Annotated in this window: 51 protein-coding genes, 2 tRNA genes and 1 riboswitch (2 of these 54 only partly in view); of the genes, 21 read left to right on the top strand and 32 right to left on the bottom strand. The window is 68.6% G+C overall.

Going from position 1 to position 56,811, the window contains the following annotated elements; translation table 11 throughout:
* Positions 1–202 carry the 5' portion of a dUTP diphosphatase gene (gene dut, locus ACIBG5_RS03665; RefSeq protein ID WP_396389876.1) on the bottom strand. Its footprint begins 251 nt before the window's first position, so the window shows 202 of its 453 coding nt (coding positions 1–202); its start codon is at positions 200–202; the stop codon falls past the left edge of the window.
* Between the two features lie 52 nt (positions 203–254).
* Between dut and ACIBG5_RS03660 the strand changes: the two genes are divergently transcribed.
* Together ACIBG5_RS03660 and ACIBG5_RS03655 are read left to right on the top strand one after the other, a co-directional pair.
* Positions 255–710: a DUF3093 domain-containing protein gene (locus tag ACIBG5_RS03660; protein ID WP_396389874.1), complete on the top strand. Its 456-nt coding sequence runs from the start codon at positions 255–257 to the stop codon at positions 708–710.
* A gap of 30 nt (positions 711–740) precedes the next feature.
* Positions 741–1,067, top strand: a complete 327-nt coding sequence (locus ACIBG5_RS03655; protein ID WP_396389873.1) for a DUF4235 domain-containing protein — start codon at positions 741–743, stop codon at positions 1,065–1,067.
* Between the two features lie 168 nt (positions 1,068–1,235).
* Here the strand turns inward: ACIBG5_RS03655 and ACIBG5_RS03650 are convergent, their stop codons facing one another.
* From ACIBG5_RS03650 to ACIBG5_RS03640, 3 genes are all read right to left on the bottom strand, one after another.
* A complete protein-coding gene (locus ACIBG5_RS03650) occupies positions 1,236–1,535 on the bottom strand; it encodes a DUF4193 domain-containing protein (protein WP_131352267.1) in 300 nt (99 codons plus the stop codon).
* A gap of 295 nt (positions 1,536–1,830) precedes the next feature.
* A complete protein-coding gene (locus ACIBG5_RS03645; protein ID WP_396389872.1) occupies positions 1,831–2,631 on the bottom strand; it encodes an inositol monophosphatase family protein in 801 nt (266 codons plus the stop codon).
* Entirely contained in the window at positions 2,628–3,707 is a 1,080-nt protein-coding gene (locus tag ACIBG5_RS03640; RefSeq protein WP_396389871.1) for a ferrochelatase, read from the bottom strand. The genes ACIBG5_RS03645 and ACIBG5_RS03640 overlap by 4 nt, the downstream gene beginning before the upstream one ends.
* 48 nt (positions 3,708–3,755) lie before the next feature.
* Here ACIBG5_RS03640 and ACIBG5_RS03635 point away from each other — a divergent pair, with 48 nt between their 5' ends.
* Positions 3,756–4,955: an MFS transporter gene (locus tag ACIBG5_RS03635; protein WP_396389870.1), complete on the top strand. Its 1,200-nt coding sequence runs from the start codon at positions 3,756–3,758 to the stop codon at positions 4,953–4,955.
* A gap of 39 nt (positions 4,956–4,994) precedes the next feature.
* Positions 4,995–5,723 (top strand): MerR family transcriptional regulator, encoded by a 729-nt coding sequence (locus tag ACIBG5_RS03630; protein ID WP_396389869.1) that lies wholly within the window; start codon positions 4,995–4,997, stop codon positions 5,721–5,723.
* Here the strand turns inward: ACIBG5_RS03630 and ACIBG5_RS03625 are convergent.
* On the bottom strand, positions 5,706–6,323 hold the full coding sequence (locus ACIBG5_RS03625; RefSeq protein ID WP_396389868.1) for a trimeric intracellular cation channel family protein: 618 nt from the start codon (positions 6,321–6,323) through the stop codon (positions 5,706–5,708). The genes ACIBG5_RS03630 and ACIBG5_RS03625 overlap by 18 nt on opposite strands.
* A 56-nt stretch (positions 6,324–6,379) precedes the next feature.
* Here ACIBG5_RS03625 and ACIBG5_RS03620 point away from each other — a divergent pair, with 56 nt between their 5' ends.
* From ACIBG5_RS03620 to ACIBG5_RS03610, 3 genes are all read left to right on the top strand, one after another.
* Positions 6,380–7,363, top strand: a complete 984-nt coding sequence (locus tag ACIBG5_RS03620; RefSeq protein WP_396389866.1) for a phosphotransferase family protein — start codon at positions 6,380–6,382, stop codon at positions 7,361–7,363.
* Between the two features lie 20 nt (positions 7,364–7,383).
* Entirely contained in the window at positions 7,384–8,211 is an 828-nt protein-coding gene (gene fdhD, locus ACIBG5_RS03615; protein ID WP_396389865.1) for a formate dehydrogenase accessory sulfurtransferase FdhD, read from the top strand.
* A 111-nt stretch (positions 8,212–8,322) separates the two neighbouring features.
* Complete coding sequence (locus tag ACIBG5_RS03610; protein WP_396389864.1) at positions 8,323–8,601, top strand: hypothetical protein; 279 nt, start codon at positions 8,323–8,325, stop codon at positions 8,599–8,601.
* A 21-nt stretch (positions 8,602–8,622) separates the two neighbouring features.
* On the opposite strand, the gene ACIBG5_RS03605 is transcribed toward ACIBG5_RS03610, so the two are convergent.
* From ACIBG5_RS03605 to ACIBG5_RS03595, 3 genes are read right to left on the bottom strand one after another with little or no spacing between them, the layout of a single operon-like run.
* Positions 8,623–11,571, bottom strand: a complete 2,949-nt coding sequence (locus ACIBG5_RS03605; RefSeq protein ID WP_396389863.1) for an AAA family ATPase — start codon at positions 11,569–11,571, stop codon at positions 8,623–8,625.
* 56 nt (positions 11,572–11,627) lie between these two features.
* On the bottom strand, positions 11,628–14,402 hold the full coding sequence (locus ACIBG5_RS03600; RefSeq protein ID WP_396389861.1) for an AAA family ATPase: 2,775 nt from the start codon (positions 14,400–14,402) through the stop codon (positions 11,628–11,630).
* Entirely contained in the window at positions 14,399–15,529 is a 1,131-nt protein-coding gene (locus ACIBG5_RS03595) for an exonuclease SbcCD subunit D (protein WP_396389860.1), read from the bottom strand. Before ACIBG5_RS03595 ends, ACIBG5_RS03600 begins: the two co-directional genes overlap by 4 nt.
* A gap of 170 nt (positions 15,530–15,699) precedes the next feature.
* On the opposite strand from ACIBG5_RS03595, the gene ACIBG5_RS03590 reads away from it, so the two are divergent.
* Together ACIBG5_RS03590 and ACIBG5_RS03585 are read left to right on the top strand one after the other, a co-directional pair.
* Positions 15,700–16,257 (top strand): GNAT family N-acetyltransferase, encoded by a 558-nt coding sequence (locus ACIBG5_RS03590; protein ID WP_396389859.1) that lies wholly within the window; start codon positions 15,700–15,702, stop codon positions 16,255–16,257.
* Positions 16,250–16,747 (top strand): HAD family acid phosphatase, encoded by a 498-nt coding sequence (locus ACIBG5_RS03585; protein ID WP_396389858.1) that lies wholly within the window; start codon positions 16,250–16,252, stop codon positions 16,745–16,747. The genes ACIBG5_RS03590 and ACIBG5_RS03585 overlap by 8 nt, the downstream gene beginning before the upstream one ends.
* Positions 16,748–16,751: 4 nt before the next feature.
* Here ACIBG5_RS03585 and ACIBG5_RS03580 read toward each other — a convergent pair whose 3' ends face one another.
* Genes ACIBG5_RS03580 through ACIBG5_RS03560 form a run of 5 tightly spaced genes read right to left on the bottom strand, consistent with a single transcriptional unit; the run spans position 16,752 to position 22,332 of the window.
* The gene (locus tag ACIBG5_RS03580; protein ID WP_396389857.1) at positions 16,752–18,434 is read right to left on the bottom strand and encodes an ABC transporter substrate-binding protein; all 1,683 of its coding nucleotides are present in this window, start codon (positions 18,432–18,434) and stop codon (positions 16,752–16,754) included.
* Between the two features lie 6 nt (positions 18,435–18,440).
* Positions 18,441–19,415 carry an ABC transporter ATP-binding protein gene (locus tag ACIBG5_RS03575; RefSeq protein ID WP_396389856.1) on the bottom strand — a complete coding sequence of 325 codons (975 nt, stop codon included), beginning with the start codon at positions 19,413–19,415 and terminating at the stop codon, positions 18,441–18,443.
* Positions 19,412–20,410: an ABC transporter ATP-binding protein gene (locus tag ACIBG5_RS03570; RefSeq protein ID WP_396389855.1), complete on the bottom strand. Its 999-nt coding sequence runs from the start codon at positions 20,408–20,410 to the stop codon at positions 19,412–19,414. Before ACIBG5_RS03570 ends, ACIBG5_RS03575 begins: the two co-directional genes overlap by 4 nt.
* A complete protein-coding gene (locus ACIBG5_RS03565) occupies positions 20,403–21,401 on the bottom strand; it encodes an ABC transporter permease (RefSeq protein WP_396389854.1) in 999 nt (332 codons plus the stop codon). The genes ACIBG5_RS03570 and ACIBG5_RS03565 overlap by 8 nt, the downstream gene beginning before the upstream one ends.
* A 1-nt stretch (position 21,402) precedes the next feature.
* On the bottom strand, positions 21,403–22,332 hold the full coding sequence (locus ACIBG5_RS03560; protein ID WP_396389852.1) for an ABC transporter permease: 930 nt from the start codon (positions 22,330–22,332) through the stop codon (positions 21,403–21,405).
* A 152-nt stretch (positions 22,333–22,484) separates the two neighbouring features.
* Between ACIBG5_RS03560 and ACIBG5_RS03555 the strand changes: the two genes are divergently transcribed.
* Together ACIBG5_RS03555 and ACIBG5_RS03550 are read left to right on the top strand one after the other, a co-directional pair.
* Entirely contained in the window at positions 22,485–23,336 is an 852-nt protein-coding gene (locus ACIBG5_RS03555; protein ID WP_396390759.1) for an alpha/beta fold hydrolase, read from the top strand.
* Positions 23,336–24,043 carry a nucleotidyltransferase domain-containing protein gene (locus ACIBG5_RS03550; protein ID WP_396389851.1) on the top strand — a complete coding sequence of 236 codons (708 nt, stop codon included), beginning with the start codon at positions 23,336–23,338 and terminating at the stop codon, positions 24,041–24,043. Before ACIBG5_RS03555 ends, ACIBG5_RS03550 begins: the two co-directional genes overlap by 1 nt.
* Positions 24,044–24,045: 2 nt before the next feature.
* On the opposite strand, the gene ACIBG5_RS03545 is transcribed toward ACIBG5_RS03550, so the two are convergent.
* Genes ACIBG5_RS03545 through ACIBG5_RS03535 form a run of 3 tightly spaced genes read right to left on the bottom strand, consistent with a single transcriptional unit; the run spans position 24,046 to position 25,994 of the window.
* Positions 24,046–24,723: a hypothetical protein gene (locus ACIBG5_RS03545; protein ID WP_396389850.1), complete on the bottom strand. Its 678-nt coding sequence runs from the start codon at positions 24,721–24,723 to the stop codon at positions 24,046–24,048.
* 51 nt (positions 24,724–24,774) lie between these two features.
* The gene (locus ACIBG5_RS03540; RefSeq protein ID WP_396389849.1) at positions 24,775–25,449 is read right to left on the bottom strand and encodes a hypothetical protein; all 675 of its coding nucleotides are present in this window, start codon (positions 25,447–25,449) and stop codon (positions 24,775–24,777) included.
* On the bottom strand, positions 25,446–25,994 hold the full coding sequence (locus ACIBG5_RS03535; RefSeq protein ID WP_360439764.1) for a sigma-70 family RNA polymerase sigma factor: 549 nt from the start codon (positions 25,992–25,994) through the stop codon (positions 25,446–25,448). Before ACIBG5_RS03535 ends, ACIBG5_RS03540 begins: the two co-directional genes overlap by 4 nt.
* A gap of 73 nt (positions 25,995–26,067) precedes the next feature.
* On the opposite strand from ACIBG5_RS03535, the gene ACIBG5_RS03530 reads away from it, so the two are divergent.
* Both ACIBG5_RS03530 and ACIBG5_RS03525 read left to right on the top strand, forming a co-directional pair.
* Positions 26,068–27,585 carry a TldD/PmbA family protein gene (locus ACIBG5_RS03530; protein WP_396389848.1) on the top strand — a complete coding sequence of 506 codons (1,518 nt, stop codon included), beginning with the start codon at positions 26,068–26,070 and terminating at the stop codon, positions 27,583–27,585.
* Positions 27,582–28,991: a metallopeptidase TldD-related protein gene (locus tag ACIBG5_RS03525; protein WP_396389847.1), complete on the top strand. Its 1,410-nt coding sequence runs from the start codon at positions 27,582–27,584 to the stop codon at positions 28,989–28,991. The genes ACIBG5_RS03530 and ACIBG5_RS03525 overlap by 4 nt, the downstream gene beginning before the upstream one ends.
* Before the next feature lie 69 nt (positions 28,992–29,060).
* Here the strand turns inward: ACIBG5_RS03525 and ACIBG5_RS03520 are convergent, their stop codons facing one another.
* The gene (locus ACIBG5_RS03520; protein WP_396389846.1) at positions 29,061–29,480 is read right to left on the bottom strand and encodes a DUF805 domain-containing protein; all 420 of its coding nucleotides are present in this window, start codon (positions 29,478–29,480) and stop codon (positions 29,061–29,063) included.
* A gap of 162 nt (positions 29,481–29,642) precedes the next feature.
* Positions 29,643–30,311, bottom strand: coding sequence for a class I SAM-dependent methyltransferase (locus ACIBG5_RS03515; protein WP_396389845.1), 669 nt, complete (start codon positions 30,309–30,311; stop codon positions 29,643–29,645).
* A 279-nt stretch (positions 30,312–30,590) separates the two neighbouring features.
* Here ACIBG5_RS03515 and ACIBG5_RS03510 point away from each other — a divergent pair, with 279 nt between their 5' ends.
* Positions 30,591–32,123 (top strand): PfkB family carbohydrate kinase, encoded by a 1,533-nt coding sequence (locus ACIBG5_RS03510; protein ID WP_396389843.1) that lies wholly within the window; start codon positions 30,591–30,593, stop codon positions 32,121–32,123.
* A 4-nt stretch (positions 32,124–32,127) separates the two neighbouring features.
* Positions 32,128–33,612: a PfkB family carbohydrate kinase gene (locus tag ACIBG5_RS03505; protein ID WP_396389842.1), complete on the top strand. Its 1,485-nt coding sequence runs from the start codon at positions 32,128–32,130 to the stop codon at positions 33,610–33,612.
* 16 nt (positions 33,613–33,628) lie between these two features.
* Here ACIBG5_RS03505 and ACIBG5_RS03500 read toward each other — a convergent pair whose 3' ends face one another.
* Positions 33,629–34,594, bottom strand: coding sequence for a hypothetical protein (locus ACIBG5_RS03500; RefSeq protein ID WP_396389841.1), 966 nt, complete (start codon positions 34,592–34,594; stop codon positions 33,629–33,631).
* Between the two features lie 362 nt (positions 34,595–34,956).
* On the opposite strand from ACIBG5_RS03500, the gene ACIBG5_RS03495 reads away from it, so the two are divergent.
* Positions 34,957–35,112: a hypothetical protein gene (locus ACIBG5_RS03495; RefSeq protein WP_165553780.1), complete on the top strand. Its 156-nt coding sequence runs from the start codon at positions 34,957–34,959 to the stop codon at positions 35,110–35,112.
* A gap of 75 nt (positions 35,113–35,187) precedes the next feature.
* Positions 35,188–36,582 (top strand): amidase, encoded by a 1,395-nt coding sequence (locus tag ACIBG5_RS03490; RefSeq protein WP_396389840.1) that lies wholly within the window; start codon positions 35,188–35,190, stop codon positions 36,580–36,582.
* Here the strand turns inward: ACIBG5_RS03490 and ACIBG5_RS03485 are convergent.
* The 5 genes from ACIBG5_RS03485 to ACIBG5_RS03465 are packed head-to-tail and all read right to left on the bottom strand — an operon-like array spanning position 36,579 to position 43,276.
* Entirely contained in the window at positions 36,579–38,288 is a 1,710-nt protein-coding gene (locus ACIBG5_RS03485) for an IucA/IucC family protein (RefSeq protein WP_396389839.1), read from the bottom strand. The two genes, ACIBG5_RS03490 and ACIBG5_RS03485, sit on opposite strands and share 4 nt — an antisense overlap.
* Positions 38,285–39,580, bottom strand: coding sequence for a lysine N(6)-hydroxylase/L-ornithine N(5)-oxygenase family protein (locus ACIBG5_RS03480; protein WP_396389838.1), 1,296 nt, complete (start codon positions 39,578–39,580; stop codon positions 38,285–38,287). The genes ACIBG5_RS03485 and ACIBG5_RS03480 overlap by 4 nt, the downstream gene beginning before the upstream one ends.
* Positions 39,577–40,107, bottom strand: a complete 531-nt coding sequence (locus tag ACIBG5_RS03475; protein WP_396389836.1) for a GNAT family N-acetyltransferase — start codon at positions 40,105–40,107, stop codon at positions 39,577–39,579. The genes ACIBG5_RS03480 and ACIBG5_RS03475 overlap by 4 nt, the downstream gene beginning before the upstream one ends.
* 17 nt (positions 40,108–40,124) lie before the next feature.
* The gene (locus tag ACIBG5_RS03470; RefSeq protein WP_396389835.1) at positions 40,125–41,804 is read right to left on the bottom strand and encodes an IucA/IucC family protein; all 1,680 of its coding nucleotides are present in this window, start codon (positions 41,802–41,804) and stop codon (positions 40,125–40,127) included.
* Positions 41,801–43,276, bottom strand: coding sequence for a pyridoxal phosphate-dependent decarboxylase family protein (locus tag ACIBG5_RS03465; RefSeq protein ID WP_396389834.1), 1,476 nt, complete (start codon positions 43,274–43,276; stop codon positions 41,801–41,803). The genes ACIBG5_RS03470 and ACIBG5_RS03465 overlap by 4 nt, the downstream gene beginning before the upstream one ends.
* A gap of 186 nt (positions 43,277–43,462) precedes the next feature.
* Between ACIBG5_RS03465 and ACIBG5_RS03460 the strand changes: the two genes are divergently transcribed.
* A complete protein-coding gene (locus ACIBG5_RS03460; protein WP_396389833.1) occupies positions 43,463–44,650 on the top strand; it encodes a tetratricopeptide repeat protein in 1,188 nt (395 codons plus the stop codon).
* Between the two features lie 3 nt (positions 44,651–44,653).
* Here ACIBG5_RS03460 and ACIBG5_RS03455 read toward each other — a convergent pair whose 3' ends face one another.
* The 6 genes from ACIBG5_RS03455 to ACIBG5_RS03430 form a co-directional block, all read right to left on the bottom strand.
* Positions 44,654–46,984 carry a hypothetical protein gene (locus tag ACIBG5_RS03455; RefSeq protein ID WP_396389831.1) on the bottom strand — a complete coding sequence of 777 codons (2,331 nt, stop codon included), beginning with the start codon at positions 46,982–46,984 and terminating at the stop codon, positions 44,654–44,656.
* Positions 46,985–47,008: 24 nt separating this feature from the next.
* Positions 47,009–47,080: transfer RNA gene (locus tag ACIBG5_RS03450), tRNA-Gln, on the bottom strand.
* 40 nt (positions 47,081–47,120) lie between these two features.
* Positions 47,121–47,192, bottom strand: a tRNA-Ser gene (locus ACIBG5_RS03445).
* Positions 47,193–47,259: 67 nt separating this feature from the next.
* Positions 47,260–48,561 (bottom strand): serine hydrolase domain-containing protein, encoded by a 1,302-nt coding sequence (locus ACIBG5_RS03440; protein WP_396389830.1) that lies wholly within the window; start codon positions 48,559–48,561, stop codon positions 47,260–47,262.
* Between the two features lie 145 nt (positions 48,562–48,706).
* The gene (locus tag ACIBG5_RS03435; protein ID WP_396389829.1) at positions 48,707–49,693 is read right to left on the bottom strand and encodes an FAD-dependent oxidoreductase; all 987 of its coding nucleotides are present in this window, start codon (positions 49,691–49,693) and stop codon (positions 48,707–48,709) included.
* Positions 49,690–51,084 carry a transcriptional regulator gene (locus tag ACIBG5_RS03430; protein ID WP_396389828.1) on the bottom strand — a complete coding sequence of 465 codons (1,395 nt, stop codon included), beginning with the start codon at positions 51,082–51,084 and terminating at the stop codon, positions 49,690–49,692. The genes ACIBG5_RS03435 and ACIBG5_RS03430 overlap by 4 nt, the downstream gene beginning before the upstream one ends.
* A 539-nt stretch (positions 51,085–51,623) precedes the next feature.
* Here ACIBG5_RS03430 and ACIBG5_RS03425 point away from each other — a divergent pair.
* The 3 genes from ACIBG5_RS03425 (at position 51,624) to ACIBG5_RS03415 (ending at position 53,080) form a co-directional block, all read left to right on the top strand.
* A complete protein-coding gene (locus tag ACIBG5_RS03425) occupies positions 51,624–51,938 on the top strand; it encodes a hypothetical protein (RefSeq protein ID WP_396389827.1) in 315 nt (104 codons plus the stop codon).
* A gap of 488 nt (positions 51,939–52,426) precedes the next feature.
* Positions 52,427–52,636 (top strand): hypothetical protein, encoded by a 210-nt coding sequence (locus ACIBG5_RS03420; protein ID WP_360439827.1) that lies wholly within the window; start codon positions 52,427–52,429, stop codon positions 52,634–52,636.
* Between the two features lie 21 nt (positions 52,637–52,657).
* A complete protein-coding gene (locus ACIBG5_RS03415; protein WP_396389826.1) occupies positions 52,658–53,080 on the top strand; it encodes a hypothetical protein in 423 nt (140 codons plus the stop codon).
* 154 nt (positions 53,081–53,234) lie between these two features.
* Here the strand turns inward: ACIBG5_RS03415 and gcvP are convergent, their stop codons facing one another.
* Both gcvP and ACIBG5_RS03405 read right to left on the bottom strand, forming a co-directional pair.
* Complete coding sequence (gene gcvP, locus ACIBG5_RS03410) at positions 53,235–56,081, bottom strand: aminomethyl-transferring glycine dehydrogenase (protein WP_396389825.1); 2,847 nt, start codon at positions 56,079–56,081, stop codon at positions 53,235–53,237.
* A 78-nt stretch (positions 56,082–56,159) separates the two neighbouring features.
* A riboswitch (glycine riboswitch) is annotated at positions 56,160–56,249 on the bottom strand.
* Between the two features lie 15 nt (positions 56,250–56,264).
* Positions 56,265–56,811, bottom strand: the 3' portion of a protein-coding gene (locus ACIBG5_RS03405; RefSeq protein ID WP_396389824.1) for a dihydrodipicolinate synthase family protein. It continues 347 nt past the right edge of the window; only the last 547 of its 894 coding nucleotides appear in the window; its start codon lies beyond the right edge, outside the window; the stop codon is at positions 56,265–56,267.

Genomic DNA, 56,811 nt, shown 5'->3' with positions numbered 1-56,811 from the left:
CCGCAAGACCGGACCGCGGGTGCACGAAGGCGGCGTACCCGTCCTGCAGCGCGATGGCGATGCCGGTGCCGACCAGACCGCGCTCGCCCGGCTTCAGAGTGATGTCGCCGGCCGCCACCAGGTCCGCGCCGGCGTCCCCCGGATGCGCGTACGACGGAACAGGCAGGTCAGGGTCGAGTCGCTGGATCAGTACCTCGGTCACGAGAGCAGACCCTATCGACGCCACTGGACCGCCCACATGCCAGGCTGGTGGTGTGCCTCTCTATCGCGAACGCCTGAGCGTGCCGGTGTCCTGGTGGATCATCGCCGTCGCTTTGGTCGTCACGCTCTTCGCCATCGTGACCGTGCCGGTCGGGATGTTCGCCGGCACCCTCGTCGGTGGTGTCGCCGCGCTCGTCCTGGTCCTCTGGTTCGTCCAGTACGGCGCCGCGCGGGTCCAGGTGGACGGTGAGCGGCTGCAGGCCGGGCGGGCCGTGATCGGACGGGCGGACCTGGGCAAGGTCGAGGCGCTCACCGGTGACGACGCTCGGCACGCGTTCGGACGGGACTGCGATCCGAGGGCCTACCTGCTGCTGCGCAGCTACGTGCGGGGCGCGGTCCGGGTCGAGATCACCGATCCGCGCGACCCAGCGCCGTACTGGGTGATCGCCACGCGGCATCCGGACCGGTTGGCAGCGGCGCTGACGGGGCACAGCGTGGCAAGATCCTGACTGTCGGGGACTTGCGTTAGGGAGGCTGCTGTGGTCGGAGCGAAGATCGGCTGGAAGCTGGTGCAGGCCGCGTTCAGCATCGTGGTGGGCCTGGTCGTGAACAAGGCGGTGACCACGGCCTGGAAGATCGGCTCGGGCGGGAAGCCGCCGAAGGACGGCCAGGGCGGGTACGCCGAGGTCGTCAGCTGGGCGGTGGCGAGTGGGGCCGCGGCGGCGGCCGCGAAGCTGTTCGCGGAGCGGCGGGCGGCGTCGTACTGGCTGAAGTCGACCGGGTACGCACCGCCGGGCTACGAGCAGGACGCGAAGGCGCCCGGTGGCCTCGTCAAGAGCGTCGAGAAGCAGTTGGAGAAAGACTAGACACCAGAAGAACACACCTCGCTCCGCTCGGTGGGTGGGGTGTGGTCGCTCCGCTCGGTGGGTGGGGTGTGGTCGCTCCTTGGGTGGGGTGTGTACACAACAGCGGGACCGTTCCCAGGGGTCTGGGAACGGTCCCGCTGTGGGTCAAGCAGAAGAAGGGCGCTGGTGTCAGGCTGCGCAGTCTCGGCAGATCAGCTGCCCGTTCTTCGTGTCGGCGAGCTGACTGCGGTGGTGAACCAGGAAGCAGCTCGAACAGGTGAACTCGTCGGCCTGGCGCGGGAGCACCCGCACCGCCAGCTCTTCGTGGCTCAGGTCGGCACCGGGCAGCTCGAAGCTCTCCGCGGCCTCGGCCTCGTCCTCGTCGACCTTGCCGGAGTTCTTGTCGTGACGGCGAGTCTTCAGTTCCTCGATCGACTCTTCGGATGCGTCCTCGTCCGTCTTGCGCGGGGCGTCGTAATCAGTCGCCATGGTGTTCCCTGCCCTCTTCATACCCGTGGTGTTGCCTGCTGAGCCCTTGAACGGGTAAAGCGGCCGAGAAATTCCGCGCCGAAGCACCGCGCTGAATCTTCGTCCCCCGAAACCCTTGACAGTCAGGCCGGGACCGGCAACTACCGTTCCCGAGGACGGGATTGTGCCCTATGAAGGGCCCTTCGCGCGCGTCGGGGTCCATGTATTGACCCGCGTGTCTCCACAAATGTCAGGACCGAACACCGAATTGCTCGTTAGTGCGCACTTCTGCGCAGATATGCGCACCAACTGACATCTATGCGCGCAGAGGGTTCGCTTCGGCCAGCAGGTCGTGGAACGGGCCGAACAGCGCCGGACTGGCCGCGATCGACATCTCCGGCGACACCGGGGCGCCGTGCAGGCCGCCGATCGTCCCGCCCGCCTCGGCCGCGATCAGCGCACCCGCTCCGTAGTCCCACGGATTCAGTCCGCGTTCGTAGACGGCGTCGAGCCGGCCGCAGGCGACATAGCAGAGGTCGAGTGCGCCCACCCCGATCCGGCGGATGTCGCGGACCTTGGTGATCAGATGCTGGACGACCTCCGCCTGCACCTGGCGGCGGTCGGCGTCGTACCCGAAGCCGGTCCCGACCAGGGCGGTACTCAGGTCGGTGCAGCCCGAGACCCGGATCGGCTTGCCGTCCGCGAACGCGCCACCGCCCTTCGTGGCGGTGAACACCTCACCCTTCGGGGCATCGACGACGACACCGGCGACCGTCGTCCCGTCGTACTCGACCGCGATCGAGACGGCGTACGTCGGGAGGTCGTACAGGTAGTTGACCGTGCCGTCGATCGGGTCGACGACCCAGCGCACGCCGCTCGAACCGGCGACGTCGTCGCCCTCCTCGCCGAGGAACGAGTCGTCCGGCCGGGCCTGCAGGATCCGCGCCCGGATCAGTTCCTCGGATTCGCGGTCCACGGCGGTGACGACGTCGGTGACTGTGCTCTTGGTGTCGGCGACGGTGATCGTGCCGCGGCGGCGTTCGACGATCAACCGGGCCGCTTCGTCCGCCACCTCCACCGCGAGCTTGAGGAGGTCCTGGGGGTTCTCGGTCGTCATACGGCTTCCTTGGCAGTTGGTCGGCGCAGGGGTGGGCAGCAGTCGTGGCGGCAGTCGTCCCAGGCCGGGCCGAGCTTGCCGACACAGGGTCTGGCCGGCTCCTCGCCGCGTTCGGCCGCGGCGCGCTCGACGACCAGATCACGCAGCATCGAGACGAACCGCGGGTCGGTCCCAGGAGTCGCGGCCCGGGCCATCGGCAGCCCCAGCTTCTCGGCGGTCTTGGCGGCCTCGGTGTCGAGGTCGTAGATGACCTCCATGTGGTCGCTCACGAACCCGATCGGTACGACGGCCACGCCCGGCACCCCCTTGTCCGCGAGGGTCTTCAGGTGGTGGTTCACGTCCGGCTCGAGCCACGGCACCTGCGGCGGCCCGGAGCGCGAGCAGTAGACCAGGCCGGTCCGCCGGGTCTGCCCGGTGCGGCGCTCGATCTCGGCAGTGATCTCCGTGGCCACGTCGAGGTGCCAGTCGACGTACCCGTTGCCGTCCGGTCCGCTGGTTGCGTTCATCGCGGACGGGATGGAGTGGGTCACGTAGGCGATCGCGGAGCCCTCGGGGAGCTTGCTCAGTGCCTCGGCGGTCGACTCGACGAACGATCCGACGAAGCCGGGGTGGTTCGCGTAGTGCCGGAGCTTGTCGATCCGCGGTGCGTCCGGGACCTCCTTGGCCGCGTCCTCGAGGTTCTCGCGGTACTGCCGGCAGCCGGAGTACGACGGGTAGGCGGACGTGACGATCACCACCGCCCGGCGGATCCCGTCAGCGGCCATCTCCCGCATCGTGTCGGTCAGGTACGGCGCCCAGTTGCGGTTGCCCCAGTAGATCGGCAGATCGAGGCCGATCTCGTCGAACGACGCCCGCAGCGCCTCGAGCAGGGCCCGGTTCTGATCGTTGATCGGGCTCTTCCCGCCGAACGCGTAGTAGTGCTCGCCGACCTCCTTCAGCCGCTCGTCCGGGATGCCCCGGCCGCGGGTCACGTTCTGCAGGAACGGCAGTACGTCCTCGGGCTTCTCGGGGCCTCCGAAGGACAGCAACAGGACGGCGTCGTACGGAACAGCAGCAGGCGACTGGGGCAACGGCATATTCCGAGTTTCTCAGACCGCCAACAGCTAGGGTGTTGCCGGTCTCTCATGCTCAAGCCTTATGTCCATCTCATGCGCCGTCCCGGTGCCAGTGCGTTCTTCACCGCCGGGATCCTCGGGCGTATGCCGATCTCGATGATCGGGCTGGGCATCGTCATCCTGATCGCGCAGGAGAGCGGCTCGTACGGCCTGGCCGGAGCGGTGTCCGGCGTAGCGGTCATCGCCGGTGCGCTGACCGGTCCGATCCAGGGGCGGCTGGTCGACCGGTTCGGGCAGCGGACGCTGCTGATCGTCGGCTCCGTGCTGTGCACGATCGGTCTGGCGGCTCTGCTGGTCGCGGTCCGTGCCGACTCGGCTACCTGGGTGCTCTACCTGCTGTCGTTCGTTGCCGGTGGCACCCGTCCGCAGGTCGGGTCGTTCGTCCGGGCGCGGTGGACCCATCTGCTCGGCCGCGGACGGGCGCTGCAGACCGCGTTCGCGCTGGAGGCGGTCGGCGACGAGGTCGTCTTCATCGTCGGCCCGGTGCTCGTCACCACGCTCGCCACCCAGGCCAGTCCGTACGCCGCTCTGGCCGCGGCCGGAGTACTGGGACTGGCCGGCGGCATCTGGCTGGCGTCGCTGCGTGCCTCGGACCCGCCCGGCCGCGGTAAGGCCGACGGTGCTGAGCAGGCGCCACTCCCCTGGCTCTCGCTGATGCTGCTCAGCCTGATCGGTCTCGGGCTGGGCGCGACTCTGGGTGGCGTTGAGGTGGTCACGATCGCGTTCACCACCGAGAAGGGTCAGGCCGAGCTGTCCGGCGTCGTACTGGCCGTGTGGGCGTTCGGCAGCCTGCTGGCCGGTCTCTGGTACGGCTCGGTCCACTGGCGCGCTCCGGTCGAACGGCGGCTGCTGTTCGGCGCGATCCTGCTCGCGGTCAGCCTGGCACCGCTCCCCTGGGTCGACAGCGTGCTGCTCGTCGGTGTGGTGCTGTTCTTCTGCGGCTTCACCATCGCGCCCACGATGGTCGCCCTCACCGCTTGCGTCGAGGAGTGGGTCCCGCCCCAGCGCCTCACCGAGGCGATCACCTGGACCGTCACCGGCATACTCCTGGGCGTAGCCCCGGGCAACGCCGCCTCCGGCCACGCGGTAGACGTTTGGGGCCCCTCCACCGCCTACTGGGTCCCCTTCTCCATCGGCATCACCTGTGCCCTGGTCGCCGCCCTCGCCACTACCTTCGCGCGCCCCAAGACCCGCTTCGCCCACAACTAGGCTTGCACCTCCCGTTACGGGAGGTGTGAAGGTGTGGGTATGGAGCACTCGATCGGTGAGCTGGCTCGGCTGGGTGGGGTGTCGGTGAAGGCCGTGCGCCACTACTCCGAGTTGGGCTTGCTGGCATCGCATCGGACCACTGCCGGGCATCGGCGGTACGACGCGGACGCTGTGGCACGGCTGGAGTTGATTCGGACGTTGCGGGGATTGGGCATCGATCTGCCGACAGTGCGGGCGGTGCTGGAGCGGGAACGGATGCTGGGTGAGGTCCTGACCGCGCACGCCGCCGCGGTGGCTGTAGAGATCGAGAGCCTGCGAGTGCGCCATGCCGTGCTGTCGATCGCCGCTCGGCGCCATTCCACCCCGGAGGAGCTTGAACGCATGCACAACCTGACCGCTCAGTCCGAGCAGGAACGCCGTACCTTGATCGCGGACTTCCTGACCTCGGTCCTCGGCGATGACCCGGGCTTCGCCGCGATCCGGCAGAACCTGACCCCCGAGCTCCCGGACGACGCCGACGTGGGGCAGGTCGAGGCTTGGCTGGAGCTTGCCACGCTCGTCCAGGACGACGACTTCCGGGCAGCGGTACGACGGATGGCCTCGGGCTACCGGGCGATCGCGACGGACGCCCCGCTCTGGCACGATCCGGCGTTCCGTGACCGGCTGATCGCGCTTCGCCGTACCGAGGCAGGTCCGCAGTGGGATCGATACGTGGAGCTGCTCGCCGTCGTCAACGGGTGGGTACCGCCGTCACGGATTGCGGGGTAGCGGCGCGTTCCAGCCGCGGCGGATGGCGAGCAATCGGACCCCGAAGCAGGTCACCGCGGCGACGATCGGTACCCACGTCGCGTCGTACTCGAAGGCGGCCGCGACGACGACGATGCCGGCGCCGAGGAACGCCGGGGTGGCGTAGATCTCCGACCGCAGTACGACGGGGACGCGGCCGCTGAGCAGGTCGCGGATCACGCCGCCGCCGATCCCGGAGATCATGCCGAGCAGCGCGGCCGACAGTGGCGACAGGCCGTGCTCGATCGCCTTCTGCGCACCGGTCACGCAGAACAACGCAAGGCCGGCGGCGTCGAAGATGTTCACCAGCCTCTCGACCCGCCCGATGCCCGGATGCAGGAAGAACGTGATCAACCCGGCGAGGACCGGGACGACCAGATAGCGCCAGTCCTGCAGCGCGGCCGGTGGGGTGTCGCCGATCAGCACGTCCCGGAGGAAGCCGCCGCCCAGCCCGGTGACCAGGGCAAGCACCAGGATGCCGAACACGTCCAGCTTCTTGCGTACGCCGACCAGCGCGCCGGTGATCCCGAACACGAAGATGCCGACCAGGTCCGGCACATGCAAGGCCAAGGATCCACTCACAGGCGGCACGCTAAACCACAGGCGATGGGTCGCCGCGCACTCTATGGTCTTGGGGCATGAGCGGAGCACCCGACGTCGACTACACGGCAACCTCGCTGCGCCCGGACTGGAACGCGCTCCCGGACTCTCTCCGTGACGCCCTGACCGTTGCCCTGGGCAGCGAGATCGCCGAGGCGGGACGCTCCGTCAGCTCGGGCTTCACCGGCGGCTTCGCCGCGCCGCTCCGGCTGGCTGACGGGCGCCGGGTCTTCGTCAAGGCATCCGCCGACACGATGCACGCCTACCGTGCCTACCAACGCGAGGCCGAGGTCGTGCCGCAGTTGCCGGCGGCGATCAGGGTCCCGGCGATCGTCACCACCGCGCACTCCGCCGACGGGGACAGCAAGTGGTTCGCTGTCGTGTCCGAGTGGGTCGACGCGCGGATGCCTGGCGTGCCGTGGTCCGCGGCGGACTTCGACGTGGTGACCGCGACCTGCGAGGAGATCTCGGACGCGATGGATCCCAGCCCGCTCGACGGATTGAAGAGTTTCCTGAGCGATCTCGAGGACGGCGCACCGCTGCAGACACCGGACCGGATCATCGCGGGCGAATTGCCGGTGCCGACCGGTCTCCAGCCCTGGGCGCCAAGGATCCTGCCTGAGCTGGTCGACCTGATTCGGCTCGCGCCGGAAGCGTTCGCCGGGGACACGGCGACTCACAGCGATCTGCGACCGGACAACTTGCTGATCGACGGCGACGGCGTCTGCTGGATCGTGGATTGGAACTGGCTCGCGCTCGGTCCTCGCTGGATGGACTGGATCGGTCTGCTCCCGGGTGCACAGCACCACGGCATCGACACCCTCGCCGCGGTCCACCGGAGCCCGCTGACGGCCGACGTACCGGGTGAGCATCTCGACTCCTACATCGCGGCGGTCGCGGCGTACATGATGAAGAACATCGACCTGCCACCACCGCCCGGCTGTACACCGGCGCTACGGGAGCACCAGCGGTACTACGCCTGGACCTTCCTCGACTGGCTGGCCGCACGGCGCGGGTGGTGAGAGCGGCCTACCGTGGAGGTATGAACAAAGGTCCGACCACCAGGTTCAAGGTCGAGGTGCTGGACGGCGACCGGACGTCGCGGCGTGAGGACGTGGTCACCACCGAGGAGCCGCTCGAGCTGCGGCTGGAGTGGCCCGGCCGGCCTCCCGAGCCTCTCGTCGTGACGATGCGCACCCCGGGCTCCGACTTCGAACTGGCCGCCGGGTTCTGCCTCGGCGAGGGCTTCGCGGTCCGCCCGGACGCGATCCGGACCGTTGCCTACTGCACCGATGTGAAGCTGACCCCCGAGCAGCAGTTCAACACCGTCACCGTCACGTTCGACGGCCCACCGGACCGCGAACCACCCCAGCGGTACGGCGTCACCTCGGCGGCCTGCGGCGTCTGCGGCCAGCAGAGCCTCGACGAACTGGCCGAGCGGGACTACGACCCGGTCGACCCCGTGGAGGCCCCGCTGGACGTCGTACGACGCCTGCCTGACCTTCTCCGGGAAGCCCAACCGACCTTCAGCCGCACCGGCGGCCTGCACGCGGCCGGTCTGTTCACCACCGAGGGCCGCAAGATCGTGGTCAAGGAAGACATCGGCCGCCATAACGCCGTCGACAAGGTGGTCGGCTGGACCGTCCTCAACCACCACAGCCGCAAGGGCCTCGTCCTAGTCGTCAGCGGCCGCGCCGGCTACGAAATCATCCAGAAAGCAGTAGCCGCCGGCATCGGCATGATCGTCGCCGTAGGCGCCCCCTCCAGCCTCGCCGTCGACCTCGCCCGCCGCTTCAGCATCACCCTCGCCGGCTTCACCCGCGGCGACCGCTGCGTCCTCTACAGCGCCCCGGAGCGCATCCTGCGCTGACGGGCCTGAGGGGTCGAGGCCTGGATCTAAGGGGGCATGCCCAATGTGTGGCCGAGCCCGGCGCCGGAGGGTGGAACCAGGCGGTGACACTCACCGCCTGGGAAGGAAGCCATGAAACACCGCTACACCATCCTCGCCCTGCCGGTGCTCGCCTTCGGGGCGATCGTGGCCGGCTCGGCCGAGGCATCGGCGCGCCCGATCGATCCGGACGAGCGCCACCAACGGCCACCGGTCGTCTACGTCGACCGGGTCGGGCCGACCACACAAGTGCAAGTGGACGACAACATCACCGAGGCTCTGCAGACGGGAGCCGGAGTGCTGGGCGGAGCCGGCCTGGCCATGGCCGGCCTCTGGGCGTACCGCCGTCGTCATCCACTCGCAGTCCACTGAGGCAGACGGTCCTGGTGCAGCTCAGGCTCCGGGACCGTCCAGCCGCACAGCTAGCGCCGCAGCCTCGAGCCGGCCGGCAGTCCCGGTCTTGCGGAGGATGTTCGAGACATGGGCGCTCACCGTCTTGTGGCTGATGAACAGCTCCTTCGCGATCTCGCCGTTCGATCGACCTGCGACCAGGAAAGCCAGGACCTCACGCTCCCGCGATGTCAACGCCGACAGCGGCGTCCCCAGCTCCTCGGGTACGGCGATCTGCACGGGCTCACGAAGGCTGATCCGCGAGCGCCGGGCCAGTGACTCGACATCCACCCGGAGCGGCTCGGCGCCCAACTCGAGTGCAGTGCGACGGGCTTTCCGCAGCAGATCACCAACACCGACCGGGGGAAGGCCGGCTGCGATCGCTGCCTCGGCACACCGCCACCACGCCACCGCCTGATGCCAGGGCGCTCCCGCCGTGCCGCAGGCGTCGGCCGCGTGCTGCCAGCGATCCGGCTGATCGTCGTCGTCGCGGCAGCGGGCCAGTTCGGCGCTGAAGAGCGCTCGATGCATCGACTGGACGACGGTGTCCCCGGGATCCGTGGTTGTGAATGGCCGGCCGATCAGAACCTTCTCGAGGATGCGGACTGCCTTGGTGGTGCCCGCCAGGTCACCAGCGTCCCGGGACGCCCGAGCGAGCTCGGCAGCCGCCTGGGCATAGAGCACCAGCAGATCGTCGTCCTCGTCCATGGCGGCGGCACCAGGCAGCGTCAGCCGGGCGCGCAGCCAGTCGATCGCGGCCTGCTGCTGTCCTTCGGCGAGTAGTACCTCGGCGCCTCCGGTGGCCAGGCTGCGGCGGATCCCGACGAAGGTCGGCGGGATCAGTTCGAGGGCGCGATCGAGATGCTGCCTCGCTTCCACCAGCCGACCGCGCCGAACCGCCAGCGATGCGGCCGTGAGGCGGAGGCCCGCGCCGGTGATGTTCGTGCACCGAGCCGACAATCCCGACCGCAACAGGTCGGCGCACTCCTGCCACCGTCCCGATTCCAGCAGCCCTTCGGCACCCAGGTACGCGAGGAAGTACGCGAACAGGTCCCGGCCGGGGGCCGCGATATCGGCGTAGTTGCGCAGGGCCGCCTCGGTGGCTTCCTGGCGCCGGCCGAGATTCCACAACGCGTGGCACTGCCAGATCACACCGAGCATCCACTCGTACACCGCCCCGCACGAGCGGGCCAGCTGCTCGGCTTCCTGCCCGTCGGCCAGGGCCCGCTGCGGCGCGTCACTGGACAGCACCATCGATCGCAGGGCGAGAGCGGTGGCGAGGGCCCGACCTTCCCCGACCTCGCGGGCGAGCTGCACCGCCTGGTCCGCGTGAGTCACTGCCTCCGGCCTCCGCTGCCAGCTCTCTGCCCAGCCGAGCTGGGCCAGCGCCCGCGCCCGCACAGCGGTCTGCGGCTGCGGCGCCGTCAGCTCGAGCGCCGCGTGCAGATCGGTCAGGACTGCCTCGATCGGCTCGGTCCGATGCCAGCGAAAAGTGCTCCGGTCGACGAGCAGATCGGCCGCCAGCAGTGGCTCGCGTGCGCTGTCCACCAGATTCAGGGCCTGAGTGAGCAACTCGATCGCGCGATCGTCCCGGCCGTCCCGCGAGCAGATCGCACTGGTCCGGAGGATGAGCGCCGCCCGGTCGGCCGTCGTACCCCGGAGATCCGGGGAGACCTGCTCCCACAGGTCGCACAGCCGTTCCAGCTGGATGGCCTGTTCTGCCGGGGCACGCAGCATCGCCGCGTGCTCGGCCGCCACCTGCGACCACTTGTACGTGGCATCGATGCGTCCGGCTTGCTGACTGTGGACGGCCAGATCCGCCGCGACCGCTTCGACCGGGTCCGACTGCGACTCCAGCACCTCCAGATAGGTGGCGTGGACGAGTTCGGCTTCGCCGAGCGGCAGTCCGTCGTACAGCACCTCGGCGAGCAGCGGATGGCGGAACCACGGCGCGCCATGACCGGTCTGTAGGACGCCGCGATCCTGCGCTTCGGTGATGCAGCCAGGCAGCCCACGCACCTCGACTCCGTGGACTCCGGCGACCGCCGTCAGGATCGGGAGAGACGTCGGGCGGCCCCCGACCGCGAGCACGCGAACCAACTGGCGTGCCTGCGGCGAAAGGCGGTGCCACGCGGCGAGCAGTCCGTCGCGGAGTGCGTCCGGGACGGTGGCCGACAGGGCAGACTCGGTGCCGGAGAGGTCCTCGACCAGAAGCTCGGTGAGGTAGGGGTTGCCGTCCGACCTCGCCTGCACCTGGTTGACGACGTCGATGTCAGGGAGCTGCCCGAGGAGGTACTCCAGCTGGAGTCCGGTGCTGTCCACGTCGAGCCGTTCGAGGTGGAGTTCGTCGAACGACGGCATCCGGCGCATGTCCGCCAGCCAACTGTGCAGCGGATGCCCCTCGCCACGGTCCTCGTCGCGAGAGGTCCCGAACACGGTCAGCTGCTGAGCACGGAAGCCAGTGATCAGGTACGCGAGCACGTCCAGCGAGGCCAGGTCCGCCCAGTGCAGATCGTCGACGACCACGACGGTGCGATGGCGGTCCGCGATCCGGTTGAGCACCAGATCGATCAGCGGAATCAGTCGTGCCGTGGGAACGCTCTGCGATCCGCCGAGAGCGGGCAGCAGGGAGCTCAGTTCGCCGGCACCGGCCAGGACCATGGCTTGCTCTGCCGCATCGGCCTGCGCCAGCCAGTCCTGCAGTACGCCGATGATCGGCGCGTACGGGACCGACGCGCCGCCGAAGTGAACACAGGAGCCCCACAGCACCAGAAGGTCCGGGTCATCGCAGACTTCCTGCACCAGACGGGTTTTGCCGACACCGGCTTCCCCGTGGACGACCACCGCTGAGGGTTGTCGCTGCGCCGAACCCGCCAGCGCTCGGGTCAGGAGATCACGCTCGGCGCCCCGCCCGGCGAGCCGATGAAGAGGCCGTGCCCGGACATCCCCCACGGCGACAGTCTCCCCCCGTGGACCGGTGGCCGCTACCCGTTCAAGCGCCTGACAGGTCAGGCGTCCAGCTTGATGAAGGTTGCTTTGGGGACGTATTCGTAGCGGTCGGGCATGCAGGTGAGGATGATGATCTGGCCGTGGTCGCCGGCGCGGCCCAGGAGGGCGCCCATGTCGCGCAGGCGGGCCTTGTCGGACCAGCCGAGGGCATCGTCGAAGATGACGGGGACGCTGCTCTCGCCGGTGCTGACCAGGTGGCTGATCGCGAGCCGGGTGATGATCGCCAGCTGCTCCTGCGCGCCCGTCGACAACGCCTCGACCGGCAGCCGCGCGCCGTCCAGCTCGCGCTCCGCGACGGCCAGGTCGTCGTCCAGCCAGACCCGGAACGACGGCCCGTAGACAGTCCGTCCGAGCGACTCGATCCGGCTCTGCAGTGGTTCGGAGTACTTCGTCTGTGCCTCGGCCCGGTGACGGCTCAGCGTCTCGTGGACCCGGCGAGCCGCCTCGGCCCGGCGACGCAGACTGTCGTGCTCGGCCCGTACGCCGGCCAACTCCAGCTCGGCCAGATCCCGCCGGGTCGCCAGCCCGTCCCGGCCCGACTGCTCCAGCCGGCCCTCGGTCGTCCGCAGCGCGTCGCGCAACGTGTCTCGCTCGTTCTGCATCCGCGCCGCGACCGCCAACGCGTCGGTCAACTCACCCGCGAGCTGATCGGCTCCAGCCGCATCCGCCTGCTCCTGTACGGCGGTCAACTCCTCGAGCACCGCCTCGACCTCACCAGTCGCCTCGGCCTCAGCCGCAGCAACGGCCTCATCGTCGAGAAGAGCCTGGGCGGCCTCCAACGCCTCGACTGCGGCCGCAAGCCGCTCCCCCGCGAGCTCGGACCGAGCCCGAGCCTGCTGCGCCTCCGACCGGTCCTCGTCTGCGGCCTTCCGCGCCTGTGCCGCCGCGAACTCCGCATCGCTAAGCAACCGCTCCACCTCGGCCAACGCGTCCCGCGCCTCTTCCAGCGCGCGCTGGGCACCGGCCAGATCATCCGGCGCGCTGACCGGCACCTCGAAGTCCTCGAAGTCGAGCGTGTCGTGCGGCGACGCGAACTCCTCGAACAGCGACATCTGCCCGGGCACTCCCTCGACCGCGGGCTGCTTGCCGCCACTCTCCTCGGCGTCCGCGTCGTCTTCCGCACCGACGCCGAGCCGCGCGGTCAGCACCGCGATCCGCTCCCCCGGATCACCACCGGTCGTCAGCGACCGCTCGGTCCGGCGAGCTTCGTGCAACTCGGCGGTGGCCGTGTCCGCCTTCCGCAGCAACTCCCGCGCGGCCGCGACGTCCTTCACACCGGCGTTCTTCAGCAGGTCCTTCTCCCGCCGGACGGCCTCGTCAACGCGCGACCGCAGCGTCGCCGCCTCACCCCCGGCGCGAACAGTCACCTCGACCTGCCCCGGTACGCCGACGACCAGCTCACCGGAGACCAAAACCTCGGCCGACTCGTCGAAGCCCAGCTCCGACGGCACCTCACGAGCGCCGCCGTCCAACCCGGTCCCGGACAACTCGACCGGCTCCGCGCCGAGGCGACGTACGACCACCTCGGGGACGCCGGCCGCCAGCGCGGCGCGCGCCTCGACCACCTCAGCGCGCGCGGATTCCAACGCGGCGACGAGCGCGTCGTCGACCTTGATCCGGTCCAGGACCGTCCCGGCCGCGGCGATCCGGGCGCGGACGTCGACCAACTCCGCCTGCTGACCCAGCAGCCGGTCCAGCTCGGCGCGGTCCATGAGCTCGGAGACCTGCCGCTCCGCCTCCTGCACATCGGTACGCCGGGCGTCCTTGAGCTCGACCACCTCGGCCAGCGCCGCCTCGACCGCATGCACGCTCTCGACCGCCGCCCTCGCCACCTTCTCGGCATCGGTACGACGTTCGGCCAGCTCGGCATCGGTCTTGGTGAACCGTTCGGCCTCGTCGAGCAGCCGCTCGCGTTCGACCCTCGTCCGAGTGTGGTTCTCGAGCCGGGCCCGCGCGGTCTCGGCGCGGTGGCGGACCGAGTCGCGCCGGAGCAGGATCTCGTCGGTCGCCTTCTTGCGTTCGCGCAGTTCCTCGACCGAGGTGAGGTGGTCGGTGAGCCGGCCCGTCACGTCCTGGAGATCGAGGGCCAGCCGCTCGGCGCGGCGGATGTCCTGCTGGACCTCCTCCATCGCCTTCAGCGCCTGGGCCGCGGTCAGCTCGGCCGCGGCCACGGCCTTCTCGGACCGGGCGAAGTCACCGGTCGGCCGTCCGCCGCGGGTCCAGTATCGGAGGTACTCGTGCTCGACCGCGGTCACCAGCGGCATCGACGCACCGTCGACCGGTGTCCCCGACTCCGCCGTCACCGCGGTGATCAACGGCTCCGCGTCGGCAGGCGTTGGCAGCACCAACGACTGCCCCTGGCTGACCATCAGCGTCTGCCACAGCACCGGGTCGACGTGCTGGTGGAAGAGCCGCTCGGCCTCGTTGTGGGCCTCCCGGCCGGTCCACGACCGGCGGCGACCATCGGACTCGACCACAGTCAGCTCGGTCGAGCGGTTCTTCAGCCAGCGTTTGGTGTAGCTCAGCTCGCGGTTGCCGAGGGTCAGCTCGACCGTCACCTCCGGGCCGACGTCCTGGCCGACCGGCTGGATGTCGCGGATCCGGGTCGACTTGGAGTCGTCCGGCAGGTCGAAGACCAGCCCGAACGCCTCGACCAGACTGGACTTGCCGACCTCGTTGTCCCCGACCACCACGGTGGTGCCGAGCGCCGGGAACCGGACAATGCGGTCCCGGACGCCACGGAAGTCCCGCAGCGCCAGGCTGAGGAGCCTCATCCCGCGTCCCGCGCCAATCTGTGCATCAACGACAGCGCCGCACCCGCGCCCTCGTCGCCACCGGCCAGAGCCTGGCGCAACTCCTCCATCGCGGCCCGCGCCGGACCGCTCAGCTGCAACGCGTCCAGATCCGCCGCGTCCGGCGCCGGCCGCACGGTCCAGAACTTCACCCAGCGCTCGACGCTCGCGAACACCTCGCCCTGCGCGTCGATCATCGCGTCCAGCCGGCTGAGCAGTGGCAGCGTCAGCGAACCGTCACCTGCGAGCCGGACGTACGTCCGCTCCTTCTCCGGCAGCTCCGCGAACCAGTCCTCGAGAGCCGTGAGCGACTCCTCGTCGAACAGCTCGACGCGATGGTCGACCATGTGCCAACCGCCGACGCGCACCGGCTCGACCTCGATCTCGCCGCCGCCGACGGTCACCCTGAGCACGTTGCCCGGGGCGTCCTCCTCGGGCGAGGTGACCTCCTGCGTCCCGGAGAACCAGATGCGGTCAGTCACGCGGGTCGTCGAATGCCGGTCTCCGAGGCCGACGTACTGCAGTCGTCCGTCCGCGACCGCCGCCTCCAGCGCGGCCTGATCGATGGTCGGTACGTCGGACATGCCGCCGGAGAGACTGGTCAGTTGGCCGTGCGCCAGCAGGATCCTCGTCGTACCGGGCTCGACCGGGGTCAGGTCGGCGTACCCGGGGGCCGCCGGATCGGACAACGGCCGGCGCGAACGCCAGGGCGCACCGACGATCTCGACGCCCGGCACGATCTCCAGCGGCTCGGTGCCGGTCAGGACGGTCACGTGCTCAGGCTGGTGGGCCTGCCACTGGGCCGACGTCCACAGCGAGCCGGGCTCGAGCGCGTCGTGGTTGCCCGGCAGGAGGACGACCGGGACCGGGATCCGCTTGAGCGCTTCACAAGCACGCAAGATGGTCTGCCGCTCGACCTGGTTGTGCTCGAACACATCGCCGGTGACGACCACGAACGCCGCTCCGGTGGCCGCGGCGACCTCGCCGATCCGCGCGACAGCGTCCAGCCGGCCCTGCCCCCACCGGGCTTGACCGTCCGGCCCCAGGAACCGGCGCATCATCCCCAGCTGCCAGTCCGAGCTGTGCAGAAACGTGATCGAGTCGTCCATTGCGGTGAGAACGCTAACCTGCCCCGCCGATAACCGCGCAACCCAACACACCCCAACCACCACACCGCCCACACTCCGGACGGCCAATCCCCGCTTTGAGCACCGGTCGACCGTCGATCAGGCGCCAAAGTGGTTGGCGGGTGCTCAAGGCGGGGTGGGAGAGTCGGGGCGTGATTGTGTACCTGGAGACCGAGCGGCTGGTGATGCGGCGGTTCACCGCGGACGACGTGGAGCTGCTGGTCGGGCTGGACTCCGATCTCGAGGTGATGCGGTTCCTGACCGGGCAGGTGACGCCGCGGGAGGAGATCGAGAACGTCGTACTTCCGGCGATCCTGGCCGTCTACGCGGAGCATCAGGAGCTCGGGACGTTCGCGGCGTACCAGAAGGCGGACGGTGCGTTCGTCGGATGGTTCGGGATGCAGCCGACGAAGGACCCGGAGGTGGTGGGCGTGGGCTACCGGCTGAACCGGACGGCGTGGGGCAAGGGGTACGCGACCGAGGGAACGAAGGCGCTGATCGACAAGGCGTTCGGTGAACTCGGGATGGACCGCGTCGTCGCCGACACGATGGCCGTCAACCACCGGTCCCGGGCGGTCATGCGCCGGTCCGGTCTGCGGTTCATCCGGGTCTACCACGAGCACTTCGACGACCCGCTGCCCGGAACCGAGTTCGGCGAGGTCGAGTACGCCGTCGATCGGCGTACCTGGGAAGCTGGACGACGTGCCTGACGATCCACGGCCGTACGCCGTACTCGACATCGACGCGACGCTGTCCGACACCAGCGAGCGGATCCATTTCCTCGCGAAGCGGCCGAAGGACTGGGACTCGTTCTTCGCGCACGCGAAGGAGGACGCGGTCCTGGACGAAGGGCTCGCGGTCGCCACGACGCTGGCCGCCGACCACGAGATCGTCTACCTGACCGGCCGGCCCGAGCGGCTGCGGCGGGACACGCTGAAGTGGCTCAAGGACAACGGCTTCCCCGACGGCAAGGTCTACATGCGCGGCAACACCGACCGCCGGCCGTCGGTGCTGATGAAGCTCGGCCGGCTCCAACGACTGGCCGAGGACCGCCCGGTCGCCGTCCTGGTGGACGACGACGTCAAGGTGTGCGCGGCCGCGGAGAAGGCCGGCTACACGGTGATGAGGGCCGACTGGGGACTCGATGCCGAGACCCAGCCGACCCTCTTCGACGCTCAGGAGTCCGAAGGACGGACCTGAGGCCCTACTTGCTCAAACCAACGATCAGCTGGTTCGGGTACGGCGGGTAGGCGGACAGGTAGAAGTTCTGCACCTTCGACCCGTGCAGGAACGCGTTGCGCGCGTAGATCAGCGGCACGACCGGCGAGTCCTGCATGATCTGCTTGTCCACCGCGCCCCACATTCCGGCGGCCTTGCCCAGGTCCGACTCGGCCGTCGCCGCCGCGATCGCGGAGTCCACCGCCGGGTTGGAGTAGCGGGAGATGTTGTACCCGCCGTTGCCGATCTCCGACGACGCGAACAGCGGCTGGATGTTGCCGAGCGCGCTCGGGAAGTCCGGCAGCCAGCTGGACACGGTCAGGTCGAAGTCCGGCTTGTTCCCGGTGATCAGGTCGGTCAGCGACTCGCTGTCGAGCGGCGGCAGGAGCTTGACCGTGATCCCGGCCCGCTTCAGGCCCTGCTGGATCGCCTGCGCCACCGGGAGGCCGGTCGCGGTCGTGTTGTCGGCGACCATCGTCAGGGTCAGGTTGCTGACCCCCGCGGCCGCGAGCATCTGCTTGGCCTTTTCCGGGTCGCCCTGCGGTGGCGCCGGGTACAGGTCGAACTTGTTGAAGCCGTCGATGCCCGGCGTGATCAGGGTCGTGGCGAGCTCGCCACCGTACTCCGGACCGCCCTCGGCGACCTGGACGGCCTGCTTGTCGACGGCGAACTGGATCGCCTTGCGGACCTCGGGGTTCGAGAGCGCGGGACGCTTGGTGTTCATCGCCAGGTACTGCAGGGCGCCCGACGGCGAGGTTGCGACGCGAGCCTTGACGGCCGGATTGCCGGTCACCGTCGGGATCAGCGCGGCCGGAACCGAGGTGCCGGTGGTGGCCGCGAACTTGTCGTCGCCGGCGTCGGCGATCAGGCGCTGGTTCACCACGTCGGGCTGCAGGCCCATGTCGAACACGATGGAGTCCGGCAGGCCGGTGCGGGCCTGATCGGTCGATTTGTCCCAGCCCGGGTTGCGCTCCAGCTCGAGCTTCGAGCCCGGAGCCAACGACTTCACCTGGTACGGGCCGCTGGCGACCGGCTTCTCACCGTAGTGCGCCGGGTCGGTGTCGGCCTTCTTCGGCACCGGCGAGAACGCCGGCATGCTCACGATCCAGGGCCAGTCGCCGAACGGCTTGTTCAGCTTGAAGACGAGCGTGGTGTCGTCCGGGGTCTGGACCGAGGCCAGGTCGCCACCCTTGTACGGGCCGGTGTACTTGTCCCCGCCGACCAGCAGCGACTTGTGGTAGCCGAGGCCACCGGACAGCTCCGGCGCGAACGACCGCTCGATGCCGTACTTGATGTCGGCGGCAACGATCGGCGACCCATCGGCGTACTTCAGGCCCGGCTTCAGCTTGTAGGTCCAGGTCTTGCCGCCGTCGGAGACCTGACCGGTGTCGGTGGCCAGGTCGGGAACCAGTTGCGCCGCCTTGCCCTCCTCGGTCTTCCACGAGGTCAGGCCACGCAGCACCAGGTGGATCGTGCTGATCCCCAGGTTCTGGCTCTTGGCCGGGTCGAGGTTGATCTCCTTGCTCGTGGTGAGCACGTGCCAGGTGCCGCCCTGCTCCGCGGCCGCGGTGCTGCCGCCACTGGCGGTCTTGTCGTTGGCGTTGCAGGCGGCCGCCGCCAGCGCCAATGCGGCCGCTACCGCGACCGCTCGGGTTAGGTGTTTCATCATGTCCTCTCAGGAGGTGGGGGGCTCAGGGAAGTAGCAGGCGGCCCGGTGTTCCGTGCTCCCCTGGACGGGCTCGAGCACGGGCCGTTCGGTGGCGCACACGTCCTGGACCTTGTAGCAACGGGTCCGGAACGGGCAGCCCGACGGAGGCGCGATCGGCGTCGGGACGTCGCCGGTCAGCACGATCCGGTCCCGCTCGACACCCGGCTCGGGCACCGGGACCGCGGACAGCAATGCCTTCGTGTAGGGATGGGCCGGCGCCGCGTACACCTGGTCGGCCGGACCCTCCTCGACGATCGTGCCGAGGTACATGACCGCCAGCCGGCTCGCCACCTGACGTACGACGGCCAGGTCGTGGGCGACGAGCACATAGGACAGGCCGAGCTCGTCGCGAAGGTCAGCGAGCAGGTTCAGCACCTGGGCCTGCACCGACACGTCGAGGGCGGACACCGGCTCGTCGCAGACCAGCAGATCGGGCTTCACCGACAGCGCCCGCGCGATCCCGATTCGCTGCCGCTGACCACCGGAGAACTCGTGCGGGTAGCGCTCGAGGTGCTCCTCGGACAGCCCGACCTGGTGCAGCAACTCGACGAGCTGGGCTCTGGTCGGCCGGATCCCCTGGGCGCGGAACGGCGTACTCAGGATGGTGCCGACCGACTGCCGCGGGTTCAGCGACGCCTGGGGGTCCTGGAACACCATCTGGATCTTGCGGCGGACCGGCCGGAGCCTGCGGCCGCGGAGCCTGGTGACGTCCGCACCGCCGATCTCGACACTGCCCTGGGTCGGGTCCAGGAGCCGGGTCGCCACTCGGGCCAGCGTGGACTTGCCGGAGCCGGACTCGCCGACCAGGCCGACCGTCTCACCCTTGCGGACGACGAAGTTCACGCCGTCGACGGCCTTGACCGCCTGGGCCTCGCGCCACGGCACGCCGCGCAGACCGAAGTACTTCTTGACGTTCTTCAGATGGAGCAGTTCGTCACTCATGTGATCACCTCAGGCCGGCGGCCGAGATGGCAGGCGGCCTCGTGATCGCCCTCGCCGGGCCGGGGCGTGAGCTCGGGGCGCTCGGTGATGCAGCGTTCGCCGACCAGGTGGGTGTACGCGCACCGCGGCTGGAACGGGCACCCGGTCTTGATCGAGCCGGGCGACGGCGGAGTGCCGGGGATCGTGGTCAACCGCGGCTTCGGGGGTACGTCGACCCGCGGCATCGCACCGAGCAGACCCAGGCTGTACGGATGCGCCGCCCGGTAGAACAGATCGCGGACCGTGCCCCGCTCGGCCGCGCGACCGGCGTACATGACCAGAACGTCGTCGGCGACCTCCGCGACCACGCCGAGGTCGTGCGAGATCAGGACGAGCGCAGTACCGAACTCCTCCTGGACATCGTCCAGGAGGCGCATGATCTGTGCCTGCACGGTCACGTCGAGTGCGGTCGTCGGCTCGTCCGCGATCAGCACCCTCGGGTCGTTCACCAGAGCCATAGCAATCACGACCCGCTGCCGCATTCCCCCGGAGAACTCGTGCGGGTAACTGTCCGCCCGCCGCGCCGCGTCCGGGATGCCGACCTTGTCCAGCATCTCGACCGCTCGCCGGTGGGCCGCCTTCTTCGACACGTCGTGGTGCAGCCGGTACGCCTCGGCGACCTGCCAGCCGACGCGGTAGTACGGGTTCAGCGCGGACAGCGCGTCCTGGAACACCAGAGCGATGTCGTTGCCGCGGATCTTGCGCAGCTCGTCGTTCGGGAGGCCGATCAGCTCCCGGCCGTCCAGCAGCACCTCACCGGTGATGGCGGCGTTCGGCGGCAGCAGACCCATCACGGCGGCGGAGCTGACGCTCTTGCCGGACCCGGACTCGCCGACGATCGCGAGCGTTTCGCCGGGCGCGACCGAGAAGTCGATGCCGTCGACGGCCGGAACGAGACCGCCCTCGGTCGTGAACGTGACGTGCAGGTCGTGCACTTCCAGTACCGGCTCAGCCATGGCTCACCCTCGGGTCGAGCACACCGTGCACTATGTCCACCACCAGATTCGCCAGGATGATCAGGAAGGCCGAGAACAGCGTCACGCCGACGACCACGGCCACGTCCAGCTGGGCGACCGCGCTGATCAGGAGGTCGCCCAGCCCCTGCATGCTGAACACCTTCTCGGTCAGGATCGCGCCACCGAGCAGAGCACCGAGGTCCAGGCCGAAGAGCGTGATGATCGGCACCAGTACGCCGCGCAGCCCGTGGGTGACGACCACGCGAGTCTCGCCGGCGCCCTTGGCGCGGGCCGTGGTGACGTAGTCGAGGTTCAGCTCCTCGAGCATCTGCGAACGGGTCAGGCGGATGTACGCCGCCGCCTGCACGACCGCGAGCACGAGCCACGGCGTGACCAGGTGCCAGGCCCAGTCGACCGGGCTCTCGGTCAGCGGGACGTAGCCGTTCACCGGGACCATGTTCAGCCAGAACCCGAACACCAGGATCGCCAGCAGCCCGAGCAGGAACGCCGGCGTCGACACTCCGACCAGCGCGACCCCGATGGACAATCGGTCGAGCAGGCGTCCCCGGTTGAGCGCGGCGACCACGCCGAGCGACACCCCGAACAGCAGCCAGAGGATGGCCGCGCCGATCGCGATCGACGCCGTGATCGGCAGCCGGTCGAGGATCAGCGTGGTCACCGGGCGGGCCAGCGGGAACGAGTAGCCGAAGCACGGGGCGTTGCAGTGCACCGCCGCCGCGCCGTCGCCGAAGGTGCGGCCGGCGAAGATGCCCTTGAGGAAGCTCACGTACTGCTGGATGGCGCTCTGATCCAGCTGCATGAAGTGCCGGGCCTGCTCGAGGCGGTCCGGCGTACACGGCTTGCCACAGGCGAGATGGGCCGGATCGGCCGGGATCGCGTAGAAGACCAGGTAGACGGCGAGGCTCAGCGCGAGCATCACCAGCACGGCCCCGAACAGGCGGCGGATCACGAACCAGACGAGGTCGGGCATCTCAGCTCGTCCTCCGCAGCCGGACGTCGAACGCGTCGCGGACGCCGTCGCCGAGCAGCGTGAAGCCGAGCACCGCGACGAACAGCGCGACGCCGGGGAAGAACAGGAACCAGGGATCCGCGCCGGTGTAGACCCAGGCGATCGAGTCGGAGATGGAGCGGCCGAGGCTGGGTGTCGGCGGTGGTACGCCGACGCCCAGGAACGACAGCGCCGCCTCGGCCCCGATGTAGCCGGGGATGGCCAGGGTCGCGATCACCAGGACCGGGCCGAGCAGGTTCGGCAGCAGTTCGCGCGTGATCACGTGCCAGCCGGACGAGCCGACGCTGCGGGCCGCCTCGACGAACTCGCGGGCGACCAGGGACCTCGCCTGGTTGCGGATCAGCCGGGCCAGGCTGGCCCAGCCGAACACGCTGAGCACCAGGATCAGCAGCAGCCAGCGCGGGAAGCCCGGGGGCACGATGATGCCCAGGGCAATCATGAAGACGAGCTGCGGGAAGCCGAACAAGAAGTCGAACACCCGGGACGCGACCCCGTCGTACCAGCCGCCGAAGTAGGCGGCGCTGATGCCGATCAAGGTACCGACGACGGTGGTGACGAGGGTGACCACGATCGCGATCGTCAGCGAGGTCCGCAGGCCGAGCACCACGATCGAGAACAGATCCCGGCCGGTCAGTGGTTCGACGCCGAACCAGTGCTCGCTGCTCACCCCGCCGAGCGCACCTTTCGGCGCGTTACCGCGGGCCGGGTCGAGCAGATCGAGGTGGTAGGTGTACGGATCCTGCCCGGACAGCTTCACCAGCAGCGGCGCCGCGGCCGCGATCAGCACCAGCAGCACGACCAGCACCGCACCGAGCCGCGCACTCCGGTCCGTCCGGGCGCGGCGCAGGGCTTGCCGGGTCGGCGAGACGGCCGCGGCAACCGAGGAACTCACAAGCACTCCTGACAACGTCGAACAATCCCAGCCGGGAGACGGTAGGCCGAAGTCTTCCACCATCGCAGCGCCATCCCGAATCCCGAGAATCCCACTCGATCTACTCGACGTCTGTGCGTGACACCCGACCGGCTACTCTCCGCACCGTGGACATGGAACTGACAGTCGGCGGGCGAGTACTCAGGTACAGCGCGTACGGCGATACCGACGGGGTGCCGGTGCTGTCGCAGGGCGGTTCACCGAGCACGCGGTGGAAGCGGCCGGACGTCGTACGGGCTGCCGAGGAGTGCGGCGTACATCTGGTCGTTCCCGATCGGCCGGGGTATGGCGGGTCGACCCGCAAGCCGGGGCGGACCGTTGCCGACGTGGTGGAGGACGTGGCCGCCTTGGCCGACGTACTCGGGTGGGAGCGGTTCGCGGTCACTGGCGGATCAGGCGGGGGCCCGCACGCTCTTGCCTGTGCAGCCCTCCTCCCCGACCGCATCGCCCGGTGTGCTGTGTCCGGAGGCATCACACCGCCGATCGTGGACGGTCCTGAGCCGACCGGGGACGAGGAGGACCCGCGGCGGAACCGGACGTCGTGGCTGGCGGCCCGCGGTGAGGAGTACATCCGGCCGTCCATCGAGGAGGCCACACTGAGCATCATGGCCGCGGTCGAGGCCGGCGGCCCGGAGTTCCCGCCGGACCCGCACTCCCCCGCACCGCCGGCGCCACCTGCCAAGGACGATCCGGAGGCGATGGCTCGGCTCACGGCGACCTTCGTCACCAGCCACGACGGCTGGGTCGACGACAACGTCGCGTTCGCCGCCGACTGGGGGTTCCGCCTCGCCGACGTCCACGTACCGACGAGCATCTGGTTCGGCTCCGGTGACGATCGCGCTCGCAGGTACGCCGATCTGCTCGTCGCGGAGATCCCGAACGCGGAGCTCGTCCCGTACACCGGTGGCCACATCCAGCCGGAAAATGCGTACCGCGACCTGCTGCACTGGCTGAAACTGTCCTGATGGAACCGATCGACCTGGCACGGCAGTTGGTGGCGGAGCAGTTCCCGGACGCCCGCGCGGCATGGCTGGGCGGGAGCGTGGCACGCGGCGACGCGTCCCCTACGTCCGACCTGGACATCACCGTGCTTCTCGACGGACCGCCCGCACCGCTGCGGAAATCCCTGCAGTACGGCGGCTGGCCGGTAGAGCTGTTCGTGCACACCGAGAAGTCGATCGCGTTCTTCTCCGGCAAGGACCAGCAGCGCAGACAGCCGACCATGGCGCGGCTTGTCGGTGAGTCCGTCGTACTGCTCGACACCGATGGCTCGGGCGCGCGGTTGCAGCAAGCCTGCCTCGCCGAGGTGGCCGCCGGTCCGGCCCCACTCAGCACTGACGAACTCGCTCTGCTGCGCTACATGATCACCGGCCTCCTGGACGACCTCGCCGATGCCACCGGCAACGTCCGCACTGCCATCTGCTCGACACTCTGGCAGGACGCCGCCCGGCTCCTCCTCACCGGCGCCCGTCATTGGTCCGGCACCGGCAAAGGCCTACTGCGCGAGGTGATGGCGTACGACGAGTCGCACCGCACCGACCACGCGACGGCGCTGATGGACGGGGTCCGGGCGAAGGACGACCGTCTCGTCGAGGAGGTCGACCGGATCCTGCAGCCCTATGGCGGGCGACTCTTCAGCGGCTTCGAGCTGGCTGGGACTCCGGTCGACTAGTTCTACTCGGCGTCGACGAGCTGCCAGTCGCGGCGCTTCGGGAGCAGGCGGATAGCGAGTACTGCGACCAGTGCGCCGATCAGGACGCCGGGGATGATCCAGCGCCAGCCGGTGAGGACGCCCGTCGACGCGGTCTGAGCCTGTGGGGGTGCCGCCGGCGCGGTGGTCGGAATGGGCTCGGTCGCCGGAGCGGGGGCCGGTTCGAGATTCCAGTCCATGCTGGTCGGGCCGCCGAACGACCCTGGTTGCTCCTGCTGGCTGGGCAGCAGTCTGAGGGAGCCGAGCAGCTTCAGCAGAGCGGCCGGGTCGGTTGAGGTGTGCCAGGTGGGTTGGGCCGGCATCGTCTTACCGTCGAGCGTCTCGGTCGTGGCGATCCACGGACCGCCCTCGACGTTCGGGTAGATGATGTCGAGCCGCCAGACGGACATGTCGTGGATCATCCAGGCAGCGCGGACGAACGCACCGGCATCGTGCCGCTCATCCCCGACCGCCGGCTTCGATCCGGCGACCTGCGTCAGTCGCTGGAGCTCTTCGTAGGCACGGTCGTCGTAGCCGACCGCCGCCACCCGTGGTGGGGCGCTGAGCAGGACGCTGGTCGGGCCGCCTGCGTCTGCAGGTGCGGCTCCGACTGCGGCGACGGCGATCACGGCGGCAAGCAGTGCGAGCGTACGGCGGACCATGGCGGCTCTCCCTGGAAAGACGAGGACTCACCGCTGATACACCGCCGGTCGCTAGGAGGTTCCGCGAGCCAACTCGACCGCTCTGGTCTTGTCGGGCGCTCCCTCGAGCCGGAACGTCACCCCGTTGCTGACCCAGACCAGAGTGGGGCCGGCCACGCGGACACGCTGCTCCACGCCGTGCTCGTCCTCCAGCACGAGCTCATGCGGGGTCTTGAACCAGTAGCCGTTGATGTCCCGCACGTACTCCAGGCTGTCGTAGTACTTCTTCAGGTACAGCGGCGACACCTCGGCCCGGAACTGCTCCAGCCGGATCCCACTCTCCCAGCTGATCGCCACGAAGCCCTTTGATGCCTCAACACCCTTGGGAGCACCCAGCGGTTGCGGCAGCGCCGGCTTGAACCCGGCGATCCGCTCCGCCTCCTCCAACGACAGCTGACCGTTGACTCCAGGCGCTGGCGGCGCACTGGTCGGGCCGGTGCCGACCGGACGAGCCTGCACTCCCCCGATGTTCAGCCACTCCGCCACCGTCGCACGGACCGGCGGCGTCAGCGCTGCACCCGCGATCAGCACGAGGAAGCCGGCCACGAACGCACGCCACCGGTCCCGCAACCGCCTCCGCACAGGTACGTCGGCCACCCGGGACAGCACTGCGGTTGCCAGCCCCTCGTCCACCGGAGGTACGACGGCAGAACGTCCGAGGACCCGTAGCTCGTCGTCCAAGTTCATCGCTGCACCTCCTTGTCGGGGAGTGAGGTCCGTAGCCGGCCCAGTGCGCGGTGCAGGCGGGACTTGACCGTCCCACGCGGCCAACCGAGCACCACTGCCGTCTCCTGCTCGTCCAGGTCCAACAGATAGCGACAGGTGACCACCTGCCGCATGTTGTCGGGCAGCGCACGGACAGCAGTCAGCAGCTCCTGCCGCCGCTCCAGGGTGACCGCGTGCTCGGCCGGATCCAGTACGACGTCCAACGGCGCGGCCAGCTCCTCACGGCGGGACCGGCGGCTGCGGGACCGGACGACGTTGCGCGTCTCGTTCGCTACGATGCGCAGCAGCCACGGCCGGAACGCCGACCCCTCCCGGAACCCACCAAGCGCCCGGTACGCCTTCACGAACGCCTCCTGGACCACATCGTCCGCGTCCGCACCGGCGCCGAGGAAGACCGCAGTGCGTTTGGCCACCTGGGCATGCCGCAGTACCAGCTCGCCGTACGCGGCCGACTCACCACCACGCACCCGAGCCAGAATCTCCGCCTCGTCGCCCTGGCTGATCACGCCTCCAGTCAGTTTCCAGACATTGTGACTACACCACCGGACCTTCCGCGGTTCCCGTGTATAAGGTCGGAACGTGCCAGAAGTCGATGCGTCCTTCCTCGCCCTTCCCCGTCACGAGCTCGCCGAGGCCGCGCTGCAGCGCGCCCGAGACCTCGGCGCCACCTTCGCCGAGTTCCGGCTGGAGCGGATCCGGTCCGAGTCCATCGCGTTACGCGACAGCCTGCTGGAGAGCGCCGGCGACGACGAGGACCTCGGCCTCGCGGTCCGCGTCATCCACAACGGCACCTGGGGCTTCGCCGCCGGCGTCGCGCTGACCACGGACGAGGCGGTCCAGGTCGCCGAGCAGGCCGTCAACATGGCCCAGGTCGCCCGGCCGATCAACGCCGAGCCGATCGAGCTCGCCGACGAGCCCGTGTACGACGACGTCAGCTGGGTGTCGTCGTACGAGATCGACCCGTTCAGCGTGCCGCGGGCCGAGAAGGTCGCGCTGCTCACCGACTACAGCGACCGGCTGATGAAGGCCGACGGCGTCGCTCACGTCAGCGTCCACGTCGCCTCCGTCCACGAGTGCAAGTTCTACGCCAACACCGAGGGAACGTCGTACACCCAGCAACGGGTCCGGATCGGCCCGGACATCACTGCCTACGCGGTGGACAGCGAGACCGGCCGGTTCGACTCGATGTCGAGCTGCGTGCCGCCGGCCGGCCGTGGCTGGGAGTACCTGACCGGCACCGGCTGGAACTGGGACGAGGAGCTCGCTCAGATCCCCGGCTGGCTGGCCGAGAAGATGACCGCGCCGGCCGTCGAGGCGGGCAGCTACGACCTGGTGATCGACCCGACCAACCTGTGGCTCACCATCCACGAGTCGATCGGCCACGCCACCGAGCTGGACCGCGCCCTCGGGTACGAGGCGAACTACGCCGGCACCAGCTTCGCCACCACCGACAAGCTGAACACGCTGAAGTACGGCTCACCCGTCATGCACGTCACCGGCGACCGCACCGCCGAGCACGGCCTGTCCACGGTCGGGTACGACGACGAGGGTGTGGCCGGCCAGCAGTGGGACCTGGTCAAGGACGGCACCCTGGTCGGCTACCAGGTCGACCGCCGGATGGCCAAGGTCAACGAGGATCTGCTCGGTACGCCGCGCTCCAACGGCTGCGCGTACGCCGACTCGTCCGGGCACATCCCCATCCAGCGGATGGCCAACGTGTCGTTGCAGCCGGCCCCTGACGGTCCCTCGACTGAGGAGCTGATCAGCCGGGTGAAGAACGGCATCTACATCGTCGGTGACAAGTCCTGGTCGATCGACATGCAGCGGTACAACTTCCAGTTCACCGGTCAGCGGTTCTACAAGATCACCGACGGCAAGCTGGACGGCCAGCTCCGCGACGTCGCCTACCAGGCGACCACCACCGACTTCTGGGGCTCGATGGAGGCGGTCGGCGGCCCGCAGACGTACGTCCTCGGCGGCGCGCTCAACTGCGGCAAGGCTCAGCCCGGGCAGAGCGGCGCCGTCAGCCACGGGTGCCCGTCCGCCCTGTTCCGCAGCGTCCGCATTCTCAACACCACGCAGGAGGCCGGCCGGTGACGACCGCCATTCAGCTCACTCCGCAGGACACGATCGAGCGCGGACTCGACCTGGCCGCGGCCGAGGGCGCCGACGGCTGTGTCGTCATCGTCGCCGAGACCTCCAGCGCCAACCTGCGTTGGGCCAACAACACCCTGACCACCAACGGCGCGATGCGCGGCTCAAGCGTGACCGTGATCGCGACGGTCGGCGCCGGCGAGGGTACGGCGGCCGGCATCGTCGGCCGGTCGTCGGTCACGGATGCCTCGATCGGCGACCTCGTGTCCGCGGCGGTCGCCACTGCGCGTGCGTCCAGCCCGGCCGAGGATGCCCGACCGCTCGTCGACGGCACCATCGGCGCGGACTGGGCCGCGGAGCCGGAGGAGACGACGGTCAGCGTCTACGAGAAGTTCGCCCCGGCGCTCGGCGAGACGCTGAAGAGGGCCGGCAAGGAAAGCCGCTGGCTCTACGGCTTCGCCGACCACGAGGTCACCACCCTCTACCTCGGCTCGTCCGCCGGGCTGCGGTTGCGGCAGGCACTGCCCCGCGGGTTCGTCTCCGAGACTGGCAAGTCCGGCGACCTCAGCCAGTCCGCCTGGGTCGGTGCGGCCACCCGCGACTTCGCCGACATCGACCCGTTCGCGCTCGACACCGAGCTGAACCGCCGGCTCGGCTGGGCATCGCGGACCGTGTCGGTCGATGCCGGCCGGCACCCGACGATCCTGCCGCCGGCCGCAGTCGCCGACCTGATGACGTACCTGTTCTGGCAACTCGACGGACGGGAGGCGTTCGAGGGCCGCAGCGTCTTCTCCACACCGTCCGGCGGGACGCGGATCGGCGACGCGCTGTCGTCGCAGCCGGTCAACCTGCTGTCGGATCCGCACCTGCCTGGGCTCGAGACCTTCCCGTTCGCGGTGGCCCGCTCGTCCGGCGGGGCGTCCAGCGTGTTCGACAACGGCCTCACGCTGTCCGCGACCGACTGGATTCGCGGCGGCAAGCTCGAGCACTTGATGACCAGCCGCCACACGGCCGACCTGATCGGTGCTCCGGCCGCGACACCTGGCGTCGACAACTATGTGCTGTCCGTAGACGGAGCATCCGGGTCGACCGACGACCTGGTCGCCGGGCTCGAGCACGGCCTGCTGCTCACCTGCCTGTGGTACATCCGGATGGTCGATCCGCAGACGTCGCTGCTCACCGGCCTGACCCGCGACGGCGTCTACCTGGTCGAGAATGGTGAGGTGACCGGTGCCGTGAACAACTTCCGCTTCAACGAGAGCCCGGTCGACCTGCTCGCCCGGTTCAGCGCCGCGGGGGCAACGGTTCCGTCGTTCTCGCGCGAGTGGGGCGACTACTTCTCGCGGACCGCGACCCCGCCGCTGCTGGTGCCCGACTTCAACATGTCGAGCGTCAGCCAGGCCAGCTGACATCCATTCCGGACGCGGAACGCCCCGCGAACCCTCTCGGGTTCGCGGGGCGTTCGGCGTGTCTACGGATCAGACCGTGGGGTAGCCAGGCTCAGCCGGACCGGCGCCCGGCTGACCGAACCGCTCGGCCGCCTTGGGGTCCGGACCATGCTGGTTGTCACCCACCGTGCCCTCCTGCGCCGCCAGCACGATGAACCAGATCCAGCCGATGCAGGGGATCAGGTTGATCAGGATCCACCAACCGCTGCGGTTCGTGTCGTGCATGCGCCGGATGGCGACACCGATCGAGGGCAGCAGCACCGCGAGGCTGTAGATCGAGGAGAGGATTCCACTGCCACCGTTGCCGTAGTCCGTACCGATGATCCGGTCCACGATGCCCAGGATGATCGAGGCGATCACGTTGAACAGGACGAACATCCAGTACTCTTTGCGCCGCGCCCGGCCGCTGAACACGGCGTACTTCTTGAGGACGTCGATATACCACTGCATTGCTGATCTCCGATGGTCGAAGGTAAGACGCCGACAGAGCCTGTCGGATACTGAACTGCTGCGTCAATCCAACGTTTCGGATTGGTGACCACACCGCAACCTGGCACGCCGCTGCTTGAGCGAACTTCACCTTTTCGGAACCGGCAACAGTTAGAGCCGGCTTCAGGTTGCGGGCTTGACCAGCGTGACCCGCCACATCCGCAGCGGCCGCGGGCCTTCGTCGTACGGCGTCTCGTCGTCGAGCCGCCAGCGGTCGGCCAGTTCCTGGATCAGCGGCTGGTCGAAGAACCGGCCGACGAACCCGTCGTGCACGGCCAGGCCCTCCTCGAGTTCTTGCCAGTGGCCCGCACACGGGTCATCGGCCGACCACACGGCGTACACGAAGAGTCCGCCGGGGCAGAGGACGCGGTAGATCTCGGACACCAGGGAGCGCAGTTCGGCGCGGGAGAGGGCCATGTTCAGCAGCAGGTTCGCGAACACCGCGTTGACGGTGGCGTCGGCGGGCGGCAACGGATCGCGGACGTCGTGCAGCGCGGCGGTGACGCGGTCGTCGAGGCCCTCACGCTGGGCTTCCAGCCGCAGCTGGTCCAGCGCGGACTCGCTGAAGTCCGTCGCGTGCACGCTGAATCCCTGTCTGGCCAGGAAGAACGCGTCCCGGCCGTGCCCGGCGCCGAGCTCCAGCACGTCATCGATGCCTGCGGCACCGAACACCTCCGCGGCCCACTGCGCCGCCGCGGACGGCTCCGAACCGTGCAGCTGCGGATGATCTGCGTAGGCCCGCTGCCAACGCTCCTGCTGAGCTCTCGCGAGCTCGACATGCCCAGTCTTCATCTTGCTCCCCGTGGTCGTCTCGCCGGTCTGGACAACCGGCAGACCGCAGCAGCCTACGTCACAACCAGGTCCGGCCCCAGTCCAGCGGCGGAGCGACCGCCGTTACTTGCTTACAGCAATAACTTTCGGTGGAGCCAGGGCGACGCCGGTGCCCGACCACTCTTCGTGACCACCGCGTCCGGTGCCGGGCGCCGACCAGGCCCGCCGACGCGCGGCCCGGGTTCCGCAGTGGCCCCCCGGTCCGCATACTTGGAGCGAAGACCACGACCCGGGGGCCGGATGACGAACAGCAGCGACAAGCAGACAGCCGCCGTGCTGCTGATCGCCAGCGTGCTCGAGAAACTCCGAACCCATGACGGCCTGACCGTTGCCCGGCTCAAGGCCGGCCAGGTGAGCGCCACCCAGCCTCTGCTGCAACTCGCGGCAACCCGCAGGTTCGCGTCCGTCCACGACCTCGACCTGCCGTCGGCAGCCTTCGATCTGGTCGTGAATTGTGTCGGTGACGACCTCAAGGGCACGCAGCAGATCGTCGCCGACGCGATCCTCGCGCTCGGCGTGCATGCCACGACGTACGCCGAGGCGGGCCTCAACGAGCGCGTCATCCGCTTGCTCTACGCCCCGTCGGTCGGCCCCCGCCGCGAGACCCTGCTGAACAACTGGCACGCCCTGCACAGGGCCCTGGGTCACGAGCCCGGCGAGGCCCCGAGCGACCGCTACCTCCGCGGTACGACGGAGTCCGCCGTACTGCGCGAGCTCGCGAACCAGCTCATCCGCCGAGACATCTACTCGGTCGGCTCCAAGACCGTGATCATGCTCGACGCCACCCCGGCGCCGGACGCCGCCGCCACCGGCCGCGTCATCGTCGTCGGCGGCGCGGTCATGGACGCCACCTTCCGCACCAAGGTCCTACCCGCACCAGAGAGCTCGAGTGAGGCGTTCGGCTTCGACCTCTCCCCCGGCGGCAAGGGCTTCATGCAAGCGATCGCAGCCGCGCGGCTGGGGCTCAAGACCTCCCTGATCGCCGCGGTCACCGACGACCGTTTCGGCGACGAGATCCTGCAGGCCCTGGAGGACGAACGCGTCGACATCTCGCTGGTGAAGCGGGTGCACGATCGCCGGACGCCCTTCACCGGTGTGTTCGAGCGAGGCCTGGGCGACAGCATCGCGGTCAACTGGCGGAACGAGAAGGAAGTCTTCCTCTCGCCGGAAGATATGGACGACCGGTACGACAGCCTGGCCGGATGCGACGCTCTGCTGACGACCTTCGAGGTACCCCGCGAGACCATGCAGCACACGCTGGACTTGGCCCATCGCGACCCCGGCCACCGGCCGGTGGTGATCGTCACCCCAGGCCAGCCGTACACCGACGAACGCATCTCCCGAGACACCTTCGCCCGCATCGACTATTTGGTGGCGCACCCCTGGGAGCTGGGTCATTTCGCCCCGCAGGGCGATGGACCGCTCGATCCGGACCCGGTAGCGCGAAACCTGCTCGCCGTCGGTGTGGACACCCTCTGCATGCTGGTCAACGGAGGCTGCACCGTCTACTCGAGTATCGCCCACGATGTGATGGCCGTGCCGACGATCCCGTCCATCTACAAGGAGTCCTCCGCCGCACGCGACGCCTTCTGCGCCGCTCTGGCCGCGTGGCTCATCGACTACGACCGCGAGTTCACCCTGGACACGGCCGTCTGGGCCGCGGCCGCCATGTCGTGCGCCGCGGCCGACTTCCCGCTCTCCAACTCCATGCCCACCCGCCAACGCATCGACGCGCTGAGGGCCCGCATCTCGACGGCCGAGGAGACCCGCTAGACCGATGGCCGAACAGTTCCCGCCCACCGCTCCGGACCCCTCCCTGCTCGTCGCGGTCTTCGAATACTTCAGGAAGGGTGCGGGGCTGAGCGCCGGCCGTCTGGTGGGTGACAGGAGGGCAGCCCCACTGCTCCGCCTGCCGGCAGTCCAGCGCGATGCGCCGGACACCGAGGCCATGGGTGCCACAGCCTTCCGGCTCGTCGTGGAAGCCGTGGGGAGTCTTGACGTGACCGACCAGGTGGTCGCCGCTGTCGCGTTGGGGCTGGGGATCCACCTTGACGCGTATGCGAACGCCAATGTGTCCGCGCAGATCCTTCACAACCTTCGCAGTACGTCGGTGACGACGCGTCGTAGGGCGCTGCGGGAACACTGGTCGAGCTTGCATCTGGCGCTGGGAGCCATCGCGTCTGGGGCGCCGAGCGACCGCTACCTCCGCGGTCAACTGGAGCCGGAGGTCTTCGAGAAGCTCGCGAGACTCGTCGTCGCTCCTGCGGCTCCCGAACCTTCACCAACGAGCCAACCTGACAGTCATCGACCGCCGAGCCAGAGGAAGGTGGTCGTCGTCGGCGGAGTCGCCATCGATCACATCTGGCGGGTCGACCAGATCCCTGAGGTCGAAACCTCGACGCTCGCGTCGACCTACGTCCGGACCCCCGGAGGCAAGGGCCTCACCCAGGCGATCGCGACAGCCCGGATGGGACTCGACGTCGCCTTGATCGCGGCCGTCACGGACGATCCCGACGCCGGCGAGATCACCGACCGTCTCACCACCGCCGGTGTCGACCTCGCATTGCTGCAGCGGATTCCAGGGTTGCGAACCGGGCAGACCGGCATCCACGAACGGCCTCGGGGCGAGAGCAATGCGGCAGCATGGCGAGGCTCCGCGCACCTCACCCTCGACCACATGGAAAAGCATGCCCAGGCGATCGCGGGCTGCGACGTTCTGATGGTCACCTTCGAGATCCCCAAGCCCGTGCTCTACCGCACCCTGGACATCGCGAGATCCGCCGGCCGATCCCCGCTCATCATCGTCACTCCTGGTCAGCCCTACCCGGACGGCACCGTCTCCATCGAGCACCTGAGCGAGATCGACTACCTCGTCGCGCACCTGTGGGAGTTGGAGAAGTTCCCCAGGTCCCCGGAAGCGCGCTACGACGCGCAGTTGCTCAGCCAGGAACTGCTCGAACAACGCGTGAAGACACTGTGCATCCTGGACAATCACGGTGGGGCGATCTATCCGCACGGATCAGTACGGCCGATTTCCACGCCGCCGATCGTCAGCCTCAAGGAGGGGTCGATCACGCGTGACGTGTTCTGCGCCGCGCTCGCCCTCAACCTGTCCGACGGGCGCCCACTGACCGACGAGGTGATCGAGTGGGCCAGCATGGCGATGACCTGTTTCGCCGACGACTACCGTTCGCAGTTGGCACCGACCACACCGACCCGGGAGCGGGTCGAGCGGGAGATAGCGCTCCGCGGCAACCGCTGACTGACTCAGGGAGCAGTCATCGGCGCAGGCGGCGCCGCTCGGCGGGCTCGACCGCGATGGTCTCCCCGCGCAGCCGGCAGCAGAAGATCATCGAGTCGAGGAGTCTGGCCCGGCTCCGCTCGAACTTGCCGTCCGGATAAGCCCGGCTGAGCTCGGCCAGGTTCGCCCCACCGAAGCGGGCGCGGAGCTGACGTGGACTCACGTAGACGCCGTCGATGTACAAATAGGGCCGCGCCTCGATCGACATCCATTGCTGCCAGTTGGCCGCCCGGTAGCTCGCACCGGTGAATCCCAGATTCGGATCGACCGCCGTGGTCAGCAGTTGTGCGCCGGGAATCTCGGTCCGGATCACCTGCCGGACCCGCGCCAGCAGATACGAGATGGCATTCGCCGGGGCGACGTCGAAGGAATACACCCGGGACACGTCCCAGGTCGCTCCCTGCGGCACCGCGAATTGGGTCTCGAGTTGCCGTCCGACCCGCGTCCACTCCAGCGGAGACAGGCTGCACAGGGTTACCGGGAGACTACTCACGGGATCAATCAAAGCGAAGTTCAGTGACCCCGGCCGGGCGCTGCGCAGGTAATGCAGCCGACTGAAGACTTGATCCGCTTCGGCGTTCCGGAGCCGGACGAAACGCAGGTCGGACAACAAATACTTGTCCTTCGGAATGAGCTTGCTGATATCGCGTTGATCCCGCTGCAGCCGGCCGGCGTTCCGGTTCAGTTCGGCGATGACCTGCGGCCGCCCGACCGTGCCGTCCCACCTGGCCAGCCGCGGCAGGTGGAGCAGGGCGCGAACACCCAGCGCGCGGCCCGAAACGTCGTGCCTGCGCACAGCGTCGGCCAGCAGGTCGGCGAACCCCGGAGCGTGCCTTCGGCAATCATCGAGCGAAAGCCTGTCGACCGGAGACGCTGGACCTGCTGGAACGGGAGGCGGTGGGACGACCGCGGGGACCGCCGGGCCGGCGGCGCTGATCACCACACCGGAATGCTATCCGACGGTTGGCGCGTCGCCGCAACTCCCAACCTGAGAAAGTTTTGGCGGCGTGTTGGCAGGCGGGCTGCCAATTGGCAGCCGATGTTTGCCAACTGGCGATATCGATACGCCAACCGCCGTCAGCGTACGCCTGCTGGCAGCCAACCCCGCAGGGGCGCCGCCGCGACGCTGCCAAAATCATGTCCGGACAAAGAATTCCGTGCCAAATTATCTGGATTGACAACCGTTTGTCATGACGTTCACTGAAAGCGTAATCAGTTACGCCGAACCGCCGACTCACTCTAACCGGTGAGCGGCAAATGACAAGTCATCAAAAGGAAGTGAATCGAAGGAAAAGAGGAAACGCCATGCCTCCCAACGAATTCGTCGCAACCGTCGTCGTGCTGGCCAGTGCGGTGCTCCTGATCTCCTTCTGGAAGCAGATCCTGTTCATTCTGCTCTTCGGCGTCGTGATGGTCTTCTGCTTCGGCCTCTACAACGTCGCCACCGCCATGGGGCGCTGACCGGCAGCGCTGCCGCGCACCTCTCGACACCCGCCCGGGATCCCCGGGCGGGTATTTTTTCGTAGGCTCGCAGACGTGAGTGACTCCGCCGCGGACCTCAGCCTGACCGAGGTGCTCCAATTACTGGGGCAACGGAAACTCTCGGCGCGCGAACTCGTCGAGGATTGTCTGCGCCGCATCGACCTGGGCGAACCCGCGGTCCGGGCATTCGTCACCCTTACTCCCGATCTCGCCCTCGACGCCGCATTTCGCGCCGACGAAGCCCGCGCATCCGGCGATCGGGTCGGACCGCTGGCCGGCGTACCAGTGGCAGTGAAGGACGTCTTCCTCACCAAAGGAGTCCTCACCACCGCGGGCAGCCAGGTGCTGGCGACCTACGTCCCGGCCGAGGACGCCGCCGTGTGGGAGCGGCTGTCCGCGGCCGGTGCAGGCCTGCTCGGGAAGACCACGACCCACGAGTTCGCCTACGGGACCGCGTCGACGCCGACGGCCAACCCGTGGGACGTACGTCGTACGCCGGGTGGATCCTCCGGCGGATCGGCGGCCGCACTCGCCGGTCGGATGGCCCCGATCGCCACCGGCACCGACACTGGCGGCTCGCTCCGCATCCCCGCCGCAGCCTGCGGCGTCTGCACCCTGCGCAGCACTCCAGGCCGCATCTCCCGGTACGGCGTGATCCCGCTCAGCCCGTCCTTCGACGTCGCCGGCCCGATGGCCCGCCGCATGCTCGACATCTCGATCCTGATGGGGGTCCTGGCCGGCCACGACCCCCGCGACCCCGCGACTCGCGACGAACCCTGCCCGCCGTACCCCTTGGAATCCCCGCACGACCTCAGCGGCGTCCGCATCGGGCTTCCGACCGAGATGTCCTGGCAGCAGGTCGACGACCGCATCGCCGTTGTCTGCCATGAGGCTCTGGGCCTGTTGGCAGCCCGCGGCGCCCAATTGGTCGAGGTCGAGAACCCGGCGAACACCAAGGTCGTCCTGGAGAAGTCCATCGGTGTCTTCGACACGATCACCGAGAGCGAGGCGCACCAGATCCACGACGCCCTCGAACCCCACAGCCATCTCTACACACCCCAGGTCCGCGAACGAGTCCGCAAAGGCGAACGCGTCAGCCCAGAGCGGTACGCCGAAGCCCTCCGTCTCCGAGCCGGCTGGGCCAACGACTGGCGAGGCATCATGGCCGCCCACGGACTCGACGCGATCGCCCACCCCACCATCGACGCCGCCCCACCCCTGATCGACCCCAACGGCCCCCCGAAGGGCCCGAAGATCCGTCTCTCCACTCCCTGGTCCGTCGCCGGCTTCCCCGCCCTCAGCGTCCCCGCCGGCTTCGACAAACGAGGCCTACCAGTGGGCCTCTCCCTAGCCGCCCTCCCCGAACGCGAGGCTGACCTACTAGGCCTGGCCCTGGTAATAGACGAAGAACTACAGCTCTGGCGCCACGGCCCGCCGACGCGCTTCTAGTGGAGCGGTTCGGCCGTGTGCAGTGGGTTGGCGATGCGGCCGGTGGTGGGGATTGGGGGGCGGGTGTCAAGGTCGGTGTAGCCGAGGGTCAGGCGGTAGCCGTTGAGGGGGTTGCGGGCGAAGGTTTCCGCGGTGAGGGCAGTGGCTGCCAGGCGGTCGGCGTACTCGGGATGGGTGGTGGTGTAGAGGTCGACCTCGCCGCGGGTCAGGCCCCAGAACTCTTCTGGTGGGATGAGTTCGAGGTCGGCGAGGGGGTTGAGGACGCCGAGGAGCAGGGCGTCGACGAGGTACTGGCGGAGGATGTGCCAGGGTTTGCGGGGCAGGACGCGGTCGTGCGAGTCCGGCTCGATGCCTCGGGCAAGTACCTGCTCGGTGGAGACGTTGATGTCGTCGACCAGGTCCTTGATCACCAGGCGAGCGGGGAGGCCTTCGGGACCGCAGATGATGGCCAGGTTCTCGCCATGGGGGTTCACGGTGATTCCGTAGTGGTGCATCAGGTGGAGCAGTGGGCGGAGGAGCGTGCCGATGAGGTGACTGATCCAGGTGCGGGCGTCGGTGCCGGCGCGGGCGATCATCTCCTCGACCAGACCGGGATGCAGTACTGCGGCCAGCGGCCAGACAGTCTCGCCCGGCTGGAGACGCGGGTCCACCGGGTCTCGCCAGATGCAGCCGAGGGTCTCGGTCCACTGGTACGGGATGCCGGGAGCACTGGACAGCTGCGGATGGCGCACGGTCACAGACGCGACCTCACCGAGCAGTTCGGTGCCGAGACGGCCCAGCACCTCATCGCGGTACCAGAGTCCGCGCAGCCACTGGGTGACCATCGGCGCAGCCAGCGTGCAGTGCTCCGGGATGCCGCGATACACCGAGGTGTTCAGGATCTTCAGCGGCAGCTTCACCTGGTAGCGCAGCGGCTGGGTGATGTTCACCATCGTCCGGATCGACTGGGTCGGCAGGTACTCGTCCGGCCCCTCCCCCAGGACGACAATCTCGCCAGCGGCCAGCTCACGCGCCCACTGCGTCCGTACGACGTGGTCCAGCTGCCATGGATGGCACGGGAGCCACACGTACGAGTCCGGGTCGACCAACTGGCCGCGGAACGCCTCCAGCGCGTCAGGACCCAGCTCACGCCCTACCACCGAGTGCTCCGACAGGTCCGGCGTACCACGGAACTCCGCGAGCCCCCGGCGTACGGCGAGCCAGGTCAGACGCAGCGGAGTACGTGCCTCAGGCGCGTACCGCAGGCTGTCCTCCGCGGAGAACCACAGCCGGCCCTTGTTGGCCACCAGCAACGGGTGCCCGGTCAGATGCCCCTCCACCCGGCTGTGGTGCAACTCCAGCAGCTCAGCAGGCGCTACCGCAGTAGATGCCATCCGTACGTCGGCAGCCAGCGTGCTGGCTAGCTCCGCGACGTACCCGGCCACCGTCGGTCCGTCGAGTCCGAGTACGTCGGCCGCGTCGACGAGGAACTGCACTGGGTCAACGGCGACCTCGCTCTCGTCGTTGCCCAGGATCCCCGCAGTCGTACGCCAGACCGAGTCCGACGCGACCCGCCAGCTTCCGAAGGCGCCGCGCGTCGCGGTGAACGTGTAGGAGACGTTGCCGAGGTCCAGCCGGTTGTCGACCGGTTGGAGCAGGTTCTCGGTGCAGAACTGCGAGATCACTTTCGCCAGCAGCTCTGCCGAACAGCGATTCCAGTCACTCATCCGGGGATCGCGAACGTCGTGAAGGCGGTGGACTTCGGCAGCCGGAACACCTCGCGCCCGGCGACGCTGTTGAGGATGGTGGCGTTGCGGATGGCACCGATCCCGAGGTCCGGCGCCGCGACACCATGGCTGTGCAGGTCCGCGTTCGCCACGAAGAGCCGGCCGGCCAGTGCGCTGTCGGTCGCCACACTGTGGTCCCGATTGATCATCCAACGCCCGGCCGCGTCGCGGCGTACCTGGTCCTCGAGAGTGGCCATGAACGGCAGCGGGCGATTGCGATAGCCGGTGGCCGCCACCACAGCGTCGCAGTGGTGCTGGAAGGTCTTGCCACTGTCCGCGTGCTGCAGCGTCATCTCGATGCCGTCAGCACGGGCCACGGCGGACACGACTGCTACACCGCACTGCAGCTCGACCGGCGCGGCAGTGAGGTCCCGCGCGTAGAGCACATCGTGGATGTCGTCGAGGGTCTCCGACGAGATGCCCTTGTAGTGCCGCCACTGCTCCTCGACCAGCTTGTCGCGGGTCGTCTCGTCCAGTGCGTGGAAGTAGTCGACGTACGACGGCGTGGTCATCTCCAGCACGATCTTCGAGTAGTCCAGCGGCGCGAACGACGGTGTCCGGGTCAGCCACGACACGGCAGGGCCACCGTCGGCGTTGGCCCGTAGCAAATCGAGCGCACACTCCGCACCGGACTGACCGGACCCGACAACTGTTACCCGCCCTGCCCGCAGGAGGTCGTCGCGGCGGAAGAGGTAGTCCGCCGAGTGCAGGAAGCGTTCCTCGGGCAGTCCGGCCAGTGCAGCAGGCGCCGCAGGCTCAGTACCCACGCCAACCACCAGATGCCGCGCGGCAAGCGTCTCTGTGGACTCACCACGCTCCACCGTGAGCTCGAACACCTCACCCGTCCAGGACACTTCGCTGACGTGGTGACCGAAGTGCAGCGAGTCCAACTGCGCCGCACACCACCGCAGGTACGTCTCGTACTCGCGGCGGGTCGGGTGGAACTTCTCCCGCACGTAGAACTGGTACAGCCGATCGTTGTCGCGCAGGAAGGACAGGAACGACAACCGGTGCGCCGGCTCGACCAGGCTGACCAGATCGGCCAGGAACGACACCTGCAGCATCGCGTCGCCGAACATCAGTCCGCGGTGCCAGGTGAACTCCGGCCGGCTGTCAAGCACTGCCAGCCGTACGTCGTCCAGCCCGTCGGCCAACGCGGCCAGCCCGAGGTTGAAGGGTCCACAGCCGATCGCGATCACGTCGTACGGCGTCGAATCCGGGGCGGTCTTCATGTCAGTACCTCCACGGTCCTGGTGCGGACCATCAGTAGTGCGGTCTTCTCGGGCAGCTGTAGCTCGCCCCGCTGGACGAAGCCGGCCGCGACGAACGCGCGGACGGAGGGAGTGTTGGCGATGTCGGGTTCGGCGACGACACGCTGACAGGCAGGGTCTGAGTGCAGGAGAGCGTCGGCCAGAGCGCGCAGCAGGCGGCGCCCGAGACCGCGGCCGACCCGGGTCAGGTCGCCGATGGCGACGTGGATCCCCCAGTCGTGCTCGTCACTCGGGTAGCACTCGGCCAGGCGGTCGTGCCGGACCCGATAGAGCTCGACGTACCCGAACTCCTCCGCGTCGACCGTGACCACGCACGGGACGGAGTGCTCCCCCGCGGTCTGCCGGCTGAGCTCCTGCGCCCAGTGCTCCACCGACCAGTCCTGCTGCCACCACTGCTGGATGTGTGGCTGAGCCATCCACAGCGCGATCCTGGCGGCGTCGGTGGCTTCGGCCGGGCGCAGGTCGAAGCCGTTGTCCAGGTGGAGCATCGGCCGAACGTCACACCTCATCGGAGCGGGTTCGAGATGTCGAGGTAGACCGACTGAGCATCCAGCGGCGCGACCACCTCGTCGATGCCGCGCAGCCGGGTCATCATGTTCGCTTTGCACGGCAACGTGTCAGCCTCCAGCCAGCGGCGGGCCAGCCGGTCGCCATCCGGACCGGCAGCCATCAGCAACGGCAAGGCCAGCGTCAGCCGCTCACGCACCACACCGAGTAGCTCCGTCTCGTCCGCGACTCCGTCGACAGCCAGACAACCGACAACGGCCAGCGCCTGGTTGTGCAGCAGGTAGTACGTCAGCCTGTCATCCACGATGGCGTCCTCGACCACAGCCAGCGTGGAGTCCCGCAGCCCGGTCACACCGAGCAGTCCACGCAGGTACGACGAAGCCAGGTAGTAACCCTGGTTGTCGCGGTACGCACCGCCCTTGATCCGGCCCGCATTGTCTGTGCGCACCAGAGTGTTCTGCTGATGCGCCTCGAGGCCGATGCCTGTCTCGGCGTACAGGTGCAGCATCGGGATCAACAGGTTGTCGATGTACGACGCCGTCCAGCCGAGTGGATCGTCCGCGGCGTACTCGCTCAGCCGCGCCACTCCGCCTGGCCGTGGCGCGACTAGACCCGCCAAACATTGATAACTATTGACGTCTCTTGGCACTTCTCGTACAGCAACGTCAAGTCCAGTCAATGTCGGTCCACCCTCGTCAAGAGCAACCCACGCGGGGTCGCGGACGATGGAGAACCGCGGGTGTGCGGTCGCCGTACCGGCGTTGTAGGCCGCATCCAGCAGCCGGTTGATCTCCAGCCCGCGGCGCAACTCAGTAGGCGTCGATTCGCGTCGAGAGTTCGTGATGCGCAGACCGAGCGACAGCTTCAGCATCACGGACATGTCCGGATGAAACACAGTCCGCAGGCTCGAGGTCGGGTACCACTCCGCCCCCTGAGCTCCCAGAGCCTTCACACGACCGGCAGCGATCAGCTCAGCCACCCGCGGCCGCTGCATAACGGACGCCGCCTGCCACGGGTGGGCCGGGATCAGCACTCGGCCGGCCGACGGAGTGATACCGGCCAGCGCGCCCATCAGCTGCACAGCGTCCAGTCCCTGCAGCGAGGGCGCGCCGGCCACCTGGTCCGACGACACCAGTTCGGCGTCGGCCTCGAACCAGTGCACCGCGAAGCGGCCGCCGAGCTCCGGCGAGTACGCCGCCAGCTCGTCGCCGCTCAATCCGTCCCGGCTCTTCGGCGCCGGATGATTCAGGTGACCGAGCAGCAGCGCCTGCTCGACTTCCAGGAAACGACCCGGTCCGCGCTCACCGCCGGCCTCACCGACGAACCGCGCGACGTTGCGGACCGATTCCGCCGTACGCGCTGCCAGGTCGTCGATCTCGGCCGGGTCGATCTCGGCCGGGTCGGCGTCGGCCGACAGCACCCGGACCAGGTCCTCCGGAGCCGGCGGTACGCCGTCGAGCAGCACGTCGGTGAACTGGTGCAGCCCGGTCCGGGACGCGTGGTCCACCCGCGCGGTCACAGTCGAGTCGCCGACCGCCAGGGTCAGCGGACCGACGACGACCGGCACCGCCGTCTCCCGCGTGTAGCACCGCAGGATCGCGTTCAGATGAGCCGCAACAGCCGTCGCGAGCGACGACGTCGCCGAGGTCGACGGATCGGATGAGTTCGATGAGGTCACGCTGCTCCTTCGCCGCTCTCCGCCAGGACGTCGTAGCCGGTGGCCACGACCTGATCGAGGAGGTCCTCGATGTCCGTCGCGGTGGCATTCGGGTTCAGCAGCGTCAGCTTCAACGCGACCACTGCCGGGCGGCCGCCGCGGGCCGGCAGCTTGGTCCGGCCGATCAGCACCCGCCCGGACGTCAGCAACCGGCGCCGGACCTCACCCTGGAGAGCGTCCGCCGCGGCCGCCTCCAGGCCCTGCCCGGCGACCCGGAACAGCACCGTGGTCAGGGTCACCGGCGCCAGCAACTCGAGGTTGCTGTCGGCAACGACCCGGGCCGCGGCGGCGTGCGCGAGCTCGTGGCAGGTGTCGAGCATTGTGCCCAGTCCGGCTCGCCCGTACGCCGTCAGCGTGGTGGCGACTTTCACCGCGTCCGGGCGGCGGGTGGTCTGCAGACTGCGGCCGAGCAGCCCGTCCAGTCCGGAGTCGATGTCGTCGGCCGGGTTCAGGTAGTCGACCGAGCGGCCGAACGCGGCGAACCGGTTCCGGTCGGCCACCAGCAGCACGCTGGTCGCAGCCGGCTGCCAGCCGATCTTGTGCAGGTCGAGGGTGACCGAGTCCGCGTGGGCCAGGTCAGCCAGCAGCGGGGCGAGTCGGTCGGAGAACAGCGCCCCGAACCCGTACGCCGCGTCCACGTGCACCCAGGCGCCGTACTGCCGGGCGAGTTCGGCGATCGGCGCGATCGGGTCGATCGAGCCGAAGTCCGTCGTACCGGCCGTGGCGATCACGGCGACCGGCGTACGACCCGGCTTGGCCAACTCGTCAGCCAGTACGTCGGTACGCATCCGGAACTCCTCGTCGGAGGCGATCGTGATCGCCGCCTCCTCACCGAGCCCGAGGGCGGCGCAGGCTCGCTGGACCGAGAAGTGGGCGAGCTCCGAGCAGAACACGACCGGGTGATCGAGCCCATGTACGCCGTTCCGCCGTACGTCGATCCCGACTGCGGCGGCAGCGCTGTCGCGGGCGATCAGCACGGCCAGAAGGTTCGAGATCGAGCCGCCGGGGGTCAGTACACCGTCCGCCTCCGGACCGAAGCCGGCCAGCCCGGCCAGCGCCTTCACCACCCACTGCTCGATCGCGAGCGTCGCCGGACCGGAGTCATAGGTGTCCATCGACGCGTTGCTCGCGGACGCCAGCGCGTCGGCGTCGACCGCCACCTGCAGCACCGGCGGCTGCAGGTGGGCGGCCGCGTGCGGGTGGCTCAGGTCGATCCCGTGCTCATCGAGCAGCCCCGCAATGAGGTCGAGCGCGGCCGACTCACCCACCCCCGACGACGGCACCCGCGGCTCGCCCAGCACCTCGGCGGTCCGGCGCAGTACCTCCGCCGGCGATCCGTGCGGGAGCGGCCCTCGGTCACGATCGGACACAGTCGACGCGAACGGCCACGCGGAATCGAACGGGTTGCGCACAGGCGAGGGCAACGCGGTCACACGCGCAGGATGCGGCACCAGATCTCCCGGGAAAGTTATCGAGTAAGGCAAGCCTTACTAAGGCAGGCCTAACTTTTCTCCGCCTCACACACCGTGTCAACTCCACCACCCAAGGAGTGGGAATCGTCACGGTCACCGGCAACCGAACCGGCTCCCCACGCGTCGGATCCCACCAAGGGGGTGGGGATGATGGACAAACTGCGGCGGTACCCGATCCGCGTCCTGGGAGGCCTGGCAGCCGTTACCGGTCTGGTCCTGTGGATCGCCGGAATCGGACCCGGCAAGACGATCACGGTCATCGGTGCGTTCGTCGTCCTGCTGTTCGGCGACAGCGTCCGGTCGTTGTACCTCGGGCAAGCCATCGCCCAGTACAGATACGCCTCGAAGAGCTTCCGATCCGGGAAGCACGAGGACGCTGCCGACGAGGCGGCCCAAGCGGCCGTCAACTTGCGCAAACTCGGCTTCGTCCGACCGGCCGAGCTCAAACGGCTCGCCCCGGCGCTCAGTCTGCAGTGGGCAGCGCTGGAGAACCTCGACCGGCATGAGGATGCCGCCCTCGTCGCGGAGGAACTGGTCGCCGTCTACCGGACCGTCGGCGAGAACTACTGGGAACGCTTCTACCTCGCCGACGCGATGGAACGGCTCGAGACCAGCGTCAGCGAGCTCCCGGCCGACCGGGTCGGCGCCGAGGCCGACGAACTGCTGATGGCCCGCGCCGAGCTCGCCTACGAAGCGAACCGTAAGCACGCCCGGGCACTCGGTCTCGTCGCGGATCGGCACGTGAAGCTGCGTGAGTACGACGCGGCTCTGCCACTGCTCGTACAGGCGGCCGACATCCTCCGGCCGCTCGCAGCCGAGTATCCGGATCGACGCTCGTCACTCGTGGGCGCCTTGACCGACCTCGGCCACTGCCTGTCGGATCTGGACGAGCACGAGCGCGCGCAGGCGGCGTACGCGGAGGCGCTCGACGTCTCCCGCACGCTCGACGAGACGACGCCGACCGCCCAGATCCACCACCTGGTCAATCTGGCCGGCAGTCTCCGGGAGCTCCAGCGCTACGACGAAGCCGTGCCCAACGACGAGGCCGCCGTCGCGATCCTGCGAGCCAACCTGCGCAACGGCGACGACAACGAGAAGCTCGTCCTGGCACTCGGTCTGCTGGGTGACGACCTCCGGGCGGCCCACCGACTCGAGGACGCACTGGCGGCGTACCAGGAGGCCCTGACCGTCCGACGAACAACACCCGCACTCCAGACAGTGATCCAAACCCTCCGCGCACTAGGCCGCCCCGACGAAGCCCGCCCCCTGGAAGACGAACTACAAACCCGACCGAAGCCAGGCGTCTACACCCTGACAATCCCTCAGGCGAGGTAGGAGTCAGTCGCGCTGGGCCCAGTGTGGGCCGACACTCCAGCCGAGCAGGCGGCGCCCGTTCACGGCGACACGACCGGCCTGATCGAAGCGCTCCCCGGCGACGATCGCGGCCAAGCCCTCGACCGCCGGAACGAAGCGCGGACCGAGGACGGCCGCACGATCGCGCAGTCGACCGACTGCTTCGAGCTGGGCAGCCTGGTCGCAGAAACTCAGGAAGAAGATCCCCTGCCGCCAGCAGTACGCCGCGTTCTTGATCGCCTGAAGGCCGCTGACCCAGGTCGGTGCGGGCTGGGTCAACCGGCGTACGGACCACGCGAGGGCGCGCTCGGCGAGCTCGGGCCCGGCCTCCCGAACCCGGTCCGTCAGTCCCAGCGCGTCGACCAGGACGGCGAGGTTGTGCGTCGTGAGGATCTGGCTCTGCTCCAGAACCGCGCCGTTCGCGGCGACGCGGCTGCCCGATGCCTGCTCACTCGTGGCCTCCTGGGAACGACGCACGCACAGCTCTGCGAAGTCGTCTGCGGTGCCCTTCCCCCAGCGCTTCCTCCGTCGTCTTTCCACGTCCGGCCAGTCTCTCGGCAGGTCGTAGTACCGGGCGTACAGAGTCCCGTCGAGCAGTCGGCTCGCGATCGTCGCGGCATCCCGCCACTTCGTCGTGAACGTGCCCATGAAGATGTCCGCCGCGACCTCTTCGACCAGCGGCAGCCGGAGCCCGGCCTGGGTCGCCAGAGCACCCAGCTCGCGGGTCAACGGATTCGGCAGGATCGCCTGCGGGAACGACCCGAGCGCGAGCACGGTCGTCTCCCGGAGCGACTGCTCAGCGGCCCGGGCGGCTTCTGCACGCCGCTCGCGGAACGGCGACACCGCAGCGATCCACGGCAGTTCCTCGAACCGCACCTGATGCTCGAGGTTGAGCAGCAGCAGACTGCGCCGCCGCCGGAAGGCACCATAGGTCCGGGCGTACGCCGAGGCCAGCGCGGCATCGGCGATGTTCGCGGCCAGCAACTGCGACGTGACCTGCGGCAGCACGCGGGCCAGTACCTCGCCAGAACCGATCACTCCGCGCTCGACCAGCTCGCCGACCGGCGCCTCCAGTGCGCGCTCCGTCTTCGCCACCAGCTGCGTCGGAATCGGCCATCCCGGCGGCGCGAGCGATGCATCGTCCTCCGCGACATCGGCCTCGATCGGAGCGAGGGACGGCAGTCCGCCGTCGCCGGGGTACCTGTCCAGTCGGGCGCTCAGCACCTGGGCGAGCGCGGCATGGGTCGGCCGCGCGGCGACCGCGGCCTGCGTGGTGCGCAGCGCGGCGCGGACCTCCGATCCAGGCGCACCGTGTGCGGAGATGGTGTTGGCAAGCGCCCGCCGGATCCAGCCGACGTCGCGACCGGACAGCGCAGAGCTGTCTTCGGGGCATCGCTCGAGCGCACCCCGGAGCCGGGCGAAGTTGCTCTTCGGATGACGATGGCTGTCCGACAACCGGTGGACCTCGGCCGCAGCTCGGTAGTCCGACAGCCACTGCAGGCGGCGTTCTGCCCAGTCCGCGGGCCAGACCCGGCACGGCCAGTCCCCGGCGATCGACGTACCGGCTGTGTTGTTGTGCACCGCGGGCAATGCGCCCTCGACGGTGTCGCACCACAGCTCGACCAGCCGGTCGTACAGCGGGTTCCAGACGCGCAGGGTCTCGAGCATGGCGGCGATCGGCGGCCGGACTGTTGCCTGCCGCAACGAGTCTCGGACCTCGGAGACCGGCTGCAGCCGGACCACCGCACCGGACGGGGCCGAGACCGGTTCGAAGCGCGGGGTGAACCGGAGCCGGTGCATCAACGGACGGAGCTCGGCCACCAGGTCGAGCGCCGGTGCCACGTGGTCGTGATCGAGAAGCCAGCCGACGACCAGCAGCGCCGACTCCTCGGGTACGTCGACCCGGTACCGGCCGGTGCGCAGCGCGTGACGCGATTCGGCCAGCCCGTCGTCGCCGAGGTACCACAAGTTGAGCCGCTCCCGATCGGTCTCTCCCGGCGCATCGTCCGGGAGGTTCCGCAGCCGCTCCAGCTCGTCGTCGGTCAGCGGCGCCTCGGCCAGGAAGCGACCCGTCGCGAAACCACCGTGCGCGACTTCCAGCGTCACCCAGGCCGGAGTGTCCGCCACCGGAGTCCGGGAGCCGACCTCGAGCCGCCCGGTCGCGATCCCGTCGAGTACCGAGCGCCAGGTCTCGGCCCGGGCGATCGCACGCCGGCGGACCCGCGCGTCGTCGGCTGCCAGCGCACGCTCGACAGCCTGCCGCAACTGGCCGACCGCGTAGGCGGACGACGCCGTCAGCTGTGGTTCCTCCGGCACGAGGCCTCCCCGTTGTCTTGACAGACCTGGAGGCGAGGCTCGAACTCGCGCCTTCCCGGTTCAGAGCCGGGTGCTCTACCACTGAGCTACTCCAAGGTGGTACCGGCCGGCCCCGACCAGGGCCGGCCGGCCTTCGACATGGAGGCAGGACTCGAACCTGCGCCTTCCCGGTAAGCAGCCGGGTGATCTACCCCTGATCTACTCCATGCAGTGCCGCACAGGATACTCAGAGCGCAGGGCGTACGACGACCTGTTTGTCGTGGCCTGTGGACAACTCAGGCGCCGTAAGGGTTGCGGGTGAGGGTGAAGGTGGCGACGGTGAGGTGGGTGATGCGGGAGCCGTCGCGATGGACGCGGAGGGTTTCGCCGGCCAGGTAGCCGTCGCGGCCTTGGTAGAGGTCGCGGCCCAGTGGGGACAGCCGGGTGGTCAGGCCGCCGGTCATGGTGAGGATGCCTGCCGAGACGGAGATCGTGAGTGGGGTGTTGCCCCAGTACCAGTGCCCCAACAGGTCATCGCCCTGGGTGAGCGACGGCTCGGGCACCCATTCCTGCGGCAGGAACGGTTCGTGGGTGACGAGGATGCGCACGAGGTCCGGTGGCAGGGATGCGACCCGGCCGTACGTCGCGTTGCCCAACGTCACCGCACCCACGCGACGGGTCCGGTCGACGAACAGCCCGGCGAGGAATCCGGGCATCGAGCCGGTGTGCCCGATGAACAGCTGCGGATCGTCGGCGATCAGCCGGAGACCCAAGCCATAAGAAGCGGTCAGCTTCTCGCGTGGGTCCGAGGCCGCGGGCGACGCCATCTCCTCGACCGTGTCGCGGCTGAGGATCTCGTGCACGGGGTCGATCCAGAACATCGCGTACTTCGCCAGATCCTCGATCGTGCTCCACAACTGCCCCGCCGGCGCCATCGCTCCGGAGTCGTGAGCGGGTTCCTCCAGCAGCCGCCCACTGAACGGATGCACGGAGAAACCCTGGGCGGCGGGGTCCGACGGGAAGTACGACGTACGCCGCATCTCCAGCGGATCGAGAATGCGGGACTGCACCAGCTGAAGCCAGGACTCGCCCCGCAGCCGGGCCACGATCTCACCGAGCAGCGCGTAGCCGAGGTTCGAGTAGTGGTGCCGGCGGTCGGCCGGGCCGGCTGCCTGGGACTCGTCCATCGCCGCCGTCAGTTCGTCGAACGAGACGCCCGGATTGCGTTCCCACCAAGCGCCCTCGGGCTCGGCGTTCATGCCGCCGGAATGCGCGAGCAGGTGCCGCACGGTCCGGTCGCCGAACGCGATCCCCGGCAGATGCTTGCCCACGGCATCGTTCAGCGCGAGCAGCCCGTCATCGCGGCACTGCATCACCAGCATCGCGGTCATCGTCTTCGTGATCGACCCGATCCGATACTGCACATCCGGACCGGGCGCACAACCGTCCGCCGTCGCGAACTTCCCGCGCGACCCGGTCCACACCAGCGAACCGTCACGCACCACCCCCGCGTTGACCGAGGGCAACTTCCATTCGCTCTGCGCAGCGGCGATCTCGGCGTACAGAGCGTCGGCGGTAACAGGACGAACTGAAGTCACTCAGCGGCCTCCTAGGCGAAACTCGGACAGATCAGCGCGCGTGTCACCAGGCATTCGCAGCCCGGGAGCCGGTAGAACGCGTCCTGGCGACAGACTCATCGACATCCCGTCATATTAGGTGCAACCCCACGCTCGGCCTGGGGTGCTACGCCGGACGACCATCATCTGTGGCTCGAGCGACGTTGGCGAGAAGCGAGGCGACCTCCTGCGCGCACCCCCAGCTGAGACTCACGCCGGCGCCGCCGTGCCCATAGTTGTGGATAATCAGGCGTCCGACCGCTGATCGCTCGGCTTCGACACGGATCGCAGCTCTGGTCGGGCGTAGGCCGACTCGATGCTCGATGATCGTGGCCGCAGCGAGGCGGGGTTCGAGTCTCGCGCATCTGTCGACGATGGCGGCCGCGATTGCATCATCTGACCGGCGGTCCCAGACCTCAGGCTCGGCGGTTCCGCCAAGTACTACATGATCGCGGTGCGGGTAGATGGCGAGCAGGTCCACCGGATCTTCGGTGTCGGCTTCGAGGAATTCCGTCAGACCGGGATTCGTGGCCACGACGTGGTAGCCACGGATCGGAAAAAGGTCCGAGTCGGGAACGAGCCGCCTGGCGCCGATACCCGAACAGTTCACGATTACGGCGTGCGGATCCGCGCTTGCCTGGTTCAGCGCTGTCAACCGCTGGATGGTCACCGTCCCACCTGCAGCTCGCAGTCTGGCCAGTAGGTAGTCCAGGTGAACGGGCATGTCAACCAGCGGCGCGCTGTACCGGAAGCCGTGGCGGTAGCCAGGCGGAAGGGCCCCTGACGCGCACGGCGTCCGGTCAGGCAGCAGGCCGGCCCAGTCAGGTGGCTCGTAGCTCGTTCGGGACACCTCGATGCCAGTTGCCATCCGGACGCCTGAATTCGGGTGTTCGGCGAGTTCGCGCAGGATCTTCAGAGTGTGGGCGGCCCAAGGAAGGACGCGCTCACGCGGCTCGACCAGCCAGGGTCCCCAAAGTGCACCGGCCACGGCCGAGGTGGTCGCCCGTGGTGGCTCGGCCGCGACTACATCCACTCGGTGACCTGTCTCAGCAAGCCCGACAGCGGTGGTCAGCCCAATCACACCAGCACCCACGACGACAACATGCTGGATCATGACGCCGACGTCCTAGCGAGACAAGCTTCGAGCGAAGGCAGAAAGTCCCTGACGTACTCGTTGCGCTTGGATCGCCGCAGCCGCGCCGCGAGCCTACCGAGGACCTCGAGACTCCGACCGGAGCGCACTGTCGCGGTCCGCGCCACGGCTGTCCGTCCAAGAGCGCAGGCCTCCTCCAGGTTGCCCCGGCCGGCGGCCGCGGTAGCCAGCCAGGCCCCCTCGAAGAGCGCGCGGCGTTGCGCAGGTGTGGTGAGCGGACTGTCGTAAGCGCCGTCGCGGAGGAGCTTCTCTCCCTCGCGCAGCAGAGCACGGCCCGTTGACGCGTTGCCGCTGTCGGCGGCGAGCATCCCGGCGTGCGTCAGCGCGTAGCCGGCCTGCGTATCGAGGTGGCTCGGGGTCAGGAAGTACATCCAGGCAGGATCCTCGGCCCGGTCAGCTTCAGCAAGCACATCAAGAGCGCTCTTGTGGGCTTGTTCGAACGCGGGCATGTCACCCGCGATGGCATATCCGTAGGCGAGGCGGGTGTGGACTGATGCCTGAACGCTCGCCGGGGCGCGCCGCGCTATCTTGGCTGCAGATTCGCCCAGTGCCACCGCATCTGACGACTGCTCGCGGGTAGCGGCCTGGAAAGCCAGATCGGCCACGATGTGAGCGGCCATCGTCTTGTACCCGCACTCGTGAGCAGCCCGAAGGGCAGTGAGGAAGTAGCGCTGCGCCGGGCCGTGAAGGCCGGCGTCGAAGGCCATCCAACCAGCCAACTGGCCGATCTCGCTGAGTGCGGAAAGCAGGCGAGTCTCGATCGAACGTGGCTGTCCACCTTGGCGCACCAGCAATGCGACGGAGCGGAACTGTGCGCCCACGTACTCGAGATGACCACCACCTCCGCTGGCGTCGTCCAACCGTTGGAGCAACGGGATTGTCTGCTCGATCTGCTCAATCAGCGGACTATCTGTGGCGGCACGGGCGAACTCGTGTGCAGCCTTCCCTGCCCCCAAGTAGTCGCCTGGAATCGATGTAAGGCCAGCGCCGGAAATCGCCAGAAAGGTTCGTCTGTCCAACAACCCTGTCACCACCCAGTCGTCGATAGCCCTGAGAGTGCCAGCTCGAGTCCAAGGCTGGCGCATACCCGCGTCTGCTGCGATCACCAACGGCGAGTCCACTGCGCGCCTTTGCCAGAGCTCATTGACCGTCACCAATCGGCCAAGCTCGGAGGACAAGAGATGCGCTACGAGAGCGGGCAGAGGCGGCCGAGGCACGCCGCCCGAGTCTCGCCAGTGGTAGGGCGCTGTCTCCGCGACCGTTCCCGCGCCGAAATCTCGGTTGAGACGGCGCGCCAACATACGAGGTGACCAGCTCAGCTGCCGCAGAAGCTCGTCCAGAACCTCGTTCACAAGCGCACCATCTCCCCAACCTCGCCTTGCACATTCTCGCAGAAGTTGACGCTTTTGACGCGGCTAATACCTCTCCGTAACCGTCGCTCTGACGGAGTCTAGGACCCATCGGCCGGAGCGCCTGGCATGGCGCAGACCCCGCGAGCGGCAGAGCCCAGGGCATGCCGTTGGAGAAGGAAGGACGAACTGTGACGGCAGCCTTGTTCATCGCCCGGTGTATCACCACAGGTCTGACGATTCCGATGGCGAGCGAGTGCTGCGAGAGCTCGGTGGCGGGGACCAGTGACGACCAGGGCCTGACGGCGAAGTGTCCAGCTGGGCTTCATCCAGGTCGAAGAGATCGAGTCCCCGGAGGCACTTCACGCCTGCTGGCCGCCGTGAGCGGTGACGACCAGCCGATGATCGTCGCGTCCGCCATCGATCATTTCGAGGTCGGGTGCGGACGCAGCGGGACTTGCCGAACGTCTGGAATCGAACGGTCTCGCGAGCGTCGTCGGCAGACGACCTCACGGTTCGAACGGCTCCAGGAGGGGTCAGAGATGTCGGCTCTCGGATTCATGTCGATGCTCTTCGTGAGAAACACCGGCGAGCTCTTGGCAACACACCGAAGGCTGATCGCTTGTGCCTCTGCCAGCGGATATCGGCTTGGAAAGGTGTATGTCCAGAGCCCCGGCCCGCCGGATGCGGTGTTCGACCTCCTGGGTTCGCTACTGGAGTCCGATGGTCTACCGCTCGTTGTACCGACCTTGCACCACTTGGCAGTTCTCGGCAATCCACTGGAGATACGCGATCACCTCCTGCGCAGCGACCATCAGGTGCTGATCGCCATCGATCCGGCGGAGCGGACGTGCTGAGAGGGGCACCTCTGTCTCCTCGCGTCCCCTGCGCTCCGCCTCCGTTCCGCCGTTCCATTGGGAGCAGCTCGCCGACGACCTCACCAACTGGTGAGCCGATTCCCTTCCGAAGCTCCACCCATACCAGATCGGAGAACGCGACGATGTCCGCCATTCAGCAGCTCAAACAGAAGCTGCACCAGGTCCACGTCGCCGCCAACCTCATCCCAGGGACCTCCGCTGGCCGCCAGAACAACCAGGTCGCGAGACAGTTTGTGCAGGCTGGCGCGCTGGCACACGCGCTGGCGCTCGTAGCGATGGTTGTACCTACAGTCAAAGCCTGCGCAGCCGACACTCCTCGGCCCGGCTCAGGCTCGACATCGATCCATTCCTGTTCGCCGAACTACACCGACGAGAACAAGCTGGGACGGTTGTCGATCCAGCAGAAGGGCCCGGGAACGTCTATTCAATGGGGAACGTACCCGAAGCTGCCCGCTGATCGATACGTGGTGAGCATCCACGTGGGCTCGAAGAAGGTCGACGGCAAGAGGCAGAGCTACCCGCCGCACGGCTCGCTGCCCGCCAGGACGTGGGACAAGTCGAAGAATCGGTACATCCGGACGTACAACCCGGGCCAGATCTTCAAGATCACTGGTACGTCGTACAACACCAAGGGTGCGGTCGTGCAGACGTTCTTCATCAAGTGCAAACTGGTGTGACTAGACGACCTGGGAGCTGTCATGGACATCTGGACCGAGAGCGAGACAGGGGCCGCGTGCGCCTTCGTCGCTGATCGGCTGAATGCCGACTTTGCCGGGACCGGACTGCAGAAGGTTGAGATCCGGGCTGACCGCGCCTGGACCGGAACGCCTGATGACAACCTCATCGTGACCGCCGGCGGACATGAGTTCCCACTCGACGTCGGGAGGGGCGGCGTGGAGCAGGCATGCGCCTTCGCCGCATTCCAACTACAAGACGACGCGATGGGCGAGCTGAACCGGCCCTGGCCCGAGCTGGTCAGTTCGACCGGAGAGTCGATAGGCATCCTCACGGCTCCCGCCGAGGTTCATGGCATCGCAGTATGGGAGCTGGTCGGCAACCCCTTCTGCGCCGTTGGACACCTGCACCGAGCGGTCGAATCCGCCGGGTGGCGGATCAAGTAGCCGACGTGCCGAGCAAACGGCCAGTGATGCGCTCTCACTGGCAGGTAATGTCGCCGATAGCGCACTACAGCCCGCCAGCAGGCAGAGATCGCGCTATCGATGCCCTCGGCAACCAACTGGTGTCCACGGATTCAGGTCTAGCCCCGGCCGTCATTTACTCAAAGGCCTCCGGGGCGGGGCAGGAGCAGATGAGGTTGCGGTCGCCGTAGGCGCCGTCGATGCGGCGGACCGGCGGCCAGTACTTCGAGGTGCGGTCGACCGAGCGCGGGAACGCCGCCTCCTCGCGGGTGTAGGCGTGGTCCCACTTGTCGTTGATCACCGACTCGGCGGTGTGCGGCGAGTTCACCAGCGGGTTGTCACCGGCCGGCCACTCCCCCGCTGCGACGCGGTCGATCTCGTGCCGGATCGCGATCATCGCGTCGCAGAACCGGTCGAGTTCGCCGAGGTCCTCGGACTCGGTGGGCTCCACCATCAGCGTGCCCGCGACCGGGAACGACATGGTCGGTGCGTGGAAGCCGTAGTCGATCAGCCGCTTCGCGACGTCGTCGACGCTGATCCCGGTCTCCTTGGTCATCGGCCGCAGATCCAGGATGCACTCGTGCGCGACCAGGCCGTTCTCGCCGGTGTAGAGCACCGGGAAGGCACCCTCGAGCCGCTTCGCCACGTAGTTCGCCGTCAGTACGGCGGCCTTGGTCGCGGCGGTCAGGCCCTCGGCACCCATCATCCGGATGTAGGCCCAGGAGATCGCCAGTACGCCGGCCGAACCGAACGGCGCCGCGCTGATCGGGCCGACACCGGACTGCGGCCCGGCCTCGTCCAGCAGCGGGTGGTTCGGCAGGTACGGCGCCAGGTGCGCGGCCACGGCCACTGGGCCGACGCCCGGACCACCACCGCCGTGCGGGATGCAGAACGTCTTGTGCAGGTTCAGGTGGCTGACGTCGCCGCCGAACTCCCCGGGCTTCGCCAGCCCCAGGAGAGCGTTCAGGTTCGCGCCGTCGACGTACACCTGGCCGCCATGGTCGTGGACGATCTGGCAGACCTCGCGAACGCTCTCCTCGTAGACCCCGTGTGTCGAGGGGTACGTGATCATGATGGCCGCAAGCTTCGGCGCATGCTCGGACGCCTTCGCCCGCAGGTCGGACAGGTCGATCGTGCCGTCGGCGTTGCCCTTGACAACGACCACCTTCATGCCGGCCATCACCGCGGACGCGGCGTTGGTGCCGTGCGCACTGGCCGGGATCAGGCAGACGTTGCGGTCCTGATCGCCCTGCGCCCGGTGGTATCCGCGGATCGCGAGCAGACCGGCCAGCTCACCCTGGGAGCCCGCATTCGGCTGGATCGAGACCTTCGCGTAGCCGGTGACCTCGGCCAGCCAGCGCTCCAACTGACCGATCAGCTTCACGTACCCGGCCGCGTCCTCGATCGGGGCGAACGGGTGCACATCGGCGAACTCCGGCCAGGTGACCGGCTCCATCTCGGTGGTCGCGTTCAGCTTCATCGTGCACGAGCCGAGCGGGATCATGCCGCGGTCGAGCGCGTAGTCGTAGTCGGACAGCTTGCGCATGTACCGCAGCATCGCCGTCTCGGACCGGTGCGTGTTGAACACCGGGTGCGTCAGGTACTCCGTCGTACGGCGAACCGCCTCGGGCAGACCGGCCGCCTCGACGGAACCGTCGTACCGGACGCCGAAGGACACGCAGACCCGGGTCAGCGCGGCGACGTCGGTCTTCTCGTCGCAGGAGATGCCGACGTGGTCCGCGTCGACGAGGCGCAGCCAGATTCCGTTCTGCCGGGCGGCGTCGACGACGTCGGCGGCTCGACCGGGGACGCGCGCGAGCACGGTGTCGAAGAAGGCGCCGTGGACAACCTCCACACCACCGGCGCGCAGCGACGCGGCCAGCTTGCCCGCGTACTCGTGGACACGGTCGGCGATCGCCTTCAGGCCGTCCGGCCCGTGGTAGACGGCATACATCGACGCGACCACGGCGAGCAGGACCTGCGCCGTACAGATGTTGGAGGTCGCCTTCTCGCGGCGGATGTGCTGCTCGCGGGTCTGCAGCGCCAGCCGGTACGCCGGTGCGCCGTCAGCGTCCACGGAGACACCGACCAAGCGACCGGGCAACGACCGCTCGAGACCGGCCCGGACGGACATGAAGCCGGCGTGCGGGCCGCCGTAGAACAGCGGTACGCCGAAGCGCTGGGACGAGCCGATCACAATGTCGGCGCCGGCCTTACCCGGTGCCTCCAGCAACGTCAGCGCGAGCAGATCCGAGGCGACCGCTACCAGGGTCTCGCGCTCGTGCGCGGCGGAGATCAGCGGCTTCAGGTCGCGGACCACACCGCCGGCACCCGGGTACTGCACCAGGAAACCGAAGAAGTCGCCGTCGGGCAGACCGTCGGTGGTGTCCGCGACGACCACCTCGATACCGAGCGCCTCAGCGCGGGTCCGCACCACGGCGATGGTCTGGTCGAAGCAGTCGGCGTCGACCAGGAAGCGGTCGGACTTGCTCTTCTTGTTCGACCGGTGCGCCAGCGTCATCGCCTCGGCGGCCGCGGTCCCCTCGTCCAGCAGCGACGCGTTCGCGGTCGGCAGGCCGGTCAGGTCGGACACGACGGTCTGGAAGTTCAGCAGCGCCTCGAGCCGACCCTGGGAGATCTCCGGCTGGTACGGCGTGTACGCGGTGTACCAGGCTGGGTTCTCGACCAGGCGACGGACGATCACCGACGGGGTGAAGGTGCCGTAGTACCCCTGGCCGATCATCGAAGTGGCCACGGTGTTGCGGGCGGCGAGCTGGCGGAGCTCGGTCAGCGCGTCGACCTCGGAGGCCGGTTCGGGCAGCCGGAGCGCCTCGGTGGACCGGATCGACTCCGGTACGGCGGCGTCCACGAGCGCGTCGACGTCGTCGTACCCGAGCAGCTGCACCATCCGGGCGACCTCGTCCGGCCGTGGTCCGATGTGCCGGTCGGCGAACGCCGCAGAGATCTGGGGTGAGTTGTTCATCAAAGAGGCTCCGTTGCTGACAGTGCTTCCGGTCGCCTCCCCCTCTGTCACGCCGAGCAATGCACGCTCCAGAGTCGCCTGTGACACTCGGTCCATGGGCCTGAGAGGTTCCGGGGAGGAATTGCCCCTTCGGCGCCCGATCGCACGGGTCTCTCCCGAGTGCTGTGAACGGCTGTCCCGAGGCTACCAGGAATCCGCGAAGAGTTCGGGCAGCAGCCGCCGTGCGTCGGGACGAGCGGCCTCGACGTGCTCCTGGGTCGCCGACACCATCGGCCACCGAACCCGCGTACCGACGTCCGCCCAGTCCCCCACCGCGGCCAGGAACTTGTCCAGTGCCGGGTTCGACAACCCCGCCTTCTGCAGCGGTACGACGTGCTGCCCGAAGAACTCGCCGATCCGGCGTTCGACGTCCACATCGCGGGCGTGCTCCACCGAGCCGTTGGGCGAGAGCGCCGCGACGTTCGAGTAGCTGCCATGTGCACCGAGTAACGACATGCTCGCGAGGAAGTGCCCTGGCACGAAGATGGACAGGCCGGACTTCAGCGCCTGCTCGAACCATGCCTTGTCCCCACCGGCGGACTTCAGACCGATCAGACTCGGCACGGCGGCGGCCAGCGACGTCAGCAGTTCTGGACGCACCGGGGTCTTCGCATGCGGTGGGTTGTAGAGGACGAGCGGCACGTCACCGGCGGTGTCCGCGACGCGCCGGAGGAAGTCGAGCGCCTCCCGG

Origin of the sequence: Kribbella sp. NPDC050241 (assembly GCF_044459685.1) — a bacterium.
Classification (GTDB): domain Bacteria; phylum Actinomycetota; class Actinomycetes; order Propionibacteriales; family Kribbellaceae; genus Kribbella.
This window is presented reverse-complemented; position numbering and strand designations above follow the sequence as displayed.

Coding starts and splice junctions, on each gene's coding strand:
- ACIBG5_RS03650 (WP_131352267.1), bottom strand. CDS start 1,535: ATGGCGACTGATTACGACGCCCCGCGCAAGACGGACGAGGACGCATCC.
- ACIBG5_RS03645 (WP_396389872.1), bottom strand. CDS start 2,631: ATGACGACCGAGAACCCCCAGGACCTCCTCAAGCTCGCGGTGGAGGTG.
- ACIBG5_RS03640 (WP_396389871.1), bottom strand. CDS start 3,707: ATGCCGTTGCCCCAGTCGCCTGCTGCTGTTCCGTACGACGCCGTCCTG.
- ACIBG5_RS03635 (WP_396389870.1), top strand. CDS start 3,756: ATGCTCAAGCCTTATGTCCATCTCATGCGCCGTCCCGGTGCCAGTGCG.
- ACIBG5_RS03630 (WP_396389869.1), top strand. CDS start 4,995: ATGGAGCACTCGATCGGTGAGCTGGCTCGGCTGGGTGGGGTGTCGGTG.
- ACIBG5_RS03620 (WP_396389866.1), top strand. CDS start 6,380: ATGAGCGGAGCACCCGACGTCGACTACACGGCAACCTCGCTGCGCCCG.
- fdhD (WP_396389865.1), top strand. CDS start 7,384: ATGAACAAAGGTCCGACCACCAGGTTCAAGGTCGAGGTGCTGGACGGC.
- ACIBG5_RS03610 (WP_396389864.1), top strand. CDS start 8,323: ATGAAACACCGCTACACCATCCTCGCCCTGCCGGTGCTCGCCTTCGGG.
- ACIBG5_RS03600 (WP_396389861.1), bottom strand. CDS start 14,402: ATGAGGCTCCTCAGCCTGGCGCTGCGGGACTTCCGTGGCGTCCGGGAC.
- ACIBG5_RS03595 (WP_396389860.1), bottom strand. CDS start 15,529: ATGGACGACTCGATCACGTTTCTGCACAGCTCGGACTGGCAGCTGGGG.
- ACIBG5_RS03580 (WP_396389857.1), bottom strand. CDS start 18,434: ATGATGAAACACCTAACCCGAGCGGTCGCGGTAGCGGCCGCATTGGCG.
- ACIBG5_RS03575 (WP_396389856.1), bottom strand. CDS start 19,415: ATGAGTGACGAACTGCTCCATCTGAAGAACGTCAAGAAGTACTTCGGT.
- ACIBG5_RS03570 (WP_396389855.1), bottom strand. CDS start 20,410: ATGGCTGAGCCGGTACTGGAAGTGCACGACCTGCACGTCACGTTCACG.
- ACIBG5_RS03565 (WP_396389854.1), bottom strand. CDS start 21,401: ATGCCCGACCTCGTCTGGTTCGTGATCCGCCGCCTGTTCGGGGCCGTG.
- ACIBG5_RS03555 (WP_396390759.1), top strand. CDS start 22,485: ATGGAACTGACAGTCGGCGGGCGAGTACTCAGGTACAGCGCGTACGGC.
- ACIBG5_RS03550 (WP_396389851.1), top strand. CDS start 23,336: ATGGAACCGATCGACCTGGCACGGCAGTTGGTGGCGGAGCAGTTCCCG.
- ACIBG5_RS03545 (WP_396389850.1), bottom strand. CDS start 24,723: ATGGTCCGCCGTACGCTCGCACTGCTTGCCGCCGTGATCGCCGTCGCC.
- ACIBG5_RS03540 (WP_396389849.1), bottom strand. CDS start 25,449: ATGAACTTGGACGACGAGCTACGGGTCCTCGGACGTTCTGCCGTCGTA.
- ACIBG5_RS03520 (WP_396389846.1), bottom strand. CDS start 29,480: ATGCAGTGGTATATCGACGTCCTCAAGAAGTACGCCGTGTTCAGCGGC.
- ACIBG5_RS03515 (WP_396389845.1), bottom strand. CDS start 30,311: ATGAAGACTGGGCATGTCGAGCTCGCGAGAGCTCAGCAGGAGCGTTGG.
- ACIBG5_RS03510 (WP_396389843.1), top strand. CDS start 30,591: ATGACGAACAGCAGCGACAAGCAGACAGCCGCCGTGCTGCTGATCGCC.
- ACIBG5_RS03505 (WP_396389842.1), top strand. CDS start 32,128: ATGGCCGAACAGTTCCCGCCCACCGCTCCGGACCCCTCCCTGCTCGTC.
- ACIBG5_RS03495 (WP_165553780.1), top strand. CDS start 34,957: ATGCCTCCCAACGAATTCGTCGCAACCGTCGTCGTGCTGGCCAGTGCG.
- ACIBG5_RS03485 (WP_396389839.1), bottom strand. CDS start 38,288: ATGAGTGACTGGAATCGCTGTTCGGCAGAGCTGCTGGCGAAAGTGATC.
- ACIBG5_RS03480 (WP_396389838.1), bottom strand. CDS start 39,580: ATGAAGACCGCCCCGGATTCGACGCCGTACGACGTGATCGCGATCGGC.
- ACIBG5_RS03475 (WP_396389836.1), bottom strand. CDS start 40,107: ATGCTCCACCTGGACAACGGCTTCGACCTGCGCCCGGCCGAAGCCACC.
- ACIBG5_RS03460 (WP_396389833.1), top strand. CDS start 43,463: ATGATGGACAAACTGCGGCGGTACCCGATCCGCGTCCTGGGAGGCCTG.
- ACIBG5_RS03435 (WP_396389829.1), bottom strand. CDS start 49,693: ATGATCCAGCATGTTGTCGTCGTGGGTGCTGGTGTGATTGGGCTGACC.
- ACIBG5_RS03425 (WP_396389827.1), top strand. CDS start 51,624: ATGTCGGCTCTCGGATTCATGTCGATGCTCTTCGTGAGAAACACCGGC.
- ACIBG5_RS03415 (WP_396389826.1), top strand. CDS start 52,658: ATGGACATCTGGACCGAGAGCGAGACAGGGGCCGCGTGCGCCTTCGTC.
- gcvP (WP_396389825.1), bottom strand. CDS start 56,081: ATGAACAACTCACCCCAGATCTCTGCGGCGTTCGCCGACCGGCACATC.